This is a genomic window from Sphingomonas sp. CFBP 8765 (assembly GCF_014841445.1).
In the GTDB taxonomy this organism is placed as follows: Bacteria; Pseudomonadota; Alphaproteobacteria; order Sphingomonadales; family Sphingomonadaceae; genus Sphingomonas; species Sphingomonas aerolata.
In genome coordinates, this window is record NZ_JACYTY010000003.1 from 113879 (window position 1) to 167358 (window position 53480).

The following is a 53480-nucleotide window of genomic DNA, read 5'->3' on the forward strand; positions in this document are numbered from 1 at the left end:
TGGACCGCACCGTCGATCGCATACTGGACCAGCTCCTCATGCCGGTCACGCCGCGTCAGCGCGGCATAGACCTGCGGGATGATCTTGCCCTCTGGATCGTAACTATCGGCATTCACGGCAGAAACCGTGCCGATGCCACCCGCGGCGGCCCAGGCTCCGGCCGACGCATGGTTGGTCGCCGCGACTCCCTTGCCGCCTTCCACCAGCGGCCACACTTCGCGACCGTTATAGACGATAGGCTTCAGGCCCTTGAACACGACGTCACCTCTCCCGGAAAATACGGCCCCCTATATCGCAAGGACGCAGCGTGCGAGCAAATTAAGACCTAGGTTAGCGCGCCGGGTCTGCCGAGCGCCTCTTCGTACAGCGCACGGTAGCGCGCGATCATCACCGATTCGTCGAATTCGGCCCGCGCGCGCCGCTGATTCGCCGCCCCGATCGACGCGCGCAGCGCGGGATCCGCGACCAGCGCCTGCAACGCATCGCGCAGCCGCACCTCGCTCGGCGCCTCGGTGATGAACGGCAGGTTTTCGGGCGCGACCATCCGCGCGACGTCGCCGACCGGATAGCTCGCGATCGGCAGGCCGGCGGCCATCGCCTCGACCACCGAAATCGGAAACTGCTCGCTGCGCGACGACAGAGCGAGGATGTCGAAATGCCCGATATAACGATAGGGCCGATCGAGAAATCCCGGCAGGACGAGCGTGTCGGCCATCCCCATCGCGGCGGCCGCCTGCGCGATCCGCGCGCGTTCGGGTCCTTCGCCGACGATCACCAGCCGCACCCGCCCCGACACGCCGCCGACCGCACGCACCAGTGCGGTGAGGTCCTTCACCTCGCGCAGACCCGCCAGCGCGCCGATGACGACCTCCTTCGCCTTCGGCACGAACCCCGGGATCGCCTTGGGTTCGGGCTTCTGCGCATAATAGGCGGTGCCGATGCCGTTCACGATCCGGTGCACCCGCTCGCGCGGCTGTTTCCAGGTCTTCAGCGCGATCGCCTCGAGTACCTCGGACGGGACCGCCAGCGCATGTGCCGCACCCAGCGCGAGCCGGCGATAGATGTTGCGCTCGATCTTCAGCCCGCCCGCCTCGTCGGCGTTGAACCCGTCCTCGTGGTGGACCAGCGGCGGTGCGCCCTTGCCGAACGCGCGGCGCGCCATCGCCCCGTCGATCGCCCCCCAGTTATAGCTCAGCACCAGGTCGAACCGCCGCATATATTGCGCGATCGCCTCGTAGCGCGCGACCGACGGCTTGCCCGTCAGCGGCGGCGGGTTCTGCGCGATCTCGTAGCGGATCCCCTTGGCGATCGACGCCTGCGCGCCCAGCGCATCGGGCACGCCCGACACGATGGTATGCTTGGCGCGATCGCCGAACGCATTCATCAACCGCACCGCCCGCGCCTCCTTCCCGCCGAGGTCGAACGAGGAGTGGAGATGCAGGATGTTGACGGGTGCGGCCATGCCCGACGCGATGCCGATTTCCCGCCGGGGTTTCAAGGGAGCAGGCGCGCTGGATTGCTGTCAGCTTCCGCCCACTTGCGGACACTAGAAGCATAATTTCATGCCGTGCTATGATGCCGACAACGGAGGGGGGCGGACGGTGAAAACACTGGATGACTTGATCAAATGGGCGAACGAGCAGCGCAAAGAATCTCTGCGACAGGTCGATCTCTTCAGTAACGGCGGAGTGAAGGCACAGCTTGTCATGCCGGATGGCACTACGCAGGATATTACTGCCGGGGTGCTTTCGCATCAGAAAGCGAACGTAGATGCTTTCACCAGTCTTGTGTCAGCCTTGGAGAGGTAAGGTCCGCTCCCCACCAAAATACGCCACGAACCGCATCAGGCGGGCGGGTCGAACGCAGTCTTCGCGATGTGGGTGATCCGGCACGCCAGGTCCGCCTCGCCGCTCGCCACCACGTAGAAGTCGCCCGCGTCCGCAATGCCCGTCGTGAAGACGACATTGTCGACGTACATCTGGTCCTTGAGCGGTTCGGTCAGCGCGGGGTTCGCCTCGAGCAGCGGCGCGTGCTGGGTCGCGATCGTGATCGACGGGTCGCCCTTGTCGAGGATCGACCAATAGGTGCGGTAGATGCCGACCACGCCCGACGGCTCGACGCCGTGCCACAGGCTCAGCCAGCCGCGATCGGTCAGGATCGGTGGTGTCCCGCCGCCCATCCGCGCGGTCGAGACCGTGGCGGCGTGAGGGCGGATGCCGGGCTTGTCATGCGGCTTCCAGTGGAGCGCATCGGGCGAGCGCGACAGGTTGATCGACGGCCCGGCGCGCCATTCGCTGCCCGGCGGATAGGCGAAGTACAGATCGCCGAGCGGCCGCGTCTGCGCCCAATATTGCCCGCCGATCAGCCCTTCGAAGATCAGCATGTCCTTGTTCTGGTGATCGAGCACGATCCCCTCGAGCTGCCAGTCGAGCGCATCGGCGGACGAATAAAGCGTGGTCGAATGCCGTTCCGGGCTGACCGAACAGGTCGTCATCAGATAGCGGTCGCCGACCTTCGAGATTCGGGCATCCTCGACGCCGTAGCATTGATAGGGCGTGCGCGGCGCGATCGCCTTGTCGTAATGGACCGCGACGACCGAACGGCCCTCCGCGTCGAGCTCGACCGGTAGCAGCCAGGACAGCGAGGTCAGCGCCATCACCTTCCATCCGCCGCCGGGGATCAGGAATTTGCGCGGATCCTTGGTGTCGACCATCTGCAACGGCCACGCATCGCGCAGATAGGCGCCGTCCTGCCAGCGGATCGCATGGACATTCCCGCCCTTGAGCGGCTCGCGCAACGCCTCGGCCACGCGCACCATCAGCAGCAGATTGCCGTTCGCCAGCCGCGTCATCCCCGGATTGAACGCACCGAGCACATAGGTCTCGGCCCCGACCTTGCCCGCCAGCGGCGAGCGCGACAGGTCGATGTCGGCGGGAGTGAAGACGAGCTGATCGAACATGCTATTCTCCTAAATTCTGGTTGTTTGGCCGCCCCGCACCATGCCCGTTCGCCCTGAGCGAAGTCGAAGGGCATGCCCCGAGCGGAGGTGCTTCGACTTCGCTCAGCACGAACGGGACGGGTGAGCGGTGTCGCTATTCCCCCTCCAACGCGCGGGGCACGATGACGAGCTGCTGGATCACACTGCGCGTCGGCTGCGTCAGCAGGAACTCGACGCCCGCAGCGATGTCCTCGCCGCGCAGCATCTGCTCCGCCGCGATCATTTCCCGCTGCTTTTCGTCGGGCACGTCGGGATATTGCATGTTGGAGCCGACCTTGCCGGGCTCGATCAGCGACACCCGGATCCCCTTGGGCCCCAGCTCGCGGCGCAGCGCCTCGGCGAAACCGGCGATACCCGATTTGATGCCCGCATAGACGGTCGAGCTCGGCCCGAGGATATGCGCGCTGAGCGACCCGATGAGGACGAGGTCGCCGATCGGCGTCATCCGGTGCGCGGCGTGATGCGCGCTGAGCAGATAGGCGGTGAAATTGACCGCGATCGCGTAGCGCAGCGCGTCTTCGTCCATCTGCGTCAGCCCGCCCGCAGCGATCGAGGCGTTGACGACGGTGATGTCGAACCCGCCCAGATACGCCTCGCCGGCATCGAAAAAGGCGCAAACCTTGTCCGGATCGGCAAGCTCGGTGACCATCCCGTCGCCTTCGCCAACCTCGCGGATGCAAACGAGCGCGTCCTCGAGATGACCCGCATCGTGACCGCAGATATAGACTTTGGCGCCCCCCGCCGCGAGCAGCACCGCGATCGCCCGGCCGATGCCCGTCGTCCCTCCCGTGATGATCGCGCGTCGACCCTCGAGGGAGCGGTGATTCACATGAAGGTCGGCAGGTGCGGTCATAAGCTGTTCCGGTCATCGAGCAGGCGGGACGAGGCGTCGCTGCGACGCCCCGTCCCCGTCCCCTAGGCGCGGACAGCATCCCCCTCAAGCACCTGCGCCAGCAGCTCGTCGATCGGCGCCTGGACGATCGGCTCGCTCAGCGTTGGGGCATGACCGACCCCGGGCACGGTGACGAGCGTCGCGCGGTCGAGCGATGCGACCATCCTGTCCGCGATCGCGGCGGACAACAGGTCGGACCGGCCACCGCGCACGATCAGCGTCGGGATCTCGCGCAGGCCCGCCAGCGCCTGCCACATGTCCGGCCCGGCCTCGCTGCCCGGCACGCGGAACGGTTCGGCGATCTTCAGGTCGTAATCGAGCACGATCCGGCCCGAGCTGTTCAGCCGGTAGATGCGCTTGGCCATCGCCAGCCAGTCCTCGATCGTCCAGTCGGGATAGACGTCGGCATTGCTCTCCGACACACAGCGCGCGGCATGCATCCAGGTCGGAAAGACGCTCGCCTTGCCGACATAGCCGCGGATCCGCGACAGGCCCTGCGCGTCGATCTCGGGTCCGACATCGTTGAGCAAAGCGGCTGCGATTCGCCCGCGCGCCGGCCCCGCCATCAGCATCGTGACGATCCCGCCGAGCGACGTCCCGAACGCGACGAAACGGTCGATGCCATGCTCGGCCAGCAACGCCTCGACATCCTGGACATAGGTCAGCGGGACATAGGACATCGGATCCTTGGCATAGGCGCTCTCGCCGCGCCCGCGGAAATCGATCCCGATCAGCCGCCAGCGTCCCGCCAGCCGCGCCGCGAGCGCATCGAAATCGCGCGCGTTGCGTGTCAGCCCCGGCAGGCACAGGATCGGCGGACGGCCATCGCCGCCGCCCGGATAGTCGCGTGCGTGCAGCCGCAGCCCGTCCCTGGACCACCAATAGAGGTTTTCGTAAGCGGCCATGGTTGCGTCCTTCGGGTAGCGGCCACCATATCGCCGCATGCCCATCGACCCGCAAGCCTTCCCCGCCTATCGCCCCGAAACCACGTTGCTCGACCTGGGCGACCCGTTCTTCGATCCGGTCGCGGCGGCCGATTTCCCCCGCACCCAGCTCCGCTTCCGCAACGATCGCGCCGCCGCACAGGTCGGTCTGGCGGCGCTCGACGACGACGAATGGACCCGCCATTTCGGCCGGTTCGCGCCGTTGCCGGACACGCTGCCCGGCCCGCTAGCGTTGCGCTATCACGGTCATCAGTTCCGCAATTACAATCCCGATCTGGGCGACGGTCGCGGTTTCACCTTTGCCCAGATGCGCGACGATCGCGGCCGCCTGATGGATCTCGGCACCAAGGGCTCGGGGCAGACGCCGTGGAGCCGCGCGGGCGATGGTCGGCTCACGCTGAAAGGTGGCGTTCGCGAGATCCTCGCGACCGAGATGCTCGAGGCGCTGAACGTCCCGACCTCGCGCACGCTCTCGCTTATCGAGACGGGCGAAGACCTGCAGCGCGGCGACGAGCCGAGCCCGACCCGCTCCGCGGTCATGGTCCGGCTCAGCCACAGCCATGTCCGGATCGGCACGTTCCAGCGCCTCGCCTATCATCGCGACGACGGCGCCCTACGCCGGCTGGTCGGCTATACGCTGCGCAACCTGTTCGACGAGGACGGGAACGGGGAAGGCGACGATCCGGTCCGCCTCCTCGCGCTCGTCGTCGCGCGGACCGCGCGGCTCGCGGCGCGCTACATGGCCGCGGGCTTCGTCCACGGCGTGCTCAATTCGGACAACATCAACGTCACCGGCGAAAGCTTCGACTATGGCCCGTGGCGGTTCGCGCCGACCTGGGACCCGGGCTTTACCGCCGCCTATTTTGATCATCAGGGGCTGTACGCCTTTGGTCGCCAGCCCGAGGCGATCCACTGGGACGTGATGCAGCTCGCGGTATCGCTGCGCACGATCGCCGAGAGCGATCCGCTGATCGCCGCGCTCGACGGTTTCGGCCCCGCCTATCAGACCGAAGTGGGCGCGGCGATCCTGTGGCGGCTGGGCGTCCGCCCGCGCGATCCGGACAGTGACCGCGCGCTCGTCCAGGCGATCGAACGCGCGCTGCGGACCAGCGGGACGGGTATCGACCGGTTCTTCTTCGATGCCTTCGGCGGCGAGCTGCCCGCAAGCTACGGTCCCGAATGGGACGAGGTCCGCGCCGCGCTCGGCGGCTATGCAGCGCGCAAGGATCGCAGCCATCCCTATTGGTCGGGCACGCCGTGCAGCCTGCTGATCGACGAGGTGGAATCGATCTGGGCGCCGATCGCCGACGCCGACGACTGGAGCCGTCTTACTGCGAAGGTCGCGGCGATCCGGGCGATGGGCGAGGCGCTTGCCTGAACGCGGGTGCCGCGGCCGACGGTGCGGCGGGTGGTGGAAACTCTTCTAAAATTGGGGCAAGAGCCCGATATGGCCGATGAGATCCTCTCCTACGAACCCGCAACCGGTACGCTGTTGTGGCGTCACCCGATCGGGGATGTCGATACCGAAGTGGCGACCGCGCGGTCGGGCTGGGCCGGCTGGGCCTCCAAGCCGCTCGCGTTCCGGATCGAGACGATGCGCCGGTTCGCCAATGTCGTCCGCCAGCGCAACGACGCGTTCACCGACCTGATCGCGCGCGAGACGGGCAAGCCGATCTGGGAAGCGCGCGGCGAGGTCGAGACGGTGATCGCCAAGGTCGACATCTCGGTCAGCGCCTATGCCGAACGCACTGCGCAGCGCCGGATGGAGGCGCCGATGAACAGCCGCGTCGCGCTGCGCCATAAGCCGCACGGCGTGCTCGCGGTGCTCGGCCCCTATAACTTCCCGGCACATCTCCCCAACGGCCACATCGTCCCCGCCCTGATCGCCGGCAACGCGGTCGTCTTCAAGCCGTCCGAAAAGACCCCCGCATCGGGCGCGTTCCTCGTCGAGTGCTACCGCGCCGCGGGTGTGCCCGAGGACTGTATCCGGCTGCTCGTCGGCGGCCCCGCGGAGGGCAAGGCGCTGGCCGCGCATCCCGATATCGACGGCCTGCTCTTCACCGGTTCGGCCCAGACCGGCCTCGCGCTCAACCGCGCCTTTGCCGAGAAGCCCGAGAAGATCCTCGCGCTCGAAATGGGCGGCAACAACCCGATCATGGTCTGGGACACGCCGGACCTGCACACCGCGGCGGTGCTCGTCGTCCAGTCCGCCTTCACCACCGCCGGCCAGCGCTGCACCGCCGCGCGCCGGCTGATCGTCCAGGAACGGCTCGCCCAGCCGCTGCTCGACACGATCGAGCGGATGATCGCGCGGATCATCGTCGACGAGCCGCATGCGAACCCGGCGCCGTTCATGGGCCCGGTGATCGACAACCAGGCGGCGGACCAGCTGACCGAGAGCTTTCTCGAGCTGCTGATGCGCGGCGGCCGGCCGATCCGGCATCTCGAACGCCCGGTCGATACGCTGCCCTTCCTGCGCCCGGCGATGATCGACGTCACCGACATGGCGGAGCGCCCCGATCTCGAGCTGTTCGGGCCGATCCTGCAGGTCTTCCGCACCGATGATTTCGACGCCGCGATCGCCGAGGCGAACAACACCCGCTATGGCCTGTCCGCCGCGCTGATCAGCCAGACGCCCGCGCTCTACGACCGGTTCTGGGCCAATATCCGCGCCGGGATCGTCAACTGGAACAAGCCCACCAACGGTGCCTCATCGGGCGCGCCGTTCGGCGGCGTCGGCTGGTCGGGCAACCACCGCCCCAGCGCCTATTACGCCGCCGACTATTGCGCCTATCCGGTCGTCAGCAGCGAATCCGAAAGCGCGCGGGCCAGCATCGGCATCGGCCTGCGCGACGGCTGAGGCGGGTAGCGGGCCTAAAGCCGCACTGAAATCCTCCCCCGCCAGGGGGAGGATCATGGGGCTTACTTCGCCCCGCCCAGCCAGTCGTCGATCTTCTTCTCCAGCACCGGCATCGGCAGTGCCCCCGTATCGAGCACCTGCGCATGGAAGGCGCGCGGATCGAACGCGGCGCCCTGCGCCGCCTGCGCCTTGGCCTTCATCCTGAGGATCGTCAGCTGGCCGATCTTGTACGCCAGCGCCTGGCCGGGAATAGAGATGTACCGCTCGACCTCGGCGGTCGCGTCGGTCCGCCCCATCGGCGAATTGGCGAGCATATAGGCGATCGCCTGGTCGCGGCTCCACCCCTTGGCGTGGATGCCGGTATCGACGACCAGCCGCATCGCGCGCAGCATCTCGTCGTTCAGGCCGCCCATCCGCTGATAGGGATCGCTTTCGACGCCCAGTTCCTTCCACAAGGTCTCGGCATAGAGCGCCCAGCCCTCGACATAGGCGGTGTTGCCGCCGAACCGGATGAACGCGGGGAGCGCGACATTCTCCTGCGCGAGGCTGATCTGGTAATGATGGCCCGGCACCGCCTCGTGCAGGTAGAGCGTCTCCATCCCCCACAGATACCGCGTCGGCAGGTCATAGGTGTTGTAGTAGAAGATCCCCGGCCGCGTGCCGTCGGGGGTCCCCTGCTGATACGACCCCGCCGCATCGGTCTTCGCCCGGAAATCGGGCACCGCGCGGATCTCGAGCGGACTTTTGGGCACCAGCGAGAATTGCGTCGCGATGCGCGCGTTGACCCGTTTGCCGATCTCCTCATAGCCCTCGCGCACCGCCGCCGCCGACTTGGGCTGGAAGCGAGGATCGGTGCGCAGATGGTCGAAGAAGGCGGCGAGCGTGCCCTTGAACCCGACCGCGGCCTTCTGCGCCTCCATCGCCTGCGTGATCCGCGCGACCTCGGACAGGCCGAGCTGATGCACCGCCTCGGGCTCTAGCGGCAGCGTCGTGCTGTCCTCGATCCGCTGGGCATAAAGCGCGGCCCCGCCCGGCAGCGCCGACAGCCCGACCGTGTCGCGGGCCTTGGCGAGATATTCGTTGGCGAGGAAATCGCGCATCCGGACATGCGCGGGATTGATCACCTCGCGCACCTGCTTGGCATAGGCCGCGGTCAGGCGCGTGCGGTCGGCCGTAGGGATCGACGCGGGGAACATCGTCACCGGGGCGTAGATGGTCGATTTCTCGACACCCTCGGCGATCAGATTGTCGAACTGGCCGATCATGTTGCGCACGACCAGCTTGGGCTGGGTCACGCCCTTCGCCATGCCCTCGCGGAACCGCGCGATCGCCCGGTCATAGACCGCGGCATAGCCCGCATTGCGCCGCAGATTATTCTCGTAATCCGCGACCGTCTTGAACGGCGCGCCACCCTTGCCCGACGCGAAATCGGGATAGAAGGTCTGGAACCCGCCGAAATGGCTGAGCGGCAGCAACCGGTCGATCGCGACCAGGTTCGGCGCGAACCCGCGCAGCGCGACCTCGCGGCCGTTGCGGAACACGTCATAGGCAATCTGGTCGACGCGGGTCAGCTTGCTGCGGTCGATCGCGGCGATCGCAGCCAGGTCCTGCTCGACGTTGCGCTTGTCCTGCGCTGTGCGCGCATCGGTCAGATATTCGCCGAAACGATCGGCATAGCGCATGTCGCCGCGGAAAATGGCCTGCAGCGGATCATTCTTCAGATCGCGCTCGTCGCTGGCATAGAAAAGCTGCTTGAGCTTCGCATCCTCGGGGCCGTCGCCGGCGATCGGCGCGGGCGGCGGCAGCGCCTGGCTCGACACCGGCACCGCGCCGATGAAGGTGGTCGCCAGCAACATGGCGGCAAGGCAGGTCAGGCGCATTATCGAAGTTCCCCATCGCGTCCGGGTTACCCGGTTGTCGCGCCTTCCTATCGCGCGGATTCCGCCGCCACCAGCCCGTGACCGGGGCCTGCGCACGTTTCCGGCGATGGCACCCGCGCCGCGTGGGAAAGCAGGACTAGCCCCGGGGCAAATAATGCTGGGCTCGCCAATCGCCCGCCCAGAGCCCATCTTCCTGACATGGTAAGCTTGCTAGACCCCGGTGCCCGCGGGCGCGTCATCCTCGTCGGGGCGGGGCCCGGCGATCCCGGGCTGCTGACCGTGCGTGCGGTCGCCGCGCTCGAGATTGCCGACGTCGTCGTCCATGACGGGCTGATCGATCCGCGCGTGCTCGACATCGCGCCGCCTGCCGCCCAGCGCATCTCGGTCGCCAAGCAGCGCGCGCGCCACACGCTGCCGCAGGAGGCGATCAACGCGCTGATCATCGCGCATGTGAAGACCGGCGCGATCGTCGTCCGGCTGAAGGGCGGCGATCCGTTCGTGTTCGGTCGCGGCGGCGAGGAGGTCGAGGCGGTACGTGCGGCGGGCCTGCCGGTCGAGGTGATCCCCGGCGTCTCCGCAGCACTGGGTTGCGCGGCCGAGGCGATGCTCCCGCTCACTCACCGCGATCATTCGAGCGCGGTCAGCTTCGTCGCGGGCCAGTGCAAGGGTCTGACCGAACAGGACTGGTCGGGGCTCGCCGGCCAGGGCCGTACGCTCGTCATCTACATGGGGATCGCGACCGCGACCGATATCGCCGACAAGCTGATGGCCGATGGCGTCGCGCCCGACATGCCGGTTGCGGTGCTCGAGCGCGGCACGCTATCGGGCAGCCGTGCGATGCGGACCCTGCTCGCCGATCTCGGCCCGATGGTGCAGCGCGAGGCGGTAAAGAGCCCCGCGATCATCGTCGTCGGCGAGGTCGTCGAACTCTCCGGCGCGCAGGACAAGCTCGCCCGCTGGGCACGAATTGCAGAGGCCGCCGCATGAAGCTCCTGACCGGAAACGACCTTCCCACCGGCGACGTGATCTGGTGGACCGGCGACGGCTGGTCGCGTCACATCGAGGATGCGGCCGATGTCGGCGTCGCGGGTGAATCGATCCTCCAGGCGGAGGAAGGCGCACGCCGCGTCAACGTCCCCTATCTGATCGAGGCGACCGCGACGGCAGACGGCCCCCGCCCTGCGCACATCAAGGATCGCATTCGCGCCTTGGGTCCGACTATGCGGCCCGACCTTACGCTCAAGCCGGCCGATCCGGCTGCGGGGAGTTGGGTTATATGATTCACGCGATGGCGCGAAGGCGCGAAGAGAGCAGTGAGAAGGTGGTTCGCGCGGAGGCGCGGAGGCGCGGAGGTGTCTCCCTTGCCGCGCAGCGGCCCTCACACTCGCTGATTGAGGCAGATTCGATGCCCGCTGGCGCGGGAGTTACTTCCTCGTCTTTCTCCTCCGCGCCTCCGCGCCTCCGCGTGAACAAAATTCTTCTGAATCTCTTCGCGCCATCGCGCCCCTTCGGCTTCGCTCAGGACAGGCTCCGCGTGAACCAAATTCTACCGGGAACCCCCCATGTATAAGTACGACGAATACGACCAGGCCATCGTCGACCAGCGCGTCGACGAGTTCCGCGACCAGGTCCGCCGCCGCCTCTCGGGCGAGCTGACCGAGGACCAGTTCAAGCCGCTGCGCCTGATGAACGGCCTGTATCTCCAGCTGCATGCCTATATGCTGCGCGTCGCGGTGCCCTATGGCACGCTCGACGGACGGCAGATGCGGATGCTCGGCCACATCGCGCGCAAATATGATCGCGGCTACGGGCATTTCACGACGCGGCAGAACATCCAGTTTAACTGGATCCAGCTCGACCAGACCCCGGACATCCTTCAAGAGCTGTCGACGGTCCAGATGCATGCCATCCAGACGTCGGGCAACTGCATCCGCAACATCAGTTCCGACCAGTTCGCCGGCGCCGCCGCGGACGAGGTCGCCGATCCGCGCCCCTGGGCCGAGCTGATCCGTCAGTGGAGCACGTTCCACCCCGAATTCACCTACCTCCCGCGCAAGTTCAAGATCTGCGTGATCGCGGCGGACGAGGATCGCGCGGCGATGCGGCTGCACGACATCGGCATCGGGCTGCACGTCCGCGACGGTGAACTCGGCGCGAAGATCTATGTCGGTGGCGGCATGGGCCGCACGCCGATGATCAGCCACGAGATCCGCGATTTCGTCCCCGCCGACGATCTGATGAGCTATCTCGAGGCGTGCCTGCGCGTCTACAATCGCTACGGTCGCCGCGACAATATCTACAAGGCGCGGATCAAGATCCTGCTGCACGAGATCGGCCCCGACGAATATCGTCGCCAGGTCGAGGAGGAATTCGCCGCAGTGAAGGGCCTCGGCCTCGATCCGCCGCGCGCCGAGCTGGAGCGGATCACGAGCCATTTCGGCGCGCCCGCATTCGAGGAAAACGCGTCCTCCGAGATCGACCGCAGCGATCCCGACTTCGCGGTCTGGCTCGACCAGAATGTGAAGGCGCACAAGCAGCCGGGCTATGCGATCGTCAACATCAGCCTGAAGCCCGTCGGCGGCATCCCCGGCGATGCGTCGGCGGACCAGATCGACGTGATGGCCGATCTCGGCACGCGCTACAGCTTCGACGAACTGCGCGTCACGCATGCGCAGAACATCGTCCTGCCGCACGTCCGCATGGCCGATCTGCACGCGGTGTGGTCGACGCTGAACGAGGCCGGTCTGGCCGAGGCCAATCTCGACCTGATCAGCGACATCATCGCCTGCCCCGGTCTCGATTATTGCAGCCTCGCCAACGCACGCTCGATCCCGCTCGCACAGAAGATCGCGACGCGCTTCGGCAGTCTCGATCGCCAGCGCGACCTGGGCGAATTGAAGCTCAAGATCAGCGGCTGCATCAACGCCTGTGGGCATCACCACGCCGGCCACATTGGCATCCTCGGCGTCGACAAGAAGGGCACCGAAAATTACCAGCTCTCGCTCGGCGGATCGGGCGCGGAGGATGTCAGTCTCGCCAAGATCACCGGCCCCGGATTCTCGGAGGACGGCGTGGTCGACGCGATCGAACGCGTCACCGACCGATATCTCCAGGTGCGCGATCCCGGCGAGCGGTTCCTCGACACCTACCGCCGCGTCGGCTTCGAGACGTTCAAGGAGGCGATCTATGGTTGAGTATCCGGACCAGACGCTGCTCCGCTTCCGCGACGACGAGCCGCATGACGAGCCCGCGGTGACGCTCGATTCGTTCATCGGCCAGAGCAATGCGGCGGCCGTTCGCCTCGAGGCGGGTGACGATGCGCGCGCGCTGTTGCCGCAGATCGACCAGCTCGCGCTGATCGAGGTGAGCTTTCCCGGCTATCGCGACGGCCGCGGCTATTCCGCGGCGCGGATCCTGCGCGAGGCGGGCTATACCGGCGAGCTGCGTGCGGCGGGCGACGTGCTCGTCGACCAGATTCCGCTGATGCGCCGCTGCGGCTTCGACAGCTTCGCGCCCGAGGCCCCGATCGATATCGACGTGCTCCGCGCCAGCCTCGCGCGCTACGACACGCCCTATCAGAAGGCGGCGGACGGCGCCGTGCCGGTCTGGAAGCTGCGCCATGGGTGAAGCGCTCCGCCGGATCGACACGATCGACGTCACCCCCGCCTTCACCAAGGCGGATGCACAGGCGATGCAGGACCGGTTCGCCGGCGTTCCTGCCGCGCAGATGCTGCGCGAGCTGCTGACCAGCGAGCTGGCCGGGCGGATCGCGTCGGTTTCGTCCTTCGGTGCCGAATCGGCGGTGCTGCTGCATATGGTCGCGCAGGTCGATGTCGACGTGCCGGTGGTCTTCACGAACACGCAGAAGATGTTCGGCGAGACGCTCGCCTATCGTGATGCGCTGGCCGAACGGCTGGGCCTCACCGACCTGCGCGTGTTCAGACCCGATCCGCGGCTGCTCGCGATCAAGGATCGGGCCGGCGAACGCTGGTCCTACGACCCCGATGGCTGCTGCGACCTGCGCAAGGTCGAGCCGCTGCGCCGCGCGCTCGCGCCGTTCGACGCGTGGATCTCGGGGCGCAAGGGCTTCCAGTCGGGCACGCGCACCGCGCTGCCGCGGTTCGAGGAAGATGAGGGCCGTTTGAAGATCAACCCGCTTGCCGACTGGGACAAGGCTAAGCTCGACGCCTATTTCGCCGAGCATGACCTGCCGCGGCATCCGCTCGAGGCGCAGGGCTATCTCTCGATCGGCTGCGCGCCCTGCACGACCAAGGTCGCCCCCGGCGAGGATCCGCGCGCGGGGCGTTGGCGCAGCTTCGACAAGGTCGAATGCGGCATCCACGCTCCCGGCGGCTACGATCCGATCATTTGATCCGTGTCCCTCTCCCCGTGGGGGAGAGGGACACCAGAGTTTCAATACTCGGCCAGATCCGAGAACTTCGTGATCGTCGGATCGAACTTCATCCGCACCTTGCCGGTCGCGCCGTGGCGCTGCTTGGCGATGATCAGCTCGGCAAGACCGTAGACCCGCTCCATCTCAGCCGCCCAGGACGCGTGATCCTCGAAGATCTTCGCGCTGTCGCCTTCGGCCGGGCGCTTGGGCTCCTTCGACGCGACGTAATAATCCTCGCGGTACACGAACCAGACCATGTCGGCGTCCTGCTCGATCGACCCCGATTCGCGAAGATCTGACAGCATCGGCGTCTTGTCCTCGCGGCTTTCGACCGCGCGGCTCAGCTGCGACAGCGCCAGCACCGGGACGTTCAGGTCCTTCGCCAGCGTCTTGAGCCCACGCGAAATCTCCGAGATTTCCTGGACGCGGTTGCCGTCCTTGCTCTTGCCCGACCCCGACAGCAGCTGGAGATAGTCGACCACCACCAGCCCGATCTCGTTATTGTGGCGACGCTGCAGCCGGCGGACGCGCGTGTGCAGCGCGCCGATCGACAGGCCGCCGGTGTCGTCGATGAACAGCGGCAGGTTCTCGAGCTCGGCCGCCGCGGCCGCGAGCTGCGCGAACTCGGTGCGGCTGATCTTGCCCATGCGGAGCGATTCGGAACTGATCTGAGACTGCTCGGCAAGAATACGCGTCGCCAGCTGATCCGCGGACATTTCGAGGCTGAAGAACGCGACCTTCGCGCCGACCGAATCCTTCGGGGCGATCCCGTCGGCCATGTCGCGCATCCAGCGCCGCGCGGCGTTGAACGCGATGTTGGTGGCGAGCGACGTCTTGCCCATGCCCGGACGCCCGGCGAGGATCATCAGATCGCTGTGATGCATGCCGCCGATCTTGGCGTTGATCGAGTCGATACCCGTCGTCACGCCCGACAAATTGCCGCCCGAGTTGAGTGCCCTCTCGGCCATCTTGACCGCCGCGGTGGTCGCCTGCGCGAACGTCTTGACCGAGTTTTCCGCCCCGCCATCGGCGGCGACCTTGAACAATTCCTCCTCGGCCAGCTCGATCTGCGCGCGCGGATTAACCTCCTCGGACGTATCCATCGCGCGATCGACCAGCGTGCGGCCAACCGAGACGAGCGCACGCAGCATCGCCAGGTCATAGATCTGCTGCGCAAACTGGCGCGCACCGATCAGCCCTGCGCCGCTGCCCGTGAGGCCGGCCAGATAGGCGGGACCGCCCAGCTCGCGCATGCCCTCGTCCGCGTCGAACATCGGCCGCAGCGTGACCGGCGTCACCAGCATGTCGTTGCCGCGCAGCGTCTTGATCGCGGCGAAGATGCGCCCGTGCACGGGTTCGAAGAAATGCGTGGGTTCGAGCTTGTCGACCAGATCGTCGGCGAGCCGGTTGTCGATCATCATTGCGCCGAGCATCGCGGCTTCGGCCTCGACGTTGCGGGGAAGCTGCTGTGGTTCGGCCACGGCGGGGACGGGGAATGCGAGGGTTGCCATACTGCGTTCTACGCACTGCGCGCGATCGCTCCAAGCCAACTGCGCCAGATTGATGGGGATAAGTCGACCAGCCCGCCGCGATCGGCGGCCGCCGGTGCAGGCGACAAGTGACACGCGTTACGACCATCGCTATCGCACATGGCATGGCCGACCCGCGGATCATCGACATACAGCTCGACGAGCGCACGATTGCGTGGCGTTCCGCGGATATCGAGCAGGAACGCCGGATCGCGATCTTCGACCTGATCGAGGGCAATTATTTCGCGCCGCAGCGCCAGCATGCCGATGGCTATGCCGGCCCGTACCGCATCAGGCTCGAGACGGAGGAAGGCCGTCTCGGCATTCACATCCATCGTGAGGACGACACGCATCTTGAGACACTGGTGCTCGCGCTCGGCCGTTTCCGCCGACCGATCAAGGACTATTTCGCGATCTGCGACAGCTATTACCAGGCGATTCGCCAGTCCTCGCCTGCGCAGATCGAAACCGTCGACATGGCCCGTCGCGGCGTCCACAACGAGGCCGCCGAGCTGCTCAAGGACCGGCTGTCGGGCAAGATCGAGGTCGATTTCGACACCGCCCGCCGGTTGTTCACGCTCATCTGCGTCCTTCATCTGCGTGGCTGAGCAACGCTGATGGCCACGACATTGCTGAAGCTTGCGACCCTGCTGTTCGGCACGGGCGGCATCGCGATTGGCGGCTGGGCCTATGCGACGCAGTGGCATCCCGCGACCGAGACCTATCCGCTGCAAGGCGTCGACCTAGGTGAAAATCCCGCGCCGGTCGAATGGGGAACGGTGCGCGCGCGCGGCGTCGACTTCGCCTATATCGTCGCGACCTCGGGCAAGGATCGCCGCGATCCGGCATTCGAGGCGAACTGGGCGGCGCTTCCCGAAGCCGGGCTGCGGCGCGGCGCGGTGCACATCTATTCGCTGTGCCAGCCCGCGGTCGATCAGGCGAATGCGTTCAATACCTTCGTGCCCGCCGCCGCCGATGCGCTGCCCGTCGCCGTCGATGTGCAGTTCCGTGATGATTGCGTCGCCCGCCCTGAAAAGGCCGCGCTGGTCGCCGATCTGACGCGCTTCGTGACGATGGTGGAGACGCATACCGGCAAGCCTGTCCTGCTGCGGATCGGCAAGTCGGTCGAGGGCAGCTATGCGTTGTCGGCGGCACTGCCGCGGCCGGTCTGGGCGATGGCCAATCTGCTCAAGCCCGATTATGCGGCACGGCCATGGCGAATGTGGCGCGCGAGCAATTTTCGGCGTGTCGAGGGAATCGAGGGACCGGTGAACTGGGACGTGGTGGCAGGATGAACGATGGTTTCGATACCGATCAGGCAACCCGCCTGATCGCCGCGGCGCGCGACGCCGCGCGTCACGCGCATGCGCCCTATTCGCGATTCGCGGTCGGCGCCGCGGTGCTGCTCGACGACGGCAGCGTGATCACCGCCGCCAATTTCGAGAATGCGAGCTACGGCCTGTCGCTTTGCGCCGAAACCGTCGCGCTGGCGACCGCAAGCGCGCAGGGCCGCCTGCGTGACGTCGTTGCGATCGGCGTGATCGGCGGCGCGATGGATGCGGACGGCATCGCCACCGGCCTCGCCCCGGTGAGCCCCTGCGGACGGTGCCGCCAGGTGATCAACGAGGCGGCGCAGATGGGCGGGCGCGATCTCCCCGTGCATTGCGGCGCGGCGCAGGGCGAGGCTGTCCGCAGCTACCGCCTGTCGGAGCTTCTCCCCGATGCGTTCGGCCCGGCGGACCTCGGGATCGGCTGAGCCGCGGTCAGTAGTTGAACTGCAGCTGCGTGCGGATCAAATCGCCCTCCGCCCGGCCCTCGCGGCGTTCGTCGGCCTCGCGCCGTGTCATCCGCGCATAGGCGACGGTCAGCTCGATCGGCGGGGTCGGCTGGAACTCGATCCCCAGCTCGAACTCGTCGGTCTCGAGCCGCGGCGCGTTGGGCAGCGCCTTCCACCCGCCGCGATAATATTGCCGGCGCGCATAGGGCATGAACGGACCGAGCGGCGACGACCGCACACGCGCCATCGCCTGGACATAGCCGCCGTTCAGCCGCTTGGTCGTAATCGACTGTGACGCGTCGTCATATTCGGGGCCGCGGCCCCAGTTCCACTCCGCCTGGAACCCGAAGGGCTGCGGATAGAGGATCGCGTGGACGCCGAGCCGCTCGTCGGCAAAGCTCGTGTCGCTGACCCCGCCGCTGCGCAGTTCGGGCTGGACGCGATTACGGATGGCCGCCGCGCCGACCTCCAACACCTGTCCGCTGAACGCCCCGCCAAGCCCGTCGAGCGCGAACGGCCAGGTCGCCATCGCCACCGTCATCGCGCCGTCATTGGTCTCCGAACGGCTGATCCCCTGGCCGTTATACACGCCGAGCGCGAACGCGCCGTAATTGCCGAACAGTTTCTGGCCGTCCTCCTCGAGGCGACCCCAGATCCGTTGCACGCCGGTGGGCGTGTAATAGGCGACGATGCCCAGATCGCGCTCCCCGGGGACCGCGCTGTTGATCCCGTCGCTGCGATCGATCGTGATGCGATTCGACGAGGACTGCATATTCTCCCAGCCGAAGGGCACCTTCGACTGCCCGAACCGCAGCCGGAAGCGGCGATCTGCGTCGAGGAACGTGTCGACATAGGCGTCGCGCAGCTGGGCAAAGCCCTCGCGCCGCTCGCCGCCCGACTGGTTGCTGACGTTCACCGCGAAGTCGGGCTGGAGATAGAAGGACACACGGTCGGTCAGATCGCCCTGCAGGACCAGCCGGACGCGGCGGAGCGAGAAGCCCGTATTGTCGCCGATGCTGCCGTCATGCACTGATCGCAACCGCGACTGGCCGTCGGGCGCGGTGCGATCGCCCGACACGATCTCGTTGAACCGCATCTGCGTATAGCCGCGGATCGCGATGCGATCATACCAGGCGCGCTTCGGCTCGGGCGTCGCCGCGGCCAATTGCGTCGATGGCGCGACCGCTGTTGCCAGCTTCGGCGCCGGGGCGGGCGCAGGCGTTGCCGCAACCGCGATCGGCGCGGTGGCTGGCGCGGTGGCTGGCGCAGTAACTGGCGCCGTTTGGGCAATCGGTCCGTTCTGCGCGGCCTTGAGCTCGGCGATCGTAGCCTTCAGCTCGTCGATCTGGCGTTGCAGGTCCTGCACCGACTGCGCCTGCGCCGCGCCGCCCGACAGCGCGATCGATCCGGCCAGCGCGATCCGCACATAGCGGCTGGCGCGGCGCGCGCGGATCGCGGCGCGGTTCCGCTCGTCATCATGGTCCGGAAGCTGTGGCTCGACGGACGTACCGCGCGGAAAAGGCTGCCGAATCTGGTTCATGCCGCGCCCCATGACGGCCCGACACGCCGGCTGCAACGGCAAAAACGCTCTCTGCGTGCGCGCGCTCTTGCCGCCATCGACCATCCGCGCGAAAGCAGCGGCGAAAAGGGGAATGTCTCATGTCCGTCATGTCCGACCGCTGGATTCGCGAACGCGCGCTGGGCGATGCGATGATCGAGCCATTTCACGAGGCGCAGCGCCGCGACGGCTGTATCAGCTACGGGCTGTCCTCCTATGGCTATGACGCGCGCGTCGCCGACGAGTTCAAGATCTTCACCAATGTCGACAGTGCGATCGTCGATCCGAAGAATTTCGACGCGAACAGCTTCGTCGACCGCAAGACCGATGTCTGCATCATCCCGCCGAACAGCTTTGCGCTGGCGCGGACGGTCGAATATTTCCGCATCCCACGCGATACGCTAGTGATCTGTCTGGGCAAATCGACCTATGCGCGCTGCGGGATCATCGTCAACGTCACGCCGCTCGAACCCGAATGGGAGGGCCATGTGACGCTAGAATTCTCGAACACCACGCCGCTCCCCGCCAAGATCTACGCGAACGAGGGCGCCTGCCAGTTCCTGTTCCTGCGCGGCAATGAGCCGTGCGAGATCAGCTATGCCGACCGCGCAGGCAAATATATGGGCCAGCGCGGGGTCACCCTGCCCCGACTCTGACCGCCTCAGGCGTCGACCGCACGAGGTCGACGCCAGCGCTAGCTTACTACCGGAACCACAGAACCGGCGCCGGGCGAGCGCGACGGCCTTAGCTTAGCGCGTGGCGATCTGCACCGGGGCCACGCCGAGCGCGCGCCGTGCCAGATCATGCGACGAGGCCACCGCACCCGAGGGCAGGTCCATCGCGATGTCGCGGCGTTCGAGCACGCGCTTGTACAGCGCCCGAGCGTCCGCCTCGCGGCCGGTCCGCCGGTAAACCGCGGCAAGGTTGAGCATCAGTTCGGGGCGACCCGGATAGACCGCCTGTTCCGCCAGGATATGGCGTTCGGCCGCGGCCAGATCGCCCGACACGATCGCCTGATAGCCATTCTGATCCGCCGCGAACGCCGGTGCTGCCGCGCCGACAAGGGCAAGAACTACAAGGCCGAATTTGCGCATCATCCCGTCTCCATCGCCCTTCTGAGTCGAAAGGTTTCACTTTTGTGACACTGTTGTGTCACTTCGATGACTGTGGCGCAATATGGGATTTTTACGGATATTGCCCTGATAAGGCCGTGAGGTGCGCGCGCGTCATGCCGACGCTCTTTCCGCCCCCGGTGTCATGGACGTCGGACATGCAAAAGGGGCGGCCCTTGCGGACCGCCCCTGGCATCGTATCGATCGTGTCGCGTGACTTAGAAGTCGTTGCGATACTGCTCGTTACCGATGAAGCCGAGCTTCGTGATCGAAGACCGCTTCACGACGGCCAGCGTGCGATCGACGACTTCGTACCGCGCCTGCGGGTCGGGCTGGAAGTGAAGTTCCGGCTCGGGGTTCATGCCCGCGGTCTGGTCCAGATACTGGCGCAGCGTCACCTCGTCGACCGGCGACCCGTTCCAGGCCACCGTGCCCGATGCGTCGATCGAGATCTTGTTCTTCTCGGGGTCGATCGGGTTCTGCGGCGGGTTCTTGCTGTTGACCGGAAGGTCGACCTTGACCGCGTGCGTCTGGATCGGGATCGTGATGATGAACATGATGAGGAGAACGAGCAGGACGTCGATCAACGGCGTCATGTTCATTTCCATCATCGGCCCGTCATCTTCTTTGCCGCCGCCCATTGCCATTCTATACTACTCCTAAATACGTCCGAGCGATCGTCAGCGTTCGGTGGTGCCGCCGGGGGGCGGCTCGGAGATGAAGCCGACGCGGGCGAAGCCGGCGCGCTGCATCGTGTAGATCGTGCCGCCGATGCACTTGTACGGCGTGTTCACGTCGCCGCGAATATGCGCCTCGGGCAGCTCAAGACCTGCGGCATTCACGCCACCCTGACGATCGATCTCGGTCTTCAGCTTGGCGACCGCGCGATCGAGCAGCTCGGTCGAGGTGACCGGGGTCATGTTCCAATACACTGCACAGCTGCCATCACCATTTGTCGTCACCGACAGCGAGACATTTTCGGGCTTGGTCGTGGTCGGATCAAATTTGACCTCGGGGAGCTTCAGCTGCACCGCCTGGACCGCGACGGTCGTCGTCACCAGAAAGATGATCAGGAGCACGAGCATGACGTCGACCAGCGGCGTCGTATTGATGTCCGATATCGATTTCTCGGTGGAATCGCCACCAACACTCATCGCCATGTGCGAACTATCCTATTCTTTTATCGCCACCGGCACCGCCGGCGGGAAGGAAGCGGGGCTGCTGCGAACACCAGCCCCGCCTTTCTCGCGTCTTAGTTAGCGCGCGGCACGCCACCGGTCTGACCGGCAGTCGTGGTCGCCGTGGCAGGCTTGGCCACAACTGGCTTGACGCCCGAAGCGGTGATCGGACGCACGGCGCCGTTCGATGCCAGGAAGCCGAGCACGTCGTTCGAGAAGGCCGACAGGTCCTCTGCGATCGACTTGTTGCGACGCTGCAGCCAGTTGTACGACAGCACGGCAGGAACCGCGACGACGAGACCCAGTGCGGTCATGATCAGTGCTTCACCGACCGGCCCTGCGACCTTGTCGATCGATGCCTGACCCGATGCACCGATCTTCACGAGTGCGCGGTAGATGCCGATAACCGTACCGAACAGACCGATGAACGGCGAAACCGAACCGACCGTTGCGAGGAAGGCGAGACCGCCACCCAGCTTCGAGTTGATCGCAGCTTCCGAACGCGCGAGCGAACCGTGCAGCCAGTCATGCGCCTCGACCGGATCGGTCAGCTTCGAGTGCTGCTCCTGAGCGGCCAGGCCGTCGTCGACGATCTGCTTGTAGGCCGAGTTCTTCTCGAGCTTGGCCGAACCTTCGCGAAGGCTGTTCGACGACCAGAAGGCCTGACGGACGCGCTTGCCCTGGCCGATGATCTTCTGCTGCTCGAACAGCTTGGAGAACAGGATGTAGAACGAAACCACCGACATCAGCACCAGAATGCCGAACACGGTCTGGGAGATGAGACCGCCTTCGCGAAGTGCCGCTTCGAGGCCGTACGGGTTGGCTTCGGCTGCTGCGGGCGCCGCCGCGGCAAGGATAGTGGTGAACATGGTCGGATGATCCTCTTAAGATTCGTTGGTCTAAGTGCGCCGAGACGCAGATTAATTTTCCGGCAACGTCCACCGGATACGCTGCGTCGCACTCGAACGCATCGGGTTCCCGGCCTGATCGAGCGCCGGCGAGTAGCGACCACGTCGCGTCATCGCAGCACAGGCTGCCCGATCGAGAGCAGGCGAACCGCTCGACGACGTCACGGTGCAGTTCTCGACACGACCCTGGGCGTTAATGTCCCAGCGCATCGCGACCGCACCCTGTTCGCCGGCACGGATCGCGCTCGGCGGATAGTCGTCCTGGCTCACCCATGTCGCCGGATTACCCTTGGCGCCCGCGGCCTTGCTGACCGTCGGTGCTGCTGGCGGGGCCGGCGGCGCTGGCGGCGCGGGAGGCGCCGGCGGTGCCGTTGGCTGGCTCAGCGGGATGATGTTCGACGTCGTGATCGCCGGAGCGGGCGACGGCGTAACAACGACCGGCGGCGGCACGACGACGGTGGTCGGCGGCGGCGGCAGGTTGGGCTGGTCAGGCGGCGGCGGCGGGGGCTCGTCGGGCGGAGGCGGCGGTGGCGGCGGCTCCACGTCGAACGTGTTTAACTTTTCGGTGGCCTTTTTCACGTATTGAAACGCGAGGCCGGTGACGAAAGCATAGCCCAAGGCAGCATGAATCAGCGCGACGATGACGATCGCGACGATTTTGCCTGAGGACATCTTCTGGTCAACATAGGCCATTCAGCAACGACACTCCCTTATTCTGTCTGCCTTCACGCAGTCGCGCATGGGGGCAGGCGCAACGCAAACGTGTGCCGTGAAGCAAAAATTCCACGCGGCAGTGCGCAATGTCTATCGCCACGCCATGCGACACGCAAACGCTTTGTCGGACGCAACAAACGTACAAGCGTATGATGGCAATTTTATTTCTGTAACGTTCATCCGCCATCGCGTAGCCCATGGCGATGATATCCCCACGTTCCATCCCACCGCTCATGACCCTGTTCGCCGTCATCGCCGCGGCCCCGATCGTTGCGCAGACGGCCCCCCCGCCGCGATCCGTGCCGACCGCGCCGCAGCAAAACATCGCCGGCGACTCGACGACGCTGACCCCCGAACAGCTTGATCAGCAATGGGAAGGCGCGCGCGATGCGGTGCCGGTCGGCGCCGCCAGTGCGGGTCCCGTCCAGCCCGCGGCCGCCGACCAGGGCGCGGGCTATGCGGACCTTGCGGATCTCGTTCTCGCCGCGCCGGTGATCGCCGACGCGACGATTCGCTCGACCGCGCGGATCAAGGGCGCAGAGGCGGCGGATGTCGCACCCGGGCTCGTGCGTTTCTATGTCGAGGCCGACGTAACCGCGCTGATTCGCGGCAGTGGTGGTGTGGCCCCAAGACTCGGCTATCTGCTTGATGTTGCGCCGGATTCCAACGGTCGCCTACCAAAGCTGAAAAAGGCGCGGGTGCTGCTGTTTGCACGTACCGCCGGAACGTCGACCGCCCAGATCCAGCTCGTCGCGCGCGACGCGCAACGCGACTGGACGCCCGCTCTCGACGCGCAGGTCCGCCGCATCGCCCGCGAGGTGCTCGCCGCCGACGCGCCGCCCGTCATCACCGGGATCGGCAACGCCTTTCACGTGCCAGGCGCCCTGCCCGGCGAAGGCGAAACGCAGATCTTCCTGACCACTTCGGATCAGCGCCCCGTCTCGCTGTCGATCCTGCGGCGGCCCGGCGAGCAACCCCGCTGGGCGGTCGCGCTGAGCGAGATCGTCGACGAGGCCGCGGCCCCTCCGCCGCGTGGTTCGCTGTTGTGGTACCGGCTAGCCTGCGCGCTTCCCGCCGCGATGCCGGATCGCAGCGCCGCGTCGATGGCAGCCACCGACGCGGTGATCGCGCGTGAGGATTATCAGTTCGTTCTTCGTGCGCTCGGCCCCTGTGGACGCAGCCCGCGGCGCTAACCGGACCACCGAGCGAGGGTCCGATCAGCGGATCTCGACGATCTGCCCGGTCGTCGACAGGGCCGTCTCTAGGTAGCTGATCGCCGCTTCGACATCGGCGGCCCGCGCCCCATTATGGGACAGGACGGCGTTGATTCGCGTCAGCGGCGCCGCCTCGATCGCGAGCGGTGCGATCAACGCGCGGGCCCGGGCGGCAAAAAGCGAATCGCTGCTTTCGCGAATCACGACGACCAGGCTGTCGTCGGTGCCCAGCCGCGCGCGCGCATCGCGCACGCACGCCGCGATATCGTCACGCTCGCTCAAGATCAGCCGCACGATCTCACCGACGATGTCGCACGAGCGTCACGCCGATCGCCTCGCCCGCTTCGGCGATCGCCAGCTTGACGATCTTCACCGCGACCCGCTGAACACGCGCGTCCTGCAGGAACAGCGTCTCGCAGATATGGTCGGCAACGGCCTCGATCAGCGTGAAATGCACGCCCGTCGGCAAGGCCGTGGTCGCGGCATGTTTCAGATCGAGATAGTTTTTCGACGCCGACAGGGGTGTGTCGGGGTCGAACCGGCTCGGGCAGGTGAGATCGACGGTGAGCGAAATCCGCAGCGGCTGGGGCAGATGCGTCTCCTCCGAATAGATTCCGGTGAGCACCTGCACTTCCATGTCGTGCACTTCGAGCTGAAGACTGTCTTGCATCGCCGCGCTCTAGCAGAGCCGCGACCGTAGGGAAGGCCCGGGGCGGACGCGCCGCTGCGCCGGTTCCGCTTGCGTTCGGCGACGTGCTGCGTAAAGCGCGCGGCCCCGGACGTTCCTGCGCCGGCGCTGGAGAAGCCGGTGTTCGAACTCGTCCCCTTGAACGCCGTCCCGGATGCCGAGGTCGAGGCGCTGCTCGACCGCGCGTTCGGGCAGGATCGTCATGGCCGGACCGCCTATATGATCCGCGGCGATGGAACCGCGATCCCGACGCTCAGCTTTGCCGCCGTGTCGGGCGACATGCTGCTGGGCTCGATCCAGTGCTGGCCGATCGCGCTCATGACCGCGCAGGCGGCATTGCCGCTGGTGATGGTCGGCCCGGTCGCGGTCGCGCCGGGCCATCAGGGCGACGGCATCGGCCGGGCGCTGGTAGCGCGCGCACTCGAGGTCGCTGCGGCGAGCGATCTGGGCGACGCGCTGATGCTGATCGGCGATCCGGACTATTATGGCCGGTTCTTCGGCTTTTCCGCTGACCGCACAGCCGCGTGGCAGGCACCGGGTCCGGTCGAACGTCACCGGCTTCTTGCACTGGGCGGGGCCGTACCCGACGACGCTGGAATGCTCGGCCCGCGCGCAGGCGCAGCCGGCTGACGATGCCGGAGCGCGGCCTGGCGCTTCGCCTGCCGCCGCGAGACTTTACGAGAGGCCATGCGCGCCCTACCTCGCGCTCATGCCTATGGACCCCCTCCCCGATCTTGCCTCGCTGAGCCTCGCCGAAATCGCCCGGCTCGCCGACGAGCAGAAACTGCCGCCGGTCGACAAATGGAATCCGTCGCATTGTGGCGACAGCGAAATGCGGATCGCGCGCGACGGGACCTGGTATCATCAGGGCACGCCGATCGGCCGCGAGGCGATGGTCCGGCTCTTCTCGACGATCCTCAGGCGCGAGCCATCGGGCGGCTATGTCCTGGTCACCCCGGTTGAGAAGCTCGACATCGTCGTCGAGGACGTGCCGTTCGTTGCGGTCGAGGTAAAGATCGATGGCGAGGGTCCGGCGACCAGGCTGACCTTCCGGCTCAACACCGGCGATCTCGTCACCGCGGGCGCCGCGCACCCGATCCGCTTCGTCGAGGATGAGGACGGCCCGCGACCCTATCTGATGGTCCGTGGCGGGATGGAGGCGGTGGTGGCACGCCCGGTCTATTACGAGCTCGCCGACCGCGCGATCGCGGGCGGCGAGTCGCCGGTCGGACTATGGAGCGACGGCCAGTTCTTCCCGCTCGAACCCGCGATGCCGTCGCCCGAAGACATCGCCGCGTGACGCTCGCCGATCGGCTGCGTAGCGCGCTGTCGCGGGGTGTCGAGCCGGACATGATCCTGCTGACCGGCGACCGTGACGATATCGATCTGCCGCCCGGCGATACGCTGCTGCCCGCGGCAGTGCTGATCGCGGTGACCGATCGAGCCGAACCCGGGGTGATCCTGACCCAGCGTACCGAGACGATGCGCAAGCATGCGGGCCAGATCGCCTTTCCCGGCGGCCGGATCGATCCCGGCGAGGATATCGTCACCGCTGCGCTGCGCGAGGCCGAGGAAGAGATCGCGTTGCCGCGCGACCGCGTGACCGTCATCGGCCAGGCCGATACCTATCGCACCGTCACCGGCTTTCAGGTGACGCCGGTGATCGGCGTCATCCCCCCCGACCTTGTGCTCCACCCGAGCGAGGCCGAGGTCGCGAACGTGTTCGAGGTTCCACTCGAATTCCTGCTAGATTCGGGCAATCATGTCGAAGCCAGCGTCGAGTGGCAGGGTCATGAGCGGCATTATTACGAGATCATCTGGAACGACCGCCGCATCTGGGGCGCGACCGCTGCAATGATCGTCAATCTGAGGCGACGACTGCAATGGGCATGAGCCTTCCCGATGCCGCCTGGCGGACGCGCCCCGGCCTCGCCGCGCTGACCGCCGTGCTGGGCGGCGCGTCGGCGCAGTCGCGCTTCGTCGGCGGGGCGGTGCGCGACACGCTGCTCGGCTTGGCGCCGGCCGATACCGGCGCGATCGACATCGACATCGCGACGAGCTTTCCTCCGCAGGAGGTGCTCGAACGGCTCGAGGATGCGCGGATCCGCGCCGTGCCGACCGGGCTCGCGCATGGCACGATCACCGCGGTGACCGAGGGGGGAACCGTTGAGATCACGACGCTACGCCGCGACGTCGCGACCGATGGGCGGCATGCGACGATCGCTTATACCGATGACTGGCGCGAGGATGCGGCGCGCCGCGATTTCACGATCAACGCGCTCTATGCCGATCCCGTCAGCGGTGAGATCTTCGACTATTTCGGTGGCCTGGACGATCTGTCCGCAGGGCGCGTGCGCTTCATCGGCGATCCGTTGCAGCGAATTGCGGAGGATCATCTGCGGATTCTGCGCTTCTTCCGCTTTCACGCCCGGTTCGGCATCGAGATCGACGCCGCCGGGCTGGAGGCGTGCACGGCCCGCGCGAACGACCTGATGGCGCTGTCCCGCGAGCGGATCGCTGCCGAACTGCTCAAGCTTCTCGTCGCGGCACGCGCCGTTGCGGTGATCGCGCTGATGGTCGAGCGCGGCATCTGGCGCGCGGTGCTGCCCGAGATCGACGCCGACGGGGTCGACCGGCTTGCCACGCTGGTCGATCACGAACATGCCGCCGGCATTGCGCCCGATCCGATCCGCCGTCTGGCCGCACTGATCCCCGCCCGCGACGGCGATGTGGTCGCTGCACGGTTGAAACTGTCAAACACCAATCGCAAACGCGTCGTCGCGGCGACGCAGGGCATTGGCGACGAGGGCCCGCGCGCACTCGCCTATCGCCACGGCGTGGCTGGCGCGATCGACCGGTTGCTGATTGCAGGCGCGGACGTCGCGCCGATCGCCGACTGGTCGCCGCCGGCATTTCCGATCAGCGGCGGCGCGCTGGTCGAACGCGGCCTCCGCAAGGGGCCCGACGTAGCCGCAATGCGTCGGCGGATCGAGACCCAGTGGATCGCGGAGGGCTTTCCCGATCAGGCCCGGGTCGATGCGATCGCGGACAAGGCGGTCACCGAGACGCTCGCCTGAGCCTTCAGGCCAGGATCGGGACCCGGCTGAAGATCGACTCGAACGCCTGAGCCGCCTCGAGCGGCCGCGCGAAGACATAGCCCTGGCCATAGGTGCAACCGAGCGCCGCGAGCGTCTGGGCCAAGTCGCCCGTCTCGATCCCCTCCGCGGTCGTCTGCATGTTGAGCGCCTGCGCGAGACTGAGGATCGCACGGACGATCGACACCTTGTCACGGTCCGCCAGCATCCCCGTCACGAAGCTCCGGTCGATCTTTAGCACATCGATCGGCAGTTTCTGGAGATAGGCGAGATTGGAATAACCGGTGCCGAAATCGTCCATGGCGAGCGTCGTGCCGAGATCCTTCAGCGCGTGCATCGCCTGCGCGATCCGGTCCGGGTCGGACACGATCGCGCTTTCGGTCAATTCGAGTGTGAACCGATCGCCGCCGAGTCGCGAGCGAGACAGCGCCGACTCGACCACCGGCGCGATCGCATCGCGCTGCAGCTGGATCGCGGACAGGTTCACCGCGACGCGAACACCGCAATGCCCGCCGGCACGCACGTCCCACGCCGCCAGCGTCCGCGCCGCCGCATCGATCGCCCAGCGCCCCAGTGGAACGATCAGGCCCGATTCCTCGGCAACCGGAATGAACTGTGTCGGCGGGATCTCGCGACCATCCTCGTCGGTCCACCGCGCCAGCGCCTCGAACGCGACGATACGCCCGGTCGCGAGATCGCAGATCGGCTGATAGGCAAGCCGCAGCCGGTCATTCTCGATCGCGCGACGCAGCGCGGTCTCCATGCCGAACTGTTCGCGCGCGATCACGAATTCCTGGCGCTGATAGCATTCGGTCCGACCCGTCGCTTTGCCGCGCTTCACCGCGAACTGCGCGTGGCGGATCATCTCGGCGGTGTCGCCGGTCTCGTCCCGGCCATAGGCGATGCCGATCGAGCATTCGACGCGGATCTCGTAATCGGTCAGGCGGAACGGCGCGATCAGCGCGCGCTGGATCCGGTCGGCGAGACGCAGTGCCTCTGCCGGATCCTCGTCGATCGTCATCAGCACCGCAAACTGTCCGCCGCCGACCCGTGCCAGCGTATCGCGCACCCGCAGCGCGCCCTTGATCCGCCGCGCGACGGTAATCAGCATCTCGTCGCCGACCAGCGATCCCAGACACGCGTTCAGCCGCCCGAACCGGTCGATATCGATCGCCAGGACCGCGCGAGCGGCGTGATCCTCGACCGCCTCGACCAGATCCTCGAACCCTTCGCGGTTGAGCAACCCGGTCAGGCTGTCAGTCGTCATCTCGCGCCGCATGCTGCGTTCGGTATGGATCTGCGAGGTCCGGTCGACGAAGCTCAGCGTGCACCGGTCGTGGATCGCTGCGCTGCTCCGCGCGATCGTCACGCGGTAATGCCGGCAATCGATCGTGTCACCAAAGGCCCAGTCGAAGTCGAGTCGGGTCTGCGACGTCAGCAGAAAGGCGATGATCCGATCGCCCAGATCGGCGATCATCGGCGACCGCGTCGCGACGACGCCCAGCCCGGCGAGGCGATAGGCCCGGTTCATCGCGAACAGCTCTAGCCCACCGTTCTCGAGCGTCAGGTGGACCATCGGAATCGGGCTCAGCTCGAGGCCGCGCGCGACGAGTTCAGCCGAGACGGTTGCCGGTTGTTCGGCCTCGTGAAGAACCCATTCCATAGTCCTGCCTAACCCGGCTTCGTTAAGGCCGCGTGAAATTTACAAAAGACCCAAAACGAGTACGATTATTTCAACGCCGGTTCAGACAGCCCGGCACCAGTCCGCAACGACCCGGCCACTGGCCCCCGATTTACCCTGGAGTCAGATCGCGATGGGCAGCACGCATCGCCTTAGCATAGACGAATTTCAGCCGAATCGGTTGTCGCGGGGGAAACCTGTGGGGGGCATCCGCCCGGCCGCACCGCGCGCCGTGCGCCACGGCCCCAGATCCGCCTCGGTCCGCGTGCGTTTGGTTTCGCCGCCCATCGCCCAGCTCAAGCCGTTGGCGAACACGAAGGTGATCGCATCGGCCAGCCCGCCGTCACGGTAGCGCTGGAGCTGCACCCCCTGCCCGCGATTCATTTCGACCAGCTCGTTGATCGGGAACACCAGCAGCTTGCGGTTGTCGCCGATCGCCGCGACATAATCGTCCGCGGGGTCGACCGGGCGGACCAGCTTCACCTTCTCGCCGATCCGCGGCGTCATCACCGTCTTGCCCTTGCGGGTCTCCGCGATCACGTCCGCCGCCGTCGCGATGAACGCGCGGCCATCGGTTGCAGCGACCATCAGCTTGGCCTGCCGCGCCGCGGGCAAGAGCGCGACGATTCCGACGCTGCCGTCCAGGTCGATCATCGCGCGCACCGGCTCGCCAAAGCCGCGCCCGCCCGGCAGCTTGTCCGCCGCCAGCGTGAAGAACCGCCCATTCTCGGCCGCGAGCAGCAGCTTGTCGGTCGTCTGCGCATGGAAGGCGAAGGCGGGGCCATCGCCCTCCTTGAACTTCAGCGCCTCGGGGCTGGCCAGATCATTGTGCCCGCGCATCGCCCGGATCCAGCCGCGCTGTGACAGGATCACCGTGATCGGCTCGCGTTCGATCATCGCCTCGAGCGGAATGTCGCGGGTCGGCGCAGCCTCCTCGATCGTCGTGCGGCGTTTGCCGAGCAGCGTCTCCGCGCCATAGCGGTCGCGGATCTTGCGCAGGTCCGCCTTCATCCGCTTCTTCTGCAGCTTGGGATCGGCGAGCAACGCGGTCAGCGTCGCCTGTTCCTTGTCGAGCTTGTCGCGCTCGGTCTTGATCTCGAACTCTTCGAGCCGGCGAAGCGACCGCAGCCGCATGTTCAGGATCGCCTCCGCCTGACGATCGGTCAGGTTGAACTCTGCGATCATCACCTTTTTCGGCTCGTCCTCGGTGCGGATAATCTCGATCACGCGGTCGAGATTGAGATAGGCGATCAGATAGCCGTCGAGCAGCTCGATCCGGTCCGCGATCTTCTCGAGCCGATGCTGGGTGCGCCGGGTCAGCACCACGAACTGATGCTCGACCCAGGCCGCCAGCGCCTCGCGCAGCGACATCACGCGCGGCGTGCGGTCCTTGTCGAGCACGTTGAGGTTGAGGCTGACCCGCGTCTCGAGATCGGTCAGCCGGAACAGCCCGTCCATCAGCACCTGCGGATCGACCGTGCGGCTGCGCGGCTCCAGCACGATGCGGATCTCGGCGTCCGATTCGTCGCGGACATCGGCGAGGATCGGCAGGCGCTTCGCGTTGATCAGGTCGGCGATCTGTTCGATCAGCTTGCCCTTCTGGACGCCGTACGGGATCTCGGACACGATCAGCGTCCACATCCCGCCCTTTTCGCGCTCGATCTCCCAGCGCGCGCGCACCCGGAACCCGCCGCGCCCGGTGGCATAGGATTCACGGATCACAGCTGGCGGATCGACGACCAGCCCGCCGGTCGGAAAGTCCGGCCCCGTCACATGCGCCAGGATCGCATCATTGTCGGCATCGGGCTGATCGACCAGCAGGATCGCCGCCTCGATCAGCTCGGCGGCGTTGTGCGGCGGGATGCTCGTCGCCATCCCGACCGCGATCCCGCTCGCGCCATTGGCGAGCAGATTGGGGAACATGCCGGGGAACAGCTCGGGCTCCTCGTCCTCGCCATTGTAGGTCGGGCGAAGATTGGCCGCATCCTCGTCGAGACCGTCCATCAGGTCGACCGCAACCTGCGTCAGCCGCGCCTCGGTATAGCGGTACGCGGCGGCATTATCCCCGTCGATATTGCCGAAATTGCCTTGCCCGTCGACGAGCGGATATCGCAGCGAGAAGGTCTGCGCGAGACGGACCATCGCGTCATAGACCGACTGGTCGCCATGCGGATGATATTTGCCGATCACGTCGCCAACGACGCGCGCGCATTTCTTGTAGCCCTGGCTCGGATCGAGCTTCAGCAGTCGCATCGCCCAGAGCAGCCGCCGGTGCACCGGCTTCATCCCGTCGCGCACATCGGGCAACGACCGCGCGGTGATCGTCGAGAGCGCATAGACGAGGTACCGCTCGCTCAGCGCGCTGTCGAAGGGGGCGTCGACGATGGAATCGAAGGGATCTTTGAAATCGGTGACCATAGTTGCCTCGTGGATAGCAAGCGCGGCCCAAAGGTTCCACTGTTGTTCTCACCACCCCGACCAGAACGTCCTGTCCTCATCCGCTCCCCGTCACCCTGACGAACGTCAGGACCCACGAGCCAAGCCCTCAACCGATATTGCGCCAACCCGCAACGTCCGCCACCGTCACGCCACGACCGCTCCCGCGTCCCTCACCCACTCCCCGAAAGGCCACGCAACCCCATGATCCGCCTTGCCTTTCTCGCGCTGGCCGCCATCTCCACACCGGTGATCGCCGAACCGCCCGCACCCAAGCTCCTGATATGGCCCGACCTCGTCAAACGCCCGAAGCCCAGCCCCGACGCGACCATCGCCTATGGTCCCGACCAGATGCAGAAGGTCGATGTCTGGCGGCCGAAGGGCAAAGGCCCCTTCCCGGTCGTGGTGATGGTCCATGGCGGCTGCTGGACGACGAGCATCGCCGATCGCAGCCTGATGAACTGGGTCGCGGACGATCTTCGCAAGAACGGCATCGCGGTCTGGAACATCGATTATCGCGGCGTCGACCGCGCCGGCGGGGGTTATCCGGGGACCTTCGAGGACGCGGCGAAGGCGACCGACGCGCTCACTGCGAACGCGGCGACCTTCAGTCTCGACACGCGCCGCATCGTTGCGATCGGCCATTCCGCCGGTGGCCATCTCGCGCTCTGGCTCGCCGCCCGCGCAAAGATTCCGGCTGCCAGCCCGCTCCACAGCAGCGCGCCGCTCCGCATCGACCATGTCATCAGTCTCGGCGGCCTGCCTGATCTTGAGGCGACGGCGGCCACCCCCGCCAATGGCTGCGGCACGGAGGTCGTCGCCAAGCTCGTCGGCACGCCCAGCGCGCCCCGCGCGGACGTGTACGCCGACACCTCAGTGCCGCGCCTCCTCCCGCTCGGTATCGCGCAGGACCTCGTCAACGGCCGCGAGGATCGGATCATCCCCTTCCCCTTCGCCACCGATTATGTCGCCAGGGCGAAAGCCGCAGGCGACACCGCCGTCCTCCACACCATCCCGGCGACCGGCCATGTCGAACTCGTCGCACCCGAGACGCCCGCTTGGGCGGAAGCGAAACGGCTGATCGCGGCCGCCCTGAAATGAACCGAAACCCGCCCGCACCTACAAAGGCCCGACCATGACCCTCGACGAAGCCCGCGCGCTCGACGCCGCCGATCCTCTGGCAGCGTACCGGGAGCAGTTCGCGCTGCCCGAAGGCGTCATCTATCTCGACGGCAATTCGCTCGGCGCGCTCCCCAAGGCGACGCCCGCCGCACTTGCCGACGTCGCGACCCGGCAATGGGGCGACCGGCTGATCCGCAGTTGGAACGAGGGCTGGATCGACGCACCGCAGCGGATCGGCGCGAAGATCGCCCCACTGATCGGCGCCGCCGCCGACGAGGTGATCATCGGCGACACGACCTCGACGCATCTGTTCAAGGCGCTGGTCGCGGCGTTGCGCGCCAATCCCGACCGCCACACGGTGCTGAGCGAGGCCGGCAATTTCCCGACCGACCTCCATATCGCCGAGGGCGCGGTCGCCTGCGTCCCCGGCGCCCGGCTGAAGGTGGTCGCGCGCGCGGATCTCGCAGAGGCGCTCGACGAGGACACCGCGGTGCTGCTGCTCACCCATGTCCACTACAAGACCGGCGAGCGCTTCGACATGACCGCATGGACCGCCCGCGCCCACGATGCCGGCGCGTTGATGCTCTGGGACCTCAGCCACAGCGTCGGCGCGGTGCCGATCAATCTGAACGGCGCCGACGCCGATCTGGCGGTCGGTTGCACGTATAAATATCTTAACGGCGGCCCCGGCGCGCCCGCCTTTATCTATGTCGCGACGCGCTGGCAGGACAGGCTCGCCAGCCCGCTGTCCGGCTGGATGGGCCACGCCGCGCCCTTCGCGTTCGAGGACGCCTATCGCCCCGCGCCGGGGATGAAGCGCTGGCTCGCGGGCACCCCCGCGATGCTGTCGACCGCCGCGCTCGAAACCGCGCTCGACCTTTGGGCGGACATCGACCAGCACGCCGTCGTCGCCAAAAGCGCGCGTCTGTTCGACATCCTCGCCGCCGCCGGCGACGCGCTCGGCCTCGACTGCGTCAGCCCGCGCGATCCCGCCCAGCGCGGCAGCCATATCAGCTTCCGCCACCCCCATGCGCATGCCATCACGCAGGCGCTCATCGCGCACGGCGTCATCGGCGACTTCCGCGACCCCGACATCCTCCGCCTCGGCCTGACCCCGCTCTATCTCAGTTATGAAGACGTCTGGTGCGCGGGCGAGATGCTGAAAAAGATTGTCGAAACAGGAGAATGGCAGAATCCGCAGTATTCGGAACGACTTGCCGTCACCTGAGAACAGCATCCTTCGCTGACGGCCAAGAGTTGTAAAATAACGCGGCTTCACGTCCGACGAACCAGCCCTGACTTTCATTGCATGATCTGTTAGCCGATAGGCGCGACGCATGGGGAGCGTCGCGCCGCGGGGGCGTAACAGTGACAATCAAACAGTCGGGTCATGTCGAATTATACGGCATTCAGATGCTGCGTGCGATCGCGGCGCTGGCCGTCGTCGTCCATCACACGCTGGAGGAGTCGGGGGGTGCGATCGGAAAGTTCAGCCCCGACTGGCTGACGACATCGGGCGCATCGGGCGTCGACATATTCTTCGTCATCAGCGGCTTCATCATGTTTCACGTCACGTTCAGGGATCGCCGCGGCCCGCCGACACCCGGGACTTTCCTGTTCCGCCGCGCAACCCGCATCTACCCCTTCTACTGGTTGTGCTGCCTCGCCGTCCTGACGATCTCGGCGATGGGATTCCTTGCCTCCAACCATTATCCCGCACGGACGATCGCCGGCGCGCTGATCCTGCTGCCGGGCAATGCGCTACTCGGAACCGCGTGGACGCTCGTCTTTGAAATGTATTTCTACCTTCTGTTCGCGGCCACGCTCTGGGCGCGCTCGGCGACGCTATCGGTGATCGCAACGATTGCGGCGATCCTGTGCCTGCAGGTCGCGGGCTCGCTGATGCCTGCGACCGCCACCGCCAAGTTCCTAGCAAGCCCGCTATCGCTTGAATTCTGCTTCGGCCTCGTCCTGGGATATGGCTATGCCGCCTGGATGCGCCGCGGCCGGGCCTGGCCCGTGCCGCCCGTCATGGCACTTGTCGCGATGGCGGTCATGGCCGTCGTGCCGCTGTTCGTCGCGCACGACGCCACCACCAGTCTGCCCGAACTGCCACGCATCGCGGCGTGGGGCCTTCCCGCAGTCGTCGTCGTCGCCAGCGTCTTGACGATCGGTGCACCACGCACCGCGGTTGCGCGGTTCCTCGTCCTGCTCGGTGATGCCTCCTATGCGCTGTATCTCACCCATGCCTTCGTAATGATGGGCTATGGATGGCTGGTGAAGATTCCCGCGGTCAGCCGACTGCCGCAGCAACCCGTCGTGGTCCTGATCGTCATCATCGCGATCATCATCGGCCTGCTCGCCCATCTGCTGGTCGAGAAACCGCTCCTCGGTCTCGTTCGCCGACTGACCCCGACCCGCCCCGCCCGGGCGGCGCCGGTGGACCAGCCGCTTCCCGAAGTCGCCGGATAGCATCGACAGCCCTGCATTCCGTTCACACCGGCACGCCGATCCGATTGCACCGCCCGCGCCCTTCGCCTATAGGCGCGGCCTATTCCGGCCTCGGCTCCGCGAAGATTATCGTGGGGGTCGGGGCCGCTCAATTTTCAGGGGACCGCGCATGGCTCGCCGCCGCCAGATCTACGAAGGCAAGGCCAAGATCCTCTACGAGGGTCCCGAGCCCGGCACGCTGATCCAGTATTTCAAGGACGACGCGACCGCGTTCAATGCCCAGAAAAAGGGCACGATCAACGGCAAGGGCGTGCTCAACAACCGGATTTCCGAGCACATCTTCACGCTGCTCGATCATATCGGCGTGCCGACGCACTTCATCCGCCGGCTTAACATGCGCGAGCAGCTGATCCGCCAGGTCGAGATCGTCCCGATCGAGGTCGTCGTGCGCAACGTCGCCGCGGGTTCGATCTCGAAGCGTCTTGGAATCGAGGAGGGCACCAAGCTGCCCCGCACGATCATCGAATATTACTACAAGGACGATGCACTCGGCGATCCGATGATCTCCGACGAGCATATCGCCGCGTTCGGCTGGGCGAGCCAGGAGGAGATGCACGACATCGCCGACCTCGCGATCCGCGTGAACGATTTCCTGTGCGGGCTGTTTGCCGGCGTCGGCATCCGCCTCGTCGACTTCAAGCTCGAATTCGGCCGCATCTTCGACAATGATTATGGCCGCATCATCCTCGCGGACGAGATCAGCCCCGATGGCTGCCGTCTGTGGGACATGGAAACCAACGAGAAGATGGACAAGGACCGCTTCCGCCGCGATCTCGGCGGCGAAGTCGAGGCCTATCAGGAGGTTGCACGCCGTCTTGGCCTGTTGCCCGAAGGTGGCGACAATTCGGTCCTCGACCTCGAAAAGCATCGCAAGAACCGGGGCAAGTAAATGAAACTCAAGGTTTTCGTGACACTCAAACCCGGCGTGCTCGACCCGCAGGGCCGCGCCATCCATCACGCACTCGGCAGCCTCGGCTTCGACGGCGTGCAGGACGTCCGCCAGGGTAAGCTGATCGAGCTGGAGGTCGCCGACGATACCGACGACGCGACGATCGACGGCATGTGCCGCAAGCTGCTCGCCAATACGGTGATCGAGAATTACCGGGTCGAGAAGGCATGAAGACCGCGGTCATCGTCTTCCCCGGCTCCAACTGCGACCGTGACATCGCCGTCGCGCTGGAAACGGTGACCGGCGTCAAGCCGACCATGGTCTGGCACGGCGACGCCGACCTGCCGGGCGATGTCGGGCTGGTCGCGGTGCCCGGCGGCTTCTCCTACGGCGATTACCTGCGCTCGGGCGCGATCGCCGCACGCTCGCCGATCATGCGCGCGGTCGTCGAGGAGGCGGGCAAGGGCCTGCCCGTGCTCGGCATCTGCAACGGCTTCCAGGTGCTGACCGAGGCGGGGCTCCTGCCCGGCGCGCTGATGCGCAACCAGGGGCTGAACTTCGTTTGCCGTGACGTCGCGCTGACTGTCGAGACGTCCTCGAGCCGCTTCACGTCTGGCTATAGCGCTGGCGAACACGTCTCCTTCCCGGTCGCGCATCATGACGGCAATTACTTCGCCGACACAGAGACGCTCGACCGCCTCGAAGGCGAAGGCCGCGTCGCCTTCCGCTATGCCGAGAGCGTCAACGGATCGGTGCGCAACATCGCTGGCCTGCTCAACGACAAGGGCAACGTGCTCGGCATGATGCCGCACCCCGAACGCCGGATCGAAGCGGCGCATGGCGGCACGGATGGCCGACGGCTGTTCGAAGGTCTGATGGAAGCCGTCAGCGCTTAATCGGGTTCGTCACCCTACCCCACCCCATCCGTTTGCCATGAGCGAAGTCGAAGGGCCTGAGACCCAGGTGCTTCGACTTCGCCCAGCACGAACGGGTGGGGGCGGAAGCGGATCGCATGCGACAGGCTCAAACCCGCGTCCGGAACGGCGAGAAGTCCGTCCCCTCGTCATACACATCGACCCCCTCGCGCCGCTTGAGCCACCCCACCGCGACATAGGTTAGCGGCGTCAGCAGCACCTCCCACGACACCTTCAGCGCGAACTGGCTGACCATCACCATCAGCATCGCCTCGACCGGCCAGTCGGGCGCGCCGTAAAAGGCCAGTGGATAGAAGATCAGGCTGTCGAACGCCTGCCCTACCACCGTGCTGCCGATCGTCCGCGTCCACAGCATGCGCCCCTTGGTCCAGATCTTCATCCGCGCGAGCACGAAGCTGTTGGCAAATTCGCCCACCCAGAACGCACAGATCGAGGCCAGCACGATCCGCGGCACCTGTCCGAACACCGACTCATACGCCGCCTGCCCCGTCCACCCCGCGTCCGGCGGCAGCGCGACGACGACCGTCGACATGAACACCATGAAGAGCATCGCGCCGAACCCGGCCCAGATACAGCGGCGCGCCCGCGCATAGCCGTAGACTTCGGTCAGCACGTCGCCGATCACATAGCTGACCGGGAAGAACAGGATCCCCGCGCCGAATGGCCAGGCACCGATGAACGGCAGGTCGATCACCGCCCGCTTGCCCGCGCCGATCACATTCGACAGCAGCAGGATGGTGACGAACGCCGCCATCACGAAATCGAAATAGCGGAACTGTTCGCTGCGCATGGCAGTGGCCGCCACGGGTTCGGGCGCGTCGTGATCCACGATATTCATCACGTCGTTATGATGACGGTTCCAAGCTCGTGCAATGCACGCTAATCGGAACGCGTGCGCGCCCGTAGCTCAGTTGGATAGAGCAAGGAGCTTCTACCTCCTCGGTCGGGGGTTCGACTCCCTCCGGGCGCGCCAATTTCCCAACGGTCTCGGCGATAGGTCGCGAGATAGGCGATCACGTCGGCGCGCTGCTGCGCATCGGACAGACCGGCAAAGCGCATCGTCGTCCCCGGCACCAGGCCCTGCGGTGCCCGAAGCCACGCATCGAGCCGCGCCGCATCCCAGCGCCCGCCCATTGCCTGCAACGCCGCGGTATAGGCAAATCGCGGCCGGCGTTGCGCGACCGGGCCGTCAACCAGGTCGTAGAGATTGGGACCGTCGGTATCGGGGGCGTCCGCACCAATCGTGTGGCAGGCCTTGCACTGAACGAACACGCGCGCACCCGCCACGGGGTCGCCCGTCAGCGTCCCGACCACCACGCGGCGTTCCACAGCGGCGGCATCCCGGCCATCGCCCGTCTGCTGGCATGCGCCGACGAGCATCAGCCCCAGTGTCACCCCGATCCTCCGCATGCCTTCGCTCCGATACCACCGGCCCGTCCGAACGGCCGCGTCCCCCGCCTAGCGCAGATTTTCGGGCGAAACGAGGCAGCGGCGTGACGAGCGGTGCTGTCAAGTTTTGCCGCCGGTGCTAGCTTGTCGTCAGCGACGCAGTGCCGATACGGCATCGCGTCCTCGGCGCCCTGCCCGGATACGAGAGTGTCGCACGGACGGGCGGGGCGCCCCGTTCATTTTCAATTCACGACTGCTTGGCATAAGCCATGGGCAGAGGCGTTGCCGAGTATCGCGTAACCTTCAGCGCCCCGCCAGTTTTCAGTCACACGGGCCGGCGGGGCGCGCAGCACCATCCCTCCCCGCTTGGTCGGCATCGTTCGGTGCAGACCACACACAGCGCAATCGGGATCGCCGAATCGCAATTCGATCTCCAGGTTTGTCCCGCAATCGGTCGGCACAACTTCCTTTCAAAAGTCTTGATACATCGCGGCATTCCGCCCATATCCGATCTGTCCGACGCGCTTCCCCAAGACAGCAGCGTCGGCGCTGGACTGCGGCCCGCACGAGTTATCCCCTTTTCTCGAGCGGGCCGATTCCTACTGAAATCGACAGAAGACGCGGACGCCAGACGCTCGAACTATGTGTGCAAGCGGCTGCGTGGCGTGCCTCAGCGCCGTTCGGGGCCTGCTGCCACGGCGTCGGCGGCCCCCTGTACCGCATCCAGCCGGGCCTTGAGCGGATCCACGCCGTTGATCGCGCTCGCATCGGCCTGCAGCAGCTGCACGGCGCCCCGGCGTGCGTCGAAGGCCGGCCAGCGCGGTAGTCCCGGCGCGTTGGGATCGCCCTTCCGCACGAAATTGACGACATAGCGGTTGGCGAGCTGCGCGGCGCGGGCATCCTGCGGGGTCAGTGCCGCGCCGTATTTCGCGGCAACCGTGTCGAAGAAATACGGGATGTCCGTGGCATGCGGCGCGCCCGACCAGTCCTTGCGCATCGATTGTGCGACATAGCCGAAGCGATAGAGATAGGCTGGCTGCCCCGCGCGCTGCGTCTCCTGCGCGACGAGCCGCGCGGGTTCGTGCATCAGGCGGTCGCGTCCTACCTCGGGACCGACCGCGGCAAGCTCCTGCGTGCCCGCGGGATCATAGGCGGCGCGGGCGGCGTCGGCCTGCGCACCGAAGCTGGCGAACAGCCCCTCCTTGGACGTCTCGCCAAAGCCCGCGATATCCGCGTCGGTGGTCCCGACCATCATCGGTACCGCCATCGCGGTCCCTCGCCGCATCGCTCCGTCCGTCGTGCCGACCACGATGCGGCCATCGACGATCGGTCCGCCCGCATAGGTCGGCACATCCACCGGGCCCCGATAGGCAAGGTTCAACTCGCCGCGCACCTGATCGGCGGGCAAGGCGCGAAGCGCCGCGAGCGTTTCCGCATCAGACCGTCCCGCAATGCCCTGGGTCGTCGCAAAGTTGACGCCGATCGTCTCGGCCGAAGGCCTGCCGCCCGCCTCACCGCGAAGCGGCACGCCACCGATCAATGTGCGCCCGCCGCCCGACATCACGATCGCCCGCGCGAACAGGCCCTTTGCCATTGGCGATGCCATCAGGTTCAACACCGAGGCGCCCCCTGCCGATTCACCCATCAGCGTGACCTGCGCCGGATCGCCCCCGAATTTCGCGATGTTCGCCCGCACCCATTGCAATGCCGCGATCTGGTCGAGCAGCGCATAGTTGCCGAGCGGTCCCTCGTTCGCCGCGCTCAGCGCGGGGTGCGCGAAAAAGCCGAACCGTCCGAGCCGGTAGTTGAAGCTGACGAACACGACGTCCTGCCGTGCGAACGCCGACCCGTCATATACCGCAGGTGACGATCCGCCATTCACGAACCCGCCGCCATAGATCCAGACCAGCACGGGTTTCGGCGCCGCTGACGCCGCCGGACGCCAGACGTTGAGGACGAGACAATCCTCCGCCGGCGTCGTGCCGAGCGGCGCCGCATCGCTCGGAAAGGGCAGTTGCATGCAGTCATGCCCGAAACGGTCCGCCGCGCGCACGCCCGACCATGTCTGCACCGGCTGCGGCGCCCGCCAGCGCAAGGGGCCGACCGGCGGCGCTGCAAAGGGTATGCCCTTGAAGACCGCGACGCCTGCGCCCGTCGTGCCGGTCACCGAACCGCCCTCGACCTGGACCGCGGGCGTCACGCCCTGCGCCGCACCTGTGCCCGGGACCATCGCGGCAACACACGCCATCGCGATCGCCAGCGTCGTCGACGCCCTCTGCATGCTCATCACCGCTCTCCCCCGGTCCTGCTTGTCTACGAGGGGATGGAACACCCGCGCCCATCCTGCAATCGGGGAAACCGCTCAGGCGCAGAGGCGCACGCCACCCATGGGGCTCACTCCCACTCGATCGTGCCGGGCGGCTTCGACGTATAGTCGTAGGTGACGCGGTTGATGCCCTTGACCTCGTTGATGATCCGGGTCGCCACGCGCGGCAGGAAGTCGCCGGGGAACTGGAACGCCTGCGCGGTCATCCCGTCGGTCGACGTCACTGCGCGCAGGGCGAGGACGTTGTCGTAAGTGCGGCCGTCGCCCATCACGCCGACACTGCGCACGGGCAGCAGCACCGCGAACGCCTGCCAGATCGTGTCGTAGAGCCCCGCCGCGCGGATCTCCTCGAGGTAGATCGCATCCGCCTTGCGCAGGATGTCACAGCGTTCCTTGGTGACTTCGCCGGGGATGCGGATCGCGAGGCCGGGTCCGGGGAACGGATGACGGCCGACGAAGATCTCCGGCAGGCCCAACTCGCGACCAAGCGCGCGGACCTCGTCCTTGAACAGTTCGCGCAAGGGCTCGACGAGCTTCATGTTCATCCGCTCGGGCAGACCGCCGACATTATGGTGGCTCTTGATCGTTACCGACGGCCCGCCGGTGAAGCTGACGCTCTCGATCACGTCGGGATAGAGCGTACCCTGAGCCAGGAACTCCGCCCCGCCCAGTTTCTTCGCCTCGGCATCGAACACGTCGATGAAGGTCTTGCCGATGAACTTGCGCTTCAGCTCGGGGTCGGTGATGCCCGCGAGACCGCTGAGGAACAGCTCCTCGACGTTCACATGGATCAGTGGGATGTTGTAGGCGCCGCGGAACAGGCTGACGACCTGCTCGCTCTCGCCCGCGCGCATCAGGCCGTGATCGACATAGACGCAGGTGAGCTGCTCGCCGATCGCCTCGTGGATCAGCACCGCCGCGACCGCCGAATCGACGCCGCCCGACAGACCGCAGATGACTCGGCCGCTGCCGACCTGCGCGCGGATCTCGGCGATCTTGGTCTCGCGGAACTCGGCCATTGTCCAGTCGCCGCTGAGACCGCAGACGTGCCGCGCGAAGTTCGCGATCAGCTTGCCGCCATCGGGCGTGTGGACGACCTCGGGATGGAACTGCACGCCGTAGAAGCGCCGCGCCTCGTCCGCGACGATCGCATAGGGGGCACCGGTCGATACCGCGACGGGGATAAAGCCCGGCGGGATCGCGTCGACCTTGTCGCCATGGCTCATCCATACCTGGTGCCGCTCGCCCTCGGCCCACAGCCCGTCGAACAGCGCGCAAGGCGACTTCACCTCGACGAACGCGCTGCCGAATTCGCCGCCGTCACCCGAGACGATCACGTTGCCGCCGAGCTGCGCGGACATGACCTGCTGGCCGTAACAGATGCCGAGGATCGGGATCCCCGCCTCGAAGAAATGCTGCGGCACCCGGGGGCTGTTCTCGGTCGTGACCGAGGCGGGGCCACCCGACAGGATGATCCCCTTTGGCTGCATCCGCTCGAACGCGGCCGCGGCGGACTGGAAGGGGGCGATCTCGCTATAGACGCCCGCCTCGCGCACGCGGCGGGCGATCAGCTGGGTTACCTGGCTGCCGAAATCGACGATGAGAATGCTGTCTGGGTGCTCCATGTCGGGCGCATAGCCGGATGGGACCCGTAACGAAAGAGGCCGCGCCTCCCGGATGGGAAACGCGGCCTGCAATTCGACTAACGAGAGGCGGGGATTATGCCGCTTCGTTGTAATCCTCGTCCGACATCACCGGACCCGAATCCTGGCCCTTCGCCGAGACGTCGCGGTCGACGAACTCGATGACGGCCATCGGCGAGGCGTCCGACATGCGGATGCCGGCCTTGATGACGCGGGTGTAGCCGCCGTTGCGATCCGCATAGCGGGTCGCCAGAACGTCGAACAGCTTCACCAGCTGGGCATCGTCGAGCAGCTTGCCGTGCGCGAGACGACGGTTGGACAGGCCACCCTTCTTCGCGAGCGTGATCAGCTTCTCGATGTAAGGACGCAGTTCCTTTGCCTTGGCGACGGTGGTGGTGATCTGCTCGTGCTTGATGAGCGCGGCGCTCATGTTGCGGAACAGAGCAAGACGGTGGGCCGAGGTCCGCTGAAGCTTACGGCCGCCTACGCGATGGCGCATGTTTAATACCTTTTCGTTCGTTCAGGGGCCGTATGAGGTACCCGGGAGCTGGTCGCCGTTAAGGCCGGCGACCGTTGCCTTCGTAAAGACGGCAAGGACGGGTTCCGTCAATCACGAAACCCGCACCTTGCCCACTTTGTCTTCAGCCGGGTGGCGACCCGGCAAAGCCGTGTCGTCGAACGGGTCGGTCGAAACCGACCCGCCGGCCGGGCTGTCTGGTCTCCGGTGCAGCATGGCTGCCCCGGTGCCAGATCAGCCCATGATTTCCTGCTCGAGCTTCTTGGCCATCTCTTCGATGTTCTCAGGCGGCCAGCCCGGGATTTCCATGCCCAGGCGAAGACCCATCGACGACAGCACTTCCTTGATCTCGTTCAAGGACTTGCGGCCGAAGTTAGGCGTGCGCAGCATCTCGGCTTCGGTCTTGCCGACCAGATCGCCGATATAGATGATGTTGTCGTTCTTGAGGCAGTTCGCCGAACGCACCGACAGCTCGAGCTCGTCGACCTTCTTGAGAAGGTAACGGTTGATCTGCTGCGTGTCGCCTGCGGGCTCCGAACCACCGGCAGCGGGTGCTGCCTGGCCGATCGGGGCCGACGAACGGGTGACAGACGAATCGTCGAAGTGCACGAACAGCGCGAGCTGGTCCTGGAGAATGCGACCGGCATAGCCGACTGCGTCTTCCGGGGTGATCGTGCCGTCGGTTTCGATCGTCAGCGTCAGCTTGTCGTAATCCAAGTCCTGACCGACGCGGGTCGGGTCGACCTTGTACGACACCTGACGTACCGGCGAGTAGAGCGCATCGACCGGGATCAGACCGATCGGCGCGTCGGCCGGGCGGTTTGCGGTCGCGGGCACGTAACCCTTACCGATGTCGGCGGTCAGCTCCATGTTGAGCGTCGCACCCTCATCGAGGTGGCAGATCACGAGATCCTTGTTCATGATCTCGATGTCGCCCGAGACGGCGATGTCGCCGGCCTTGACTTCACCCGGACCCGTTGCCGAGAGCTGGAGGCGCTTGGGCCCCTCGCCCTGCATGCGGATCGCGATCTGCTTCACGTTGAGGACGATGTCGGTCACGTCCTCGCGGACGCCGGCCAGAGACGAGAACTCATGCAGCACGTTCTCGATCTTGATCGAGGTCACGGCCGCGCCCTGCAGCGACGAAAGCAACACGCGACGCAGCGCGTTGCCGAGCGTCAGGCCGAAGCCACGCTCGAGCGGCTCGGCGATGAAGGTCGCCTTGCGCTTGGTGTCGCCACCGGCCTTTTTCTCCAGGCCGCTGGGCTTCTTGAGTTCCTGCCAGTTCTTTGCGTTGACAGACACTTGCTTCCCCTAATTTGGGGGCCGGCGGACAGGACGTCCACCGGCCATGAATATGCACCCGTGCCGCGCGATCAACCGCGCACGGGCAACGTCGGAGAAATCAGACGCGACGACGCTTCGAAGGACGAACGCCGTTGTGCGGGATCGAGGTCACGTCGCGGATCGACGTGATCTGGAAACCGACTGCCTGCAGCGCGCGCAGTGCCGACTCGCGGCCCGAACCGGGCCCCTTCACTTCGACTTCGATCGTCCGGACGCCGTGCTCGGCGGCCTTCTTGCCGGCGTCTTCCGCTGCGACCTGCGCCGCGTACGGAGTCGACTTGCGCGAGCCCTTAAAGCCCATTGCGCCAGCCGACGACCACGAGATCGCGTTGCCCTGGGCATCGGTGATCGTGATCATGGTGTTGTTGAAGCTGGCATTCACGTGTGCGACGCCAGAGGTGATGTTCTTGCGCTCGCGCCGCTTAATGCGCTGAGGTTCGCGTGCCATGGTGTATTTCCTGACCTGTATCTGCGTGACGCCGGGCGGTCCCTCGGGACCAGCGCCGGCGGAGTAATCCGGGGTTGAGTCGGATTACTTCTTCTTGCCGGCGATCGGCTTAGCCTTGCCCTTGCGGGTGCGCGCATTGGTGTGCGTGCGCTGGCCGCGGACCGGCAGGCCCTTACGGTGACGAAGACCACGATAGCAGGCGAGATCCATCAGGCGCTTGATGTTCATCGACACCTGGCGACGCAGATCGCCTTCGACGGTGTAGTCGGCGTCGATCGCCTCACGGATGTGCAGCACTTCCTGGTCGGTCAGGTCCTGGACACGCGCGGTGTCGGCAATGCCGAGCTTCGCGACGATTTCCTTGGCCTTGGTCGAACCGATGCCGTGAATATAGGTCAGCGCGATCACCACGCGCTTGTTGGTCGGGATATTAACACCCGCGATACGTGCCATGAACTTGGTTCTCCTGCTCCACGAGGTCCGGCATGGCTGCACGGCCCTCATCTCCTAGCGATGATCCGAAACGCACGATAACGGCGAACGCAAAAGAGCGCCGCCGGGAACCGTCGTATCGGGGAGGTCGAATTAGGCGCGCGCTAACGAACTGTCAAGCCGCGGGTTCCGCCGCCCGCGTGGTGCGCCCCCGCGATGCGCGCCGTGCAACCGCGTCAGGGCCGGGGCTCGGCCACCCGTCGCAGCACGATCCAGCGCCGCAGCGCGACGACGAACCAGATCAGCTCGACCAGCCCGAACGGCCATGCCCCCTGCAGGAAGCCATAAGCCGATCCGAACAGGCACCCCACCGCGAAGCCGAACGTCCACCAGTGCGATCCCGATTCCCTGGCATAGCACAGCAGGGTGAAGGAGACTGCGGCAAGCCCGAAAAGCGAAAGTGCGTCCATCGCCAATCCCTTGGCGCGTCCGGCCGCACAAAGCCATCCCCGCTCGCAGTCAGACTGGCAGGACGATCCGCGCAACGAGGCCGGGCGCATTGTCCCCCAGTTCGAACCGCCCGTCATGCAGCCGCGCGACCGCCTCGACCAGCGCCATGCCCAGCCCCGCCCCCGGGGTAGTGCGTGCGCTGTCGAGCCGCCCGAACCGCTTGAGCGCCTGCGCGTGGTCCGCCACCGCGATTCCGGGCCCGCGATCCTCGACCTGGATCGCGACGCCGTCACCGCGCTCGAGCAGGCGAAGCGTCACCGTGCCGCCGCTGGCCCCGTGCCGCAGCGCGTTGTCGATCATGTTGGTGATCGCCTGGCTTAGCAGTTCGCGGTGCAACGCCATGGCCGGTGGCCGATCGTCGATCGCCACGTCGAAGCTCAGGCCGGCATCCTCGGCGACCGGGGCATAGAGCTCACCGATCTCCTCGAGCAGATTCGCAGGCGACACCTGGATGAACCGGTCGCGCGACACCGATCCCGACCGGCTGATCTCGATCACCATCGTCAACATCCGCATGACCAGGTCGGTCTCGGTCAGCAACCCGCCCAATGCCACTTCACGCGCGTCGGGGTCCGCGATCAGCACCGCCTGCTCGGTCTTGGTCCGCAACCGTGCCAGCGGCGAGCGCAGGTCGTGCGCCAGGCTGTCGGTCACGACGCGCAGCTCGGCCATCACCCCCTCAAGCTTGCTGAGCATGACGTTCAGCCGCGCGGCCAGCCGGTCGAACGCGTCACCGCCACCCGCGACCACGGCCACCCGGCGTGACAAGTCCCCCTCGCCCGCGGCCTCGACTACGCTCGCTATCCCGTCGAGACGCCGACCGACATAGCGCGCGAGAACGAGTCCTCCGACGATGCCGAGCGCGAGCGACAGCGTGATGGCGAAGGCCAGCGCGCGCTCCATCGCACGTTCCTCCGCCGCGATCAGGTCGAGGTTGCGGCCGGTCAGCAGCCATTGCCGGCCGATCGGATACAGCGCGTACCCCGTCTCGCGCGCGTTCCACAACGCGTCGTCGCCAAGCCGGGCGATCCTGAAGCGGGTCATCCGCAGCGGCACGGTCAGCCGCGCAGGCGCGACTCCCTGGACGGTTCGTCCGTCCGCGTCGACGAGCGCGAGTACCAGCGAGACGTCGCCGGGGCTGACCGCCTCGTCGATCGCTTGGCGCAGTTCGGGAATACCGCCGACCTGCCAGACGGTGCGCAGCGCATCAGACTGTTCGGTGGTCTCGCGCCGGATCGCATCGATCGCATCGGCGCTGGTCTGTTTCCAGACGAAGCCGATCAGCGCGAGATTGGACACCAGCGACAGCATGATCGCGAGCAGCGCGATCCGCGCGGTGACCGACAGGCGCATCGCGGTTCAGCCCTCCATGGCGAGCCGGTATCCTGCCCCGCGTACCGTATGGAGGATCGGCGTCGGAAACCCGTCCTCGAGCTTGCGCCGCAACCGCCCGATATGAACGTCGACGACGTTCGATCCTGGATCAAAGTGATAGTTCCAGATCTTTTCGAGCATCATCGTCCGCGTCACGACCTGCCCCGCATGCCGGGCGAGGAATTCGAGCAGGTTGAATTCACGCGCACCCAGCGGGATGGTGTGCCCGCCGCGCGACACGACGCGCGAAAGCAGGTCGATCTCGAGATCGCCGACCGACAGCTTGGTTTTTTGCGGGTCGCTCGCCAGCCGGTCCGACCGGCGCACCAGCGCCTCGACACGCGCCGACAGTTCCGCGAACGAGAAGGGCTTGCACAGATAGTCGTCGGCCCCGGCCTTCAGCCCGTCGACGCGGTGGTCGACCGCCGCGAGCGCGGAGAGGATGAGAACCGGGGTGACGATGCCGGCCGCGCGGACCGCGCTGACCATGGCGAGGCCGTCGAGCCCCGGCAGCATCCGGTCGGCGATGATGAGGTCGAAGATCCCCTCGCTGGCAAGAAACAGTCCGTCACGCCCATCGCCACAGGTCTCGACGGCGTAGCCCGCTTCGGTCAGTCCTTTTGCGAGATAGCTCGCGGTGGACACATCATCTTCGACTATCAGGATCTTGCGGTTCACGGCGTCATCGCTTTCCCCTGTCCCATAACGGAAAGGCCGGCGGAAATCACTTCCCGCCGGCCCCCACGGTACCCCCGGGAGTGACGGGCACCGATCTTTGGAAACTCGCGCCGCTCTTTCGGGCGACACGTGTCTCTTAGGATCGGGCACTCGACAGGGGGATGACCCGAACATGACAAACCTGTCATGTTCGGGCCGGTGATCGTCCAATCAGCGGTCGTCGAGGATCGCTGCGATCGCGACGCCGACATGGCCGATGTCCGCCATCCCGTCGACGCGGCGTACAAGCCCGCGCGCATCGTAGATCGGCAGGATCGGCGCGGTCTTGGCGCGATATTCGGCCATCCGCGTCTTGACGGTTTCGGCATTGTCGTCGGGACGGCGCTTGAACTCGGTCGAGCCGCACACGTCGCAGACCCCGGCAACCGCCGGCTGCTTGAACCGATCGTGATAGCCGGCGCCGCAGTTGGCACAGGTATACCGGCCGACCACGCGGTCGATCAGTGCGGCTTCGTCGACACCGAGCTCGATCACGTAATCGAGCGTACGGCCCCGGGCTGCAAGCAGCCCGTCGAGCGCCTCGGCCTGGGCCGCGGTGCGCGGATAGCCGTCGAAGATCACGCCGTTTGCGGTATCGGGCTGGTCGAGCCGCTCACCGATGATGCCCGACACGATGTCGTCGCTGACCAGGCCCCCGGCGGCCATCACGGCTTTCGCCTGAAGGCCGACGGGCGATTCCGCTGCGACCGCAGCGCGCAGCATGTCGCCGGTGGACAGTTGGACCATGCCGCGTTCGGCCACGAGCGTCGCGGCCTGCGTGCCCTTGCCCGCGCCTGGCGGGCCAAGAAGGATGATATTCACGAAACGCACTCCCCTCGTTCGTGCAGGATTATAAACCGGTAACCCCGCAACTTAGCGAAGTCGACCGCCCTTCAGCTTCGCCTTCTTGATCAGGTCGCCATATTGATGCGCGAGCAGATGGCTCTGGATCTGTGTCACCGTATCCATCGTCACGTTGACGACGATCAGCAGGCTGGTGCCGCCGAGATAGAAGGGGATCGACAGCGCCGTGACCAGATATTCGGGCAGCAGGCAGATGATCGTCAGATAGGCGGCACCGATGACGGTGATGCGCGTCAGTACGTAATCGAAATAGTTCTCGGTGTTCTTGCCCGGACGGATGCCGGGGATGAACCCGCCATGCCGCTTCAGATTGTCCGCCGTCTCTTCGGGATTGAAGACGATCGCGGTGTAGAAGAACGAGAAGAAGATGATGCCGGCACCGTAGAGCAGCATGTACACGGGGCTGCCGTGCTGCAGATACTGGTTGAGGGTGATGATGAAATCGCCCCACTGCGACTCACCCGCGACGCGCTGTCCGGCGAACTGCGAGATCGTCAGCGGCATCAGCAGCAGCGACGAGGCGAAGATCGGCGGGATGACGCCCGCGGTGTTGATCTTCAGCGGCAGATGGCTGCGATCGGCCTGCATCCCGCGCTGCGTCTGGCGCTTGGGATACTGGATCAGGATGCGACGCTGCGCGCGCTCCATGAAGCAGATGAACAGGACGAGGAGGACGACCGCGACGATGATGCCGATCAGCTTGATCGGGTCGAGGCTGCCCGAACGGCCGCCCTCGAGCAAGTTCACCAGGGTCGTCGGCAGATGCGCGACGATGCCCGCCATGATGATCAGCGAGACGCCGTTGCCGATGCCGCGGCTGGTGATCTGCTCACCGAGCCACATCAGGAACATCGTGCCGCCGATCAGCGAGATGACCGCCGCGATGCGGAAGGTCATGCCCGGCTCGATCACCGCGGCGATGCCCTGGTTCGCGCCGAGCGTCTCGAGCCCGACGGCGATGAAATAGCCCTGCACCGCGGTCAGGCCGACCGTGCCGTAGCGGGTATACTGGTTCAGCCGCTTGCGGCCTGATTCGCCGTCCTTCTTGATCGCGGCAAGCGTGGGGCTCAGCGAGGTCGCGAGCTGCACCACGATCGAGGCGGTGATGTAGGGCATCACGCCGAGCGCGATCAGCGACATGCGGCTGAGCGAGCCACCCGAGAAGGTGTTGAAGAAGTCGAGCACGCCGCCCTGTGTCTGCTGCGACAACAGGCCCAGCGCGGTCGGGTCGACACCCGGCAACGGAACATAGCTGAGCAGGCGGAAGACGATCAGGGCGCCGATCGTGAACCACAACCGCTTCTTGAGATCGGTCGCCTTGGCGAATTTGGACAGGCTGACGCTTTGCGCCATCTGGTCGGCTGCGGATGCCATACGTGTGATCGTCCTGGAAACAAAGAAGGCGGGAAGCGTTGTGACCGCCCCCGCCGCTCATATAGGCGCAGGAGCGCGCTTGTCTAATGCCTAGGTGCGTTATGCGAGCCCGAGGGGCGCTCGGTCGCCCCCTGCCCCGTTCGTCCTGCGCGAAGTCGAAGGACGTTGCCCCAGGTGACGTACCCTTCGACTACGCTCAGGGCGAACGGAGGAAGGGTGGTCCTGAAAAACGGGCGGGTCGAAAGCGGGCGACAGGAAGCCGCCAGGTCAGGCATATAAAAAAAAGGGGCCGGCGCTCTCGCACCCGCCCCCTTTCTCGTCCGGCTCAGGCCTTGAACGACGCCTTGTGCGCCGCACGCTCCTTGTACTTCACGCCCTTCTTGGCGGCAGCCTTCTCGGCTGCGGGGACGAAGTGGATCACCTCGACCTTGCCGCCGATCTTCTCGACCGCCTCGATCGCGCCCTTCGACGCGCCGTCGACGGTGAACGAGAGGACCGTGGTCAGCTCGCCCTTGGCGAGGAGGCGGACGCCGTCCTTGCCACCGCGTGCGAGGCCAGCGGCCTTGAGCGCGTTGTGGTCGAGCGTGGCGTTCGCCTCGATCTTGCCGGCATCAACCGCGAGCTGGATCGCGCCGAGGTTGACCTCTGCGAAGTCCTTGCGGAAGATGTTGTTGAAGCCGCGCTTAGGCAGACGCATGTGGAGCGGCATCTGGCCGCCTTCGAAGCCGGCGATGGACACGCCCTCACGGCTCTTCTGGCCCTTCTGGCCGCGGCCGCCGGTCTTGCCCTTGCCCGAGCCGATGCCGCGTCCGACGCGCATCTTGGACTTACGGGCACCTTCGTTATCGCGGAGTTCGTTGAGCTTCATGGTAATGCACTCGCTTTCGCTTGTTACGCGCTGGTTGAAAAACCGGGTTGGATTCTGGAATAAGAAAGGGGGCCGTTAGCCCCCTTTCCCGTATTTGTCACGTGGGTCGTGAAGGCTCAGCCTTCGACCGACACCATGTGCTGCACCTTGCGGATCATGCCGCGGACCTCTGGGCTGTCTTCCAGCTCGCGGGTCTTGTGCATCTTGTTCAGACCGAGACCGACCAGCGTTGCGCGCTGGTCCTTCTCGCGGCGGATCGGCGACCCGGTCTGCGTGATCTTGATGGTAGCCATGATCGCTTACTCCGTGATCGCAGCTGCATCGGCCTCGGCGGTCTTCGAACCACCATGGCCGAGCAGGTCGGCGATCTTCTTGCCGCGACGCTGTGCGACGGCCTTGGGCGAGGTCTGCTCGCCAAGGGCTTCGAACGTTGCGCGGATCATGTTGTAGGGGTTCGACGTGCCGACCGACTTGGTCACGACGTCTGCGACACCCAGCGACTCGAAGACGGCGCGCATCGGGCCACCGGCGATGATGCCCGTACCCTGAGGCGCCGACCGCAGCGTGACCTTGCCGGCACCGAAGTGACCGTTGCCGTCATGATGCAGCGTGCGACCGTCCTTGAGCGGAACGCGAACCATCTTCTTCTTGGCAGCTGCCGTCGCCTTCGAAATGGCTTCCGGCACTTCGCGTGCCTTGCCATGACCGAAGCCTGCACGGCCCTTGCCGTCGCCGACGACGACGAGTGCTGCAAAGCCGAAGCGCTTGCCGCCCTTGACCGTCTTCGAGACGCGGTTGATGTGCACCAGCTTCTCGATCAGCTCTTCGCCGCCATCGTCCGAACCCGGACGACCGCCACGATTGTCACGACCGCCACGACCGCCATCGCGACCACCACGGTTGCCACCGGGGCCACCGCCACGGTTGCCGCCGGGGCCACCACGACCGCCACCGCCGCCGCCACCCGGACGACCACGGCCACCGCCGCTGTTGCCCTGGTATCCGGTGCTCTGGGGCACGTTCTGAGCCGTGACGTCCTGTGCGGTCGTCTCGGGTGCGATTACCGCTGGCGTGTTGTTTTCGTCAGCCATGTCTTAGAACTCCAATCCGGCTTCGCGCGCGGCATCGGCAAGAGCCTTCACGCGACCGTGGTAGAGGAAGCCGCCGCGATCGAACACGACCTGGGTCACGCCCGCTGCCTTGGCAGCCTCGGCGACGCGCTTGCCGACCGAAGTCGCCGCGTCGATGTTGGCGCCGGACGTGCCGCGCACGTCCTTCTCCAGCGTCGAGGCCGAAGCGACCGTCGTGCCGGCGGCATCGTCGATCACCTGGGCATAGATGTGCTTGCCCGAGCGATGCACGGACAGGCGAGGGCGGGTGCCCGCGCGTGCGCGCAGCGCGGTACGGTTGCGGCGACGCCGCTTGGCGAAAAGAGAAAGTCCCTTGGTCATTACTTCTTCTTCCCTTCCTTGCGGAAGATGAACTCGCCGTCGTACTTGATGCCCTTGCCCTTGTACGGCTCGGGCTTGCGCCACTGACGAATCTCCGCGGCCAGCTGGCCAACCATCTGCTTGTCCGAACCCGAGATCTCGATCGTCGTGTTGTCCGGCGTCTTCACCTCGATGCCCTCGGGCACGTCGATGTTGACGTCATGGCTGTAGCCGAGCTGCAGCTTGAGGTTGCGACCCTGGGCTGCGGCACGATAGCCGACGCCGCTGATCAGCAGCTTCTTGGTGAAGCCTTCCGACACGCCGGTGACCAGGTTCTGCACCATGGTCCGCTGCATGCCCCAGAACGCGCGAGCGCGCTTGGTGTCGTTGGCCGGCTGCACCGAAATGCCGCCGTCTTCGATCGTGTAGCTGATCTCGTCGCGCAGCGGCATCTTCAGGGTCCCCTTGGGGCCCTTCATCGTCAGCTGCTTGCCCTCGATCGTCGGCGTGATGCCCGCCGGTACGGTGACCGGCTTCTTACCAATACGGCTCATCAGAACACCTCCGCGAGGACTTCGCCGCCGACGTTCTGCTCACGTGCTTCGGAATCCGAAAGCACGCCGCGGGGCGTCGAGACGATGGTGATGCCGAGGCCGTTGCGGACGCGGGGAAGTTCCTGCGAACCGGAATAGACGCGACGGCCGGGCTTCGAGACGCGCGCGACATGCTTGATCGCAGGTTGGCCCTCGAAATACTTCAGCTCGATGCGAAGGCCGGCCGCGGGGCCCATCTGCTCTTCGCTATAGCCACGGATATAACCTTCACGCTGCAGAACGTCGAGCACGCGGACGCGCAGCTTCGACGCCGGAGTCAGGACGGAGTCCTTCTTCGCGCGCTGGCCATTACGGATACGGGTGAGCAAATCAC

58 protein-coding genes, 1 tRNA gene and 1 pseudogene (2 of these 60 running past the window's edge) are annotated in these 53480 nt (G+C 66.2%); 24 read left to right on the top strand and 36 right to left on the bottom strand.

The genetic code is table 11. The annotated features are described in order from the left end of the window. A protein-coding gene (locus IFT87_RS09055) for an NAD(P)H-dependent flavin oxidoreductase (RefSeq protein WP_037527642.1) crosses the window boundary here: on the bottom strand, positions 1-257 show its 5' end (the start). It extends 1147 nt beyond the left edge of the window; 257 of the gene's 1404 nt are visible here — the first part of the coding sequence; it begins with the start codon at positions 255-257; its stop codon lies off the left edge, out of view. A gap of 68 nt (positions 258-325) precedes the next feature. Further along, positions 326-1462: a glycosyltransferase family 4 protein gene (locus tag IFT87_RS09060; RefSeq protein WP_031441355.1), complete on the bottom strand. Its 1137-nt coding sequence runs from the start codon at positions 1460-1462 to the stop codon at positions 326-328. 139 nt (positions 1463-1601) lie between these two features. Here IFT87_RS09060 and IFT87_RS09065 point away from each other — a divergent pair, with 139 nt between their 5' ends. Continuing rightward, positions 1602-1808 carry a hypothetical protein gene (locus tag IFT87_RS09065; protein WP_128082019.1) on the top strand — a complete coding sequence of 69 codons (207 nt, stop codon included), beginning with the start codon at positions 1602-1604 and terminating at the stop codon, positions 1806-1808. 35 nt (positions 1809-1843) lie between these two features. Here the strand turns inward: IFT87_RS09065 and IFT87_RS09070 are convergent, their stop codons facing one another. The 3 genes from IFT87_RS09070 to IFT87_RS09080 form a co-directional block, all read right to left on the bottom strand. Then, positions 1844-2959, bottom strand: a complete 1116-nt coding sequence (locus IFT87_RS09070; protein ID WP_037527645.1) for a glycoside hydrolase family 130 protein — start codon at positions 2957-2959, stop codon at positions 1844-1846. Between the two features lie 133 nt (positions 2960-3092). Further along, positions 3093-3851 (bottom strand): SDR family oxidoreductase, encoded by a 759-nt coding sequence (locus IFT87_RS09075; protein ID WP_192008261.1) that lies wholly within the window; start codon positions 3849-3851, stop codon positions 3093-3095. A gap of 62 nt (positions 3852-3913) precedes the next feature. Then, positions 3914-4795, bottom strand: a complete 882-nt coding sequence (locus IFT87_RS09080; protein WP_037527659.1) for an alpha/beta fold hydrolase — start codon at positions 4793-4795, stop codon at positions 3914-3916. A gap of 37 nt (positions 4796-4832) precedes the next feature. On the opposite strand from IFT87_RS09080, the gene IFT87_RS09085 reads away from it, so the two are divergent. After that, complete coding sequence (locus tag IFT87_RS09085) at positions 4833-6212, top strand: protein adenylyltransferase SelO family protein (RefSeq protein WP_192008263.1); 1380 nt, start codon at positions 4833-4835, stop codon at positions 6210-6212. 69 nt (positions 6213-6281) lie between these two features. Next, positions 6282-7694, top strand: a complete 1413-nt coding sequence (gene astD, locus IFT87_RS09090) for a succinylglutamate-semialdehyde dehydrogenase (RefSeq protein ID WP_031441361.1) — start codon at positions 6282-6284, stop codon at positions 7692-7694. Between the two features lie 62 nt (positions 7695-7756). Here the strand turns inward: astD and IFT87_RS09095 are convergent, their stop codons facing one another. Next, on the bottom strand, positions 7757-9574 hold the full coding sequence (locus IFT87_RS09095; protein WP_192008264.1) for a DUF885 domain-containing protein: 1818 nt from the start codon (positions 9572-9574) through the stop codon (positions 7757-7759). Positions 9575-9772: 198 nt separating this feature from the next. Between IFT87_RS09095 and cobA the strand changes: the two genes are divergently transcribed. The 5 genes from cobA (at position 9773) to IFT87_RS09120 (ending at position 13946) form a co-directional block, all read left to right on the top strand. Further along, complete coding sequence (gene cobA / locus IFT87_RS09100) at positions 9773-10561, top strand: uroporphyrinogen-III C-methyltransferase (protein WP_192008265.1); 789 nt, start codon at positions 9773-9775, stop codon at positions 10559-10561. Continuing rightward, positions 10558-10854, top strand: a complete 297-nt coding sequence (locus IFT87_RS09105; protein WP_031395828.1) for a DUF2849 domain-containing protein — start codon at positions 10558-10560, stop codon at positions 10852-10854. Before cobA ends, IFT87_RS09105 begins: the two co-directional genes overlap by 4 nt. A gap of 282 nt (positions 10855-11136) precedes the next feature. Continuing rightward, on the top strand, positions 11137-12768 hold the full coding sequence (locus tag IFT87_RS09110) for a nitrite/sulfite reductase (protein WP_031441364.1): 1632 nt from the start codon (positions 11137-11139) through the stop codon (positions 12766-12768). Next, positions 12761-13201, top strand: a complete 441-nt coding sequence (locus IFT87_RS09115; protein WP_031395826.1) for a DUF934 domain-containing protein — start codon at positions 12761-12763, stop codon at positions 13199-13201. Before IFT87_RS09110 ends, IFT87_RS09115 begins: the two co-directional genes overlap by 8 nt. After that, positions 13194-13946, top strand: a complete 753-nt coding sequence (locus IFT87_RS09120) for a phosphoadenylyl-sulfate reductase (protein ID WP_037527649.1) — start codon at positions 13194-13196, stop codon at positions 13944-13946. Before IFT87_RS09115 ends, IFT87_RS09120 begins: the two co-directional genes overlap by 8 nt. A gap of 41 nt (positions 13947-13987) precedes the next feature. Here IFT87_RS09120 and IFT87_RS09125 read toward each other — a convergent pair whose 3' ends face one another. After that, a complete protein-coding gene (locus IFT87_RS09125; protein ID WP_031395824.1) occupies positions 13988-15478 on the bottom strand; it encodes a replicative DNA helicase in 1491 nt (496 codons plus the stop codon). A gap of 143 nt (positions 15479-15621) precedes the next feature. Here IFT87_RS09125 and IFT87_RS09130 point away from each other — a divergent pair, with 143 nt between their 5' ends. The 3 genes from IFT87_RS09130 to IFT87_RS09140 are packed head-to-tail and all read left to right on the top strand — an operon-like array spanning position 15622 to position 17252. Further along, complete coding sequence (locus tag IFT87_RS09130) at positions 15622-16104, top strand: UPF0262 family protein (protein WP_031395823.1); 483 nt, start codon at positions 15622-15624, stop codon at positions 16102-16104. 9 nt (positions 16105-16113) lie between these two features. Then, entirely contained in the window at positions 16114-16791 is a 678-nt protein-coding gene (locus tag IFT87_RS09135; RefSeq protein WP_031441366.1) for a GH25 family lysozyme, read from the top strand. Beyond that, the gene (locus tag IFT87_RS09140; RefSeq protein WP_031441367.1) at positions 16788-17252 is read left to right on the top strand and encodes a cytidine deaminase; all 465 of its coding nucleotides are present in this window, start codon (positions 16788-16790) and stop codon (positions 17250-17252) included. The genes IFT87_RS09135 and IFT87_RS09140 overlap by 4 nt, the downstream gene beginning before the upstream one ends. Before the next feature lie 7 nt (positions 17253-17259). Here IFT87_RS09140 and IFT87_RS09145 read toward each other — a convergent pair whose 3' ends face one another. Continuing rightward, positions 17260-18813 carry a porin gene (locus tag IFT87_RS09145; RefSeq protein WP_192008267.1) on the bottom strand — a complete coding sequence of 518 codons (1554 nt, stop codon included), beginning with the start codon at positions 18811-18813 and terminating at the stop codon, positions 17260-17262. Between the two features lie 119 nt (positions 18814-18932). Between IFT87_RS09145 and dcd the strand changes: the two genes are divergently transcribed. Beyond that, positions 18933-19487, top strand: coding sequence for a dCTP deaminase (dcd, locus tag IFT87_RS09150; RefSeq protein ID WP_031395819.1), 555 nt, complete (start codon positions 18933-18935; stop codon positions 19485-19487). 93 nt (positions 19488-19580) lie between these two features. On the opposite strand, the gene IFT87_RS09155 is transcribed toward dcd, so the two are convergent. From IFT87_RS09155 to IFT87_RS09175, 5 genes are all read right to left on the bottom strand, one after another. Then, positions 19581-19928 carry a tetratricopeptide repeat protein gene (locus IFT87_RS09155; RefSeq protein WP_235188414.1) on the bottom strand — a complete coding sequence of 116 codons (348 nt, stop codon included), beginning with the start codon at positions 19926-19928 and terminating at the stop codon, positions 19581-19583. Positions 19929-20161: 233 nt separating this feature from the next. Continuing rightward, positions 20162-20590: an ExbD/TolR family protein gene (locus tag IFT87_RS09160; protein WP_031395817.1), complete on the bottom strand. Its 429-nt coding sequence runs from the start codon at positions 20588-20590 to the stop codon at positions 20162-20164. Positions 20591-20623: 33 nt separating this feature from the next. Further along, a complete protein-coding gene (locus tag IFT87_RS09165; RefSeq protein ID WP_031395816.1) occupies positions 20624-21103 on the bottom strand; it encodes an ExbD/TolR family protein in 480 nt (159 codons plus the stop codon). Between the two features lie 92 nt (positions 21104-21195). Further along, the gene (locus IFT87_RS09170; RefSeq protein WP_031395815.1) at positions 21196-21990 is read right to left on the bottom strand and encodes a MotA/TolQ/ExbB proton channel family protein; all 795 of its coding nucleotides are present in this window, start codon (positions 21988-21990) and stop codon (positions 21196-21198) included. A 51-nt stretch (positions 21991-22041) separates the two neighbouring features. Continuing rightward, the gene (locus IFT87_RS09175; protein ID WP_056406249.1) at positions 22042-22722 is read right to left on the bottom strand and encodes an energy transducer TonB; all 681 of its coding nucleotides are present in this window, start codon (positions 22720-22722) and stop codon (positions 22042-22044) included. A 254-nt stretch (positions 22723-22976) separates the two neighbouring features. Between IFT87_RS09175 and IFT87_RS09180 the strand changes: the two genes are divergently transcribed. After that, positions 22977-23936, top strand: coding sequence for a hypothetical protein (locus IFT87_RS09180; protein ID WP_249403289.1), 960 nt, complete (start codon positions 22977-22979; stop codon positions 23934-23936). Positions 23937-23960: 24 nt separating this feature from the next. Here the strand turns inward: IFT87_RS09180 and IFT87_RS09185 are convergent, their stop codons facing one another. Both IFT87_RS09185 and IFT87_RS09190 read right to left on the bottom strand, forming a co-directional pair. Further along, the gene (locus IFT87_RS09185; protein WP_037531210.1) at positions 23961-24251 is read right to left on the bottom strand and encodes a Rossmann fold domain-containing protein; all 291 of its coding nucleotides are present in this window, start codon (positions 24249-24251) and stop codon (positions 23961-23963) included. A 4-nt stretch (positions 24252-24255) separates the two neighbouring features. Then, positions 24256-24627 (bottom strand): dihydroneopterin aldolase, encoded by a 372-nt coding sequence (locus IFT87_RS09190; RefSeq protein WP_031395199.1) that lies wholly within the window; start codon positions 24625-24627, stop codon positions 24256-24258. Positions 24628-24765: 138 nt separating this feature from the next. Here IFT87_RS09190 and IFT87_RS09195 point away from each other — a divergent pair, with 138 nt between their 5' ends. The 4 genes from IFT87_RS09195 (at position 24766) to IFT87_RS09210 (ending at position 27722) form a co-directional block, all read left to right on the top strand. Further along, positions 24766-25275 carry a GNAT family N-acetyltransferase gene (locus IFT87_RS09195; protein WP_192008268.1) on the top strand — a complete coding sequence of 170 codons (510 nt, stop codon included), beginning with the start codon at positions 24766-24768 and terminating at the stop codon, positions 25273-25275. Between the two features lie 79 nt (positions 25276-25354). Continuing rightward, positions 25355-25945 carry a DUF1285 domain-containing protein gene (locus IFT87_RS09200; protein ID WP_081877670.1) on the top strand — a complete coding sequence of 197 codons (591 nt, stop codon included), beginning with the start codon at positions 25355-25357 and terminating at the stop codon, positions 25943-25945. Further along, a complete protein-coding gene (locus tag IFT87_RS09205; protein WP_192008269.1) occupies positions 25942-26538 on the top strand; it encodes a CoA pyrophosphatase in 597 nt (198 codons plus the stop codon). The genes IFT87_RS09200 and IFT87_RS09205 overlap by 4 nt, the downstream gene beginning before the upstream one ends. Continuing rightward, positions 26529-27722, top strand: a complete 1194-nt coding sequence (locus tag IFT87_RS09210) for a CCA tRNA nucleotidyltransferase (protein ID WP_192008271.1) — start codon at positions 26529-26531, stop codon at positions 27720-27722. Before IFT87_RS09205 ends, IFT87_RS09210 begins: the two co-directional genes overlap by 10 nt. Positions 27723-27726: 4 nt before the next feature. Here IFT87_RS09210 and IFT87_RS09215 read toward each other — a convergent pair whose 3' ends face one another. Both IFT87_RS09215 and parC read right to left on the bottom strand, forming a co-directional pair. Beyond that, a complete protein-coding gene (locus tag IFT87_RS09215; RefSeq protein ID WP_037530078.1) occupies positions 27727-29403 on the bottom strand; it encodes a putative bifunctional diguanylate cyclase/phosphodiesterase in 1677 nt (558 codons plus the stop codon). A 186-nt stretch (positions 29404-29589) separates the two neighbouring features. Beyond that, positions 29590-31839 carry a DNA topoisomerase IV subunit A gene (gene parC, locus IFT87_RS09220; protein WP_037530076.1) on the bottom strand — a complete coding sequence of 750 codons (2250 nt, stop codon included), beginning with the start codon at positions 31837-31839 and terminating at the stop codon, positions 29590-29592. A 222-nt stretch (positions 31840-32061) separates the two neighbouring features. Between parC and IFT87_RS09225 the strand changes: the two genes are divergently transcribed. The 6 genes from IFT87_RS09225 (at position 32062) to purQ (ending at position 37275) form a co-directional block, all read left to right on the top strand. Then, entirely contained in the window at positions 32062-32958 is an 897-nt protein-coding gene (locus IFT87_RS09225) for an alpha/beta hydrolase (RefSeq protein ID WP_084215177.1), read from the top strand. Between the two features lie 34 nt (positions 32959-32992). After that, positions 32993-34207: a kynureninase gene (gene kynU / locus IFT87_RS09230; RefSeq protein ID WP_192008273.1), complete on the top strand. Its 1215-nt coding sequence runs from the start codon at positions 32993-32995 to the stop codon at positions 34205-34207. Between the two features lie 140 nt (positions 34208-34347). Beyond that, positions 34348-35451 carry an acyltransferase family protein gene (locus IFT87_RS09235; protein WP_128082203.1) on the top strand — a complete coding sequence of 368 codons (1104 nt, stop codon included), beginning with the start codon at positions 34348-34350 and terminating at the stop codon, positions 35449-35451. 148 nt (positions 35452-35599) lie between these two features. After that, on the top strand, positions 35600-36379 hold the full coding sequence (gene purC / locus IFT87_RS09240; protein ID WP_031396310.1) for a phosphoribosylaminoimidazolesuccinocarboxamide synthase: 780 nt from the start codon (positions 35600-35602) through the stop codon (positions 36377-36379). After that, positions 36380-36610: a phosphoribosylformylglycinamidine synthase subunit PurS gene (purS, locus tag IFT87_RS09245; protein WP_031439802.1), complete on the top strand. Its 231-nt coding sequence runs from the start codon at positions 36380-36382 to the stop codon at positions 36608-36610. Next, complete coding sequence (gene purQ / locus IFT87_RS09250; protein WP_031439801.1) at positions 36607-37275, top strand: phosphoribosylformylglycinamidine synthase subunit PurQ; 669 nt, start codon at positions 36607-36609, stop codon at positions 37273-37275. Before purS ends, purQ begins: the two co-directional genes overlap by 4 nt. 127 nt (positions 37276-37402) lie before the next feature. On the opposite strand, the gene IFT87_RS09255 is transcribed toward purQ, so the two are convergent. After that, positions 37403-38104: a queuosine precursor transporter gene (locus IFT87_RS09255; protein WP_051916672.1), complete on the bottom strand. Its 702-nt coding sequence runs from the start codon at positions 38102-38104 to the stop codon at positions 37403-37405. Between the two features lie 106 nt (positions 38105-38210). On the opposite strand from IFT87_RS09255, the gene IFT87_RS09260 reads away from it, so the two are divergent. After that, a tRNA-Arg gene (locus IFT87_RS09260) sits at positions 38211-38287 on the top strand. Between the two features lie 83 nt (positions 38288-38370). Here IFT87_RS09260 and IFT87_RS09265 read toward each other — a convergent pair. The 18 genes and pseudogenes from IFT87_RS09265 to rpsH all read right to left on the bottom strand — a co-directional run. Beyond that, positions 38371-38724 (bottom strand): annotated as a pseudogene (locus IFT87_RS09265) (c-type cytochrome); the annotation flags it as partial. A gap of 649 nt (positions 38725-39373) precedes the next feature. Continuing rightward, the gene (locus IFT87_RS09270; protein WP_192008275.1) at positions 39374-40990 is read right to left on the bottom strand and encodes a carboxylesterase/lipase family protein; all 1617 of its coding nucleotides are present in this window, start codon (positions 40988-40990) and stop codon (positions 39374-39376) included. 107 nt (positions 40991-41097) lie between these two features. Continuing rightward, positions 41098-42654 carry a glutamine-hydrolyzing GMP synthase gene (gene guaA, locus IFT87_RS09275; protein ID WP_192008276.1) on the bottom strand — a complete coding sequence of 519 codons (1557 nt, stop codon included), beginning with the start codon at positions 42652-42654 and terminating at the stop codon, positions 41098-41100. A 94-nt stretch (positions 42655-42748) separates the two neighbouring features. After that, on the bottom strand, positions 42749-43171 hold the full coding sequence (rplQ, locus tag IFT87_RS09280) for a 50S ribosomal protein L17 (RefSeq protein WP_031395235.1): 423 nt from the start codon (positions 43169-43171) through the stop codon (positions 42749-42751). Positions 43172-43423: 252 nt separating this feature from the next. Beyond that, positions 43424-44494, bottom strand: coding sequence for a DNA-directed RNA polymerase subunit alpha (locus tag IFT87_RS09285; protein WP_192008278.1), 1071 nt, complete (start codon positions 44492-44494; stop codon positions 43424-43426). A 100-nt stretch (positions 44495-44594) separates the two neighbouring features. Continuing rightward, positions 44595-44984, bottom strand: a complete 390-nt coding sequence (gene rpsK / locus IFT87_RS09290; RefSeq protein WP_031395237.1) for a 30S ribosomal protein S11 — start codon at positions 44982-44984, stop codon at positions 44595-44597. Positions 44985-45068: 84 nt separating this feature from the next. Continuing rightward, positions 45069-45437: a 30S ribosomal protein S13 gene (gene rpsM, locus IFT87_RS09295; RefSeq protein WP_031395238.1), complete on the bottom strand. Its 369-nt coding sequence runs from the start codon at positions 45435-45437 to the stop codon at positions 45069-45071. A gap of 215 nt (positions 45438-45652) precedes the next feature. Beyond that, positions 45653-45886: a hypothetical protein gene (locus tag IFT87_RS09300; protein ID WP_037529234.1), complete on the bottom strand. Its 234-nt coding sequence runs from the start codon at positions 45884-45886 to the stop codon at positions 45653-45655. 49 nt (positions 45887-45935) lie between these two features. Next, a complete protein-coding gene (locus IFT87_RS09305; RefSeq protein WP_037529232.1) occupies positions 45936-47279 on the bottom strand; it encodes a sensor histidine kinase in 1344 nt (447 codons plus the stop codon). A 6-nt stretch (positions 47280-47285) separates the two neighbouring features. Further along, the gene (locus tag IFT87_RS09310) at positions 47286-47978 is read right to left on the bottom strand and encodes a winged helix-turn-helix domain-containing protein (RefSeq protein WP_192008280.1); all 693 of its coding nucleotides are present in this window, start codon (positions 47976-47978) and stop codon (positions 47286-47288) included. Positions 47979-48188: 210 nt separating this feature from the next. Beyond that, positions 48189-48839 (bottom strand): adenylate kinase, encoded by a 651-nt coding sequence (locus tag IFT87_RS09315; protein WP_037529375.1) that lies wholly within the window; start codon positions 48837-48839, stop codon positions 48189-48191. Between the two features lie 51 nt (positions 48840-48890). Then, the gene (secY, locus tag IFT87_RS09320) at positions 48891-50255 is read right to left on the bottom strand and encodes a preprotein translocase subunit SecY (RefSeq protein WP_031393745.1); all 1365 of its coding nucleotides are present in this window, start codon (positions 50253-50255) and stop codon (positions 48891-48893) included. Between the two features lie 325 nt (positions 50256-50580). Next, on the bottom strand, positions 50581-51123 hold the full coding sequence (rplO, locus tag IFT87_RS09325; protein WP_031393746.1) for a 50S ribosomal protein L15: 543 nt from the start codon (positions 51121-51123) through the stop codon (positions 50581-50583). Between the two features lie 116 nt (positions 51124-51239). Continuing rightward, on the bottom strand, positions 51240-51416 hold the full coding sequence (rpmD, locus tag IFT87_RS09330) for a 50S ribosomal protein L30 (RefSeq protein WP_031393747.1): 177 nt from the start codon (positions 51414-51416) through the stop codon (positions 51240-51242). 6 nt (positions 51417-51422) lie between these two features. After that, positions 51423-52214 carry a 30S ribosomal protein S5 gene (gene rpsE, locus IFT87_RS09335; protein ID WP_043156692.1) on the bottom strand — a complete coding sequence of 264 codons (792 nt, stop codon included), beginning with the start codon at positions 52212-52214 and terminating at the stop codon, positions 51423-51425. Between the two features lie 3 nt (positions 52215-52217). Continuing rightward, complete coding sequence (gene rplR, locus IFT87_RS09340) at positions 52218-52574, bottom strand: 50S ribosomal protein L18 (RefSeq protein ID WP_031393749.1); 357 nt, start codon at positions 52572-52574, stop codon at positions 52218-52220. Beyond that, positions 52574-53107, bottom strand: coding sequence for a 50S ribosomal protein L6 (gene rplF, locus IFT87_RS09345; RefSeq protein WP_031393750.1), 534 nt, complete (start codon positions 53105-53107; stop codon positions 52574-52576). The genes rplR and rplF overlap by 1 nt, the downstream gene beginning before the upstream one ends. Then, a protein-coding gene (gene rpsH, locus IFT87_RS09350) for a 30S ribosomal protein S8 (RefSeq protein WP_031393751.1) crosses the window boundary here: on the bottom strand, positions 53107-53480 show its 3' portion. The gene runs 22 nt beyond the window's last position; 374 of the gene's 396 nt are visible here — the last part of the coding sequence; its start codon lies off the right edge, out of view; it ends in the stop codon at positions 53107-53109. The genes rplF and rpsH overlap by 1 nt, the downstream gene beginning before the upstream one ends.

What these genes read in the sequence shown, in the direction of transcription:
- dcd (WP_031395819.1), top strand. Translation starts at nt 18,933, where the DNA reads ATGTCCGTCATGTCCGACCGCTGGATTCGCGAACGCGCGCTGGGCGAT.
- IFT87_RS09200 (WP_081877670.1), top strand. Translation starts at nt 25,355, where the DNA reads ATGCCTATGGACCCCCTCCCCGATCTTGCCTCGCTGAGCCTCGCCGAA.
- IFT87_RS09160 (WP_031395817.1), bottom strand. Translation starts at nt 20,590, where the DNA reads ATGGCAATGGGCGGCGGCAAAGAAGATGACGGGCCGATGATGGAAATG.
- secY (WP_031393745.1), bottom strand. Translation starts at nt 50,255, where the DNA reads ATGGCATCCGCAGCCGACCAGATGGCGCAAAGCGTCAGCCTGTCCAAA.
- cobA (WP_192008265.1), top strand. Translation starts at nt 9,773, where the DNA reads ATGGTAAGCTTGCTAGACCCCGGTGCCCGCGGGCGCGTCATCCTCGTC.
- IFT87_RS09270 (WP_192008275.1), bottom strand. Translation starts at nt 40,990, where the DNA reads ATGAGCATGCAGAGGGCGTCGACGACGCTGGCGATCGCGATGGCGTGT.
- IFT87_RS09165 (WP_031395816.1), bottom strand. Translation starts at nt 21,103, where the DNA reads ATGGCGATGAGTGTTGGTGGCGATTCCACCGAGAAATCGATATCGGAC.
- IFT87_RS09070 (WP_037527645.1), bottom strand. Translation starts at nt 2,959, where the DNA reads ATGTTCGATCAGCTCGTCTTCACTCCCGCCGACATCGACCTGTCGCGC.
- rpsK (WP_031395237.1), bottom strand. Translation starts at nt 44,984, where the DNA reads ATGGCACGCGAACCTCAGCGCATTAAGCGGCGCGAGCGCAAGAACATC.
- purS (WP_031439802.1), top strand. Translation starts at nt 36,380, where the DNA reads ATGAAACTCAAGGTTTTCGTGACACTCAAACCCGGCGTGCTCGACCCG.
- astD (WP_031441361.1), top strand. Translation starts at nt 6,282, where the DNA reads ATGGCCGATGAGATCCTCTCCTACGAACCCGCAACCGGTACGCTGTTG.
- IFT87_RS09075 (WP_192008261.1), bottom strand. Translation starts at nt 3,851, where the DNA reads ATGACCGCACCTGCCGACCTTCATGTGAATCACCGCTCCCTCGAGGGT.
- IFT87_RS09060 (WP_031441355.1), bottom strand. Translation starts at nt 1,462, where the DNA reads ATGGCCGCACCCGTCAACATCCTGCATCTCCACTCCTCGTTCGACCTC.
- IFT87_RS09105 (WP_031395828.1), top strand. Translation starts at nt 10,558, where the DNA reads ATGAAGCTCCTGACCGGAAACGACCTTCCCACCGGCGACGTGATCTGG.
- rpsM (WP_031395238.1), bottom strand. Translation starts at nt 45,437, where the DNA reads ATGGCACGTATCGCGGGTGTTAATATCCCGACCAACAAGCGCGTGGTG.
- IFT87_RS09255 (WP_051916672.1), bottom strand. Translation starts at nt 38,104, where the DNA reads ATGCGCAGCGAACAGTTCCGCTATTTCGATTTCGTGATGGCGGCGTTC.
- IFT87_RS09080 (WP_037527659.1), bottom strand. Translation starts at nt 4,795, where the DNA reads ATGGCCGCTTACGAAAACCTCTATTGGTGGTCCAGGGACGGGCTGCGG.
- IFT87_RS09190 (WP_031395199.1), bottom strand. Translation starts at nt 24,627, where the DNA reads ATGCAAGACAGTCTTCAGCTCGAAGTGCACGACATGGAAGTGCAGGTG.
- IFT87_RS09210 (WP_192008271.1), top strand. Translation starts at nt 26,529, where the DNA reads ATGGGCATGAGCCTTCCCGATGCCGCCTGGCGGACGCGCCCCGGCCTC.
- IFT87_RS09140 (WP_031441367.1), top strand. Translation starts at nt 16,788, where the DNA reads ATGAACGATGGTTTCGATACCGATCAGGCAACCCGCCTGATCGCCGCG.
- IFT87_RS09115 (WP_031395826.1), top strand. Translation starts at nt 12,761, where the DNA reads ATGGTTGAGTATCCGGACCAGACGCTGCTCCGCTTCCGCGACGACGAG.
- purQ (WP_031439801.1), top strand. Translation starts at nt 36,607, where the DNA reads ATGAAGACCGCGGTCATCGTCTTCCCCGGCTCCAACTGCGACCGTGAC.
- rpsE (WP_043156692.1), bottom strand. Translation starts at nt 52,214, where the DNA reads ATGGCTGACGAAAACAACACGCCAGCGGTAATCGCACCCGAGACGACC.
- IFT87_RS09120 (WP_037527649.1), top strand. Translation starts at nt 13,194, where the DNA reads ATGGGTGAAGCGCTCCGCCGGATCGACACGATCGACGTCACCCCCGCC.
- rplR (WP_031393749.1), bottom strand. Translation starts at nt 52,574, where the DNA reads ATGACCAAGGGACTTTCTCTTTTCGCCAAGCGGCGTCGCCGCAACCGT.
- IFT87_RS09175 (WP_056406249.1), bottom strand. Translation starts at nt 22,722, where the DNA reads ATGGCCTATGTTGACCAGAAGATGTCCTCAGGCAAAATCGTCGCGATC.
- purC (WP_031396310.1), top strand. Translation starts at nt 35,600, where the DNA reads ATGGCTCGCCGCCGCCAGATCTACGAAGGCAAGGCCAAGATCCTCTAC.
- IFT87_RS09155 (WP_235188414.1), bottom strand. Translation starts at nt 19,928, where the DNA reads ATGATGCGCAAATTCGGCCTTGTAGTTCTTGCCCTTGTCGGCGCGGCA.
- rplF (WP_031393750.1), bottom strand. Translation starts at nt 53,107, where the DNA reads ATGAGCCGTATTGGTAAGAAGCCGGTCACCGTACCGGCGGGCATCACG.
- IFT87_RS09125 (WP_031395824.1), bottom strand. Translation starts at nt 15,478, where the DNA reads ATGGCAACCCTCGCATTCCCCGTCCCCGCCGTGGCCGAACCACAGCAG.
- IFT87_RS09135 (WP_031441366.1), top strand. Translation starts at nt 16,114, where the DNA reads ATGGCCACGACATTGCTGAAGCTTGCGACCCTGCTGTTCGGCACGGGC.
- IFT87_RS09110 (WP_031441364.1), top strand. Translation starts at nt 11,137, where the DNA reads ATGTATAAGTACGACGAATACGACCAGGCCATCGTCGACCAGCGCGTC.
- rpmD (WP_031393747.1), bottom strand. Translation starts at nt 51,416, where the DNA reads ATGGCTACCATCAAGATCACGCAGACCGGGTCGCCGATCCGCCGCGAG.
- IFT87_RS09300 (WP_037529234.1), bottom strand. Translation starts at nt 45,886, where the DNA reads ATGGACGCACTTTCGCTTTTCGGGCTTGCCGCAGTCTCCTTCACCCTG.
- IFT87_RS09095 (WP_192008264.1), bottom strand. Translation starts at nt 9,574, where the DNA reads ATGCGCCTGACCTGCCTTGCCGCCATGTTGCTGGCGACCACCTTCATC.
- kynU (WP_192008273.1), top strand. Translation starts at nt 32,993, where the DNA reads ATGACCCTCGACGAAGCCCGCGCGCTCGACGCCGCCGATCCTCTGGCA.
- IFT87_RS09215 (WP_037530078.1), bottom strand. Translation starts at nt 29,403, where the DNA reads ATGGAATGGGTTCTTCACGAGGCCGAACAACCGGCAACCGTCTCGGCT.
- rplO (WP_031393746.1), bottom strand. Translation starts at nt 51,123, where the DNA reads ATGAAGCTCAACGAACTCCGCGATAACGAAGGTGCCCGTAAGTCCAAG.
- parC (WP_037530076.1), bottom strand. Translation starts at nt 31,839, where the DNA reads ATGGTCACCGATTTCAAAGATCCCTTCGATTCCATCGTCGACGCCCCC.
- IFT87_RS09170 (WP_031395815.1), bottom strand. Translation starts at nt 21,990, where the DNA reads ATGTTCACCACTATCCTTGCCGCGGCGGCGCCCGCAGCAGCCGAAGCC.
- IFT87_RS09130 (WP_031395823.1), top strand. Translation starts at nt 15,622, where the DNA reads ATGGCCGACCCGCGGATCATCGACATACAGCTCGACGAGCGCACGATT.
- rplQ (WP_031395235.1), bottom strand. Translation starts at nt 43,171, where the DNA reads ATGCGCCATCGCGTAGGCGGCCGTAAGCTTCAGCGGACCTCGGCCCAC.
- IFT87_RS09180 (WP_249403289.1), top strand. Translation starts at nt 22,977, where the DNA reads ATGACCCTGTTCGCCGTCATCGCCGCGGCCCCGATCGTTGCGCAGACG.
- IFT87_RS09305 (WP_037529232.1), bottom strand. Translation starts at nt 47,279, where the DNA reads ATGCGCCTGTCGGTCACCGCGCGGATCGCGCTGCTCGCGATCATGCTG.
- IFT87_RS09145 (WP_192008267.1), bottom strand. Translation starts at nt 18,813, where the DNA reads ATGAACCAGATTCGGCAGCCTTTTCCGCGCGGTACGTCCGTCGAGCCA.
- guaA (WP_192008276.1), bottom strand. Translation starts at nt 42,654, where the DNA reads ATGGAGCACCCAGACAGCATTCTCATCGTCGATTTCGGCAGCCAGGTA.
- IFT87_RS09225 (WP_084215177.1), top strand. Translation starts at nt 32,062, where the DNA reads ATGATCCGCCTTGCCTTTCTCGCGCTGGCCGCCATCTCCACACCGGTG.
- IFT87_RS09085 (WP_192008263.1), top strand. Translation starts at nt 4,833, where the DNA reads ATGCCCATCGACCCGCAAGCCTTCCCCGCCTATCGCCCCGAAACCACG.